Annotated in this window: 53 protein-coding genes, 1 pseudogene and 1 riboswitch (2 of these 55 cut by a window edge); of the genes and pseudogenes, 37 read left to right on the plus strand and 17 right to left on the minus strand. The window is 38.6% G+C overall.

Features of this window, described 5'->3' with window-relative positions:
• The 3 genes from ACQ5H4_RS15575 to ACQ5H4_RS15585 form a co-directional block, all read right to left on the minus strand.
• Positions 1–426, minus strand: the 5' end (the start) of a protein-coding gene (locus ACQ5H4_RS15575) for an efflux RND transporter permease subunit (protein ID WP_430775925.1). The gene continues 2,601 nt to the left of window position 1, outside the view; the window shows 426 of its 3,027 coding nt (coding positions 1–426); the start codon lies at positions 424–426; its stop codon lies beyond the left edge, outside the window.
• A 567-nt stretch (positions 427–993) separates the two neighbouring features.
• Entirely contained in the window at positions 994–1,986 is a 993-nt protein-coding gene (gene bioB / locus ACQ5H4_RS15580; RefSeq protein WP_430775926.1) for a biotin synthase BioB, read from the minus strand.
• 22 nt (positions 1,987–2,008) lie between these two features.
• The gene (locus ACQ5H4_RS15585) at positions 2,009–2,599 is read right to left on the minus strand and encodes a biotin transporter BioY (protein WP_430775927.1); all 591 of its coding nucleotides are present in this window, start codon (positions 2,597–2,599) and stop codon (positions 2,009–2,011) included.
• Between the two features lie 223 nt (positions 2,600–2,822).
• Here ACQ5H4_RS15585 and ACQ5H4_RS15590 point away from each other — a divergent pair, with 223 nt between their 5' ends.
• Positions 2,823–3,098, plus strand: a complete 276-nt coding sequence (locus ACQ5H4_RS15590; RefSeq protein WP_430775928.1) for a hypothetical protein — start codon at positions 2,823–2,825, stop codon at positions 3,096–3,098.
• A 46-nt stretch (positions 3,099–3,144) separates the two neighbouring features.
• On the opposite strand, the gene ACQ5H4_RS15595 is transcribed toward ACQ5H4_RS15590, so the two are convergent.
• Entirely contained in the window at positions 3,145–3,906 is a 762-nt protein-coding gene (locus ACQ5H4_RS15595) for a class I SAM-dependent methyltransferase (RefSeq protein ID WP_430775929.1), read from the minus strand.
• A 157-nt stretch (positions 3,907–4,063) separates the two neighbouring features.
• On the opposite strand from ACQ5H4_RS15595, the gene lepB reads away from it, so the two are divergent.
• The 7 genes from lepB (at position 4,064) to ACQ5H4_RS15630 (ending at position 9,837) form a co-directional block, all read left to right on the plus strand.
• A complete protein-coding gene (gene lepB / locus ACQ5H4_RS15600) occupies positions 4,064–4,609 on the plus strand; it encodes a signal peptidase I (RefSeq protein ID WP_430775930.1) in 546 nt (181 codons plus the stop codon).
• 186 nt (positions 4,610–4,795) lie between these two features.
• Positions 4,796–4,904: riboswitch (guanidine-I (ykkC/yxkD leader) on the plus strand.
• Between the two features lie 68 nt (positions 4,905–4,972).
• Positions 4,973–5,983: an ABC transporter substrate-binding protein gene (locus ACQ5H4_RS15605; RefSeq protein WP_430775931.1), complete on the plus strand. Its 1,011-nt coding sequence runs from the start codon at positions 4,973–4,975 to the stop codon at positions 5,981–5,983.
• 23 nt (positions 5,984–6,006) lie between these two features.
• Complete coding sequence (locus tag ACQ5H4_RS15610; RefSeq protein WP_430775932.1) at positions 6,007–6,822, plus strand: ABC transporter permease; 816 nt, start codon at positions 6,007–6,009, stop codon at positions 6,820–6,822.
• A complete protein-coding gene (locus tag ACQ5H4_RS15615) occupies positions 6,823–7,617 on the plus strand; it encodes an ABC transporter ATP-binding protein (protein WP_430775933.1) in 795 nt (264 codons plus the stop codon).
• Between the two features lie 28 nt (positions 7,618–7,645).
• Positions 7,646–8,359 (plus strand): urea amidolyase associated protein UAAP1, encoded by a 714-nt coding sequence (locus ACQ5H4_RS15620; protein WP_430775934.1) that lies wholly within the window; start codon positions 7,646–7,648, stop codon positions 8,357–8,359.
• Positions 8,360–8,388: 29 nt separating this feature from the next.
• Positions 8,389–9,039 (plus strand): DUF1989 domain-containing protein, encoded by a 651-nt coding sequence (locus ACQ5H4_RS15625; protein ID WP_430775935.1) that lies wholly within the window; start codon positions 8,389–8,391, stop codon positions 9,037–9,039.
• A 72-nt stretch (positions 9,040–9,111) separates the two neighbouring features.
• Positions 9,112–9,837, plus strand: a complete 726-nt coding sequence (locus ACQ5H4_RS15630) for a LamB/YcsF family protein (protein ID WP_430775936.1) — start codon at positions 9,112–9,114, stop codon at positions 9,835–9,837.
• A gap of 218 nt (positions 9,838–10,055) precedes the next feature.
• On the opposite strand, the gene ACQ5H4_RS15635 is transcribed toward ACQ5H4_RS15630, so the two are convergent.
• Positions 10,056–10,727 (minus strand): DUF1129 family protein, encoded by a 672-nt coding sequence (locus ACQ5H4_RS15635; RefSeq protein ID WP_430775937.1) that lies wholly within the window; start codon positions 10,725–10,727, stop codon positions 10,056–10,058.
• Positions 10,705–11,055, minus strand: a complete 351-nt coding sequence (locus ACQ5H4_RS15640; protein ID WP_430775938.1) for a PadR family transcriptional regulator — start codon at positions 11,053–11,055, stop codon at positions 10,705–10,707. The genes ACQ5H4_RS15635 and ACQ5H4_RS15640 overlap by 23 nt, the downstream gene beginning before the upstream one ends.
• A 231-nt stretch (positions 11,056–11,286) precedes the next feature.
• Here ACQ5H4_RS15640 and ACQ5H4_RS15645 point away from each other — a divergent pair, with 231 nt between their 5' ends.
• The 3 genes from ACQ5H4_RS15645 (at position 11,287) to ACQ5H4_RS15655 (ending at position 12,536) form a co-directional block, all read left to right on the plus strand.
• Complete coding sequence (locus tag ACQ5H4_RS15645) at positions 11,287–11,622, plus strand: zinc ribbon domain-containing protein YjdM (RefSeq protein ID WP_430775939.1); 336 nt, start codon at positions 11,287–11,289, stop codon at positions 11,620–11,622.
• 148 nt (positions 11,623–11,770) lie between these two features.
• Entirely contained in the window at positions 11,771–12,139 is a 369-nt protein-coding gene (locus tag ACQ5H4_RS15650; RefSeq protein WP_430775940.1) for a hypothetical protein, read from the plus strand.
• A 196-nt stretch (positions 12,140–12,335) separates the two neighbouring features.
• Positions 12,336–12,536: a cold-shock protein gene (locus ACQ5H4_RS15655; protein ID WP_430775941.1), complete on the plus strand. Its 201-nt coding sequence runs from the start codon at positions 12,336–12,338 to the stop codon at positions 12,534–12,536.
• Between the two features lie 108 nt (positions 12,537–12,644).
• Here ACQ5H4_RS15655 and ACQ5H4_RS15660 read toward each other — a convergent pair whose 3' ends face one another.
• Positions 12,645–14,357 carry a methyl-accepting chemotaxis protein gene (locus ACQ5H4_RS15660; protein ID WP_430775942.1) on the minus strand — a complete coding sequence of 571 codons (1,713 nt, stop codon included), beginning with the start codon at positions 14,355–14,357 and terminating at the stop codon, positions 12,645–12,647.
• Between the two features lie 160 nt (positions 14,358–14,517).
• On the minus strand, positions 14,518–14,898 hold the full coding sequence (locus ACQ5H4_RS15665) for an SET domain-containing protein (protein ID WP_430775943.1): 381 nt from the start codon (positions 14,896–14,898) through the stop codon (positions 14,518–14,520).
• 158 nt (positions 14,899–15,056) lie between these two features.
• Here ACQ5H4_RS15665 and ACQ5H4_RS15670 point away from each other — a divergent pair, with 158 nt between their 5' ends.
• The 7 genes from ACQ5H4_RS15670 (at position 15,057) to ACQ5H4_RS15700 (ending at position 20,870) form a co-directional block, all read left to right on the plus strand.
• Entirely contained in the window at positions 15,057–15,443 is a 387-nt protein-coding gene (locus ACQ5H4_RS15670; protein WP_430775944.1) for a hypothetical protein, read from the plus strand.
• Between the two features lie 146 nt (positions 15,444–15,589).
• Positions 15,590–15,988 (plus strand): hypothetical protein, encoded by a 399-nt coding sequence (locus tag ACQ5H4_RS15675; RefSeq protein WP_430775945.1) that lies wholly within the window; start codon positions 15,590–15,592, stop codon positions 15,986–15,988.
• Positions 15,989–15,993: 5 nt separating this feature from the next.
• The gene (locus ACQ5H4_RS15680; RefSeq protein ID WP_430775946.1) at positions 15,994–17,274 is read left to right on the plus strand and encodes an ammonium transporter; all 1,281 of its coding nucleotides are present in this window, start codon (positions 15,994–15,996) and stop codon (positions 17,272–17,274) included.
• A gap of 97 nt (positions 17,275–17,371) precedes the next feature.
• Positions 17,372–18,181 (plus strand): DUF2935 domain-containing protein, encoded by an 810-nt coding sequence (locus ACQ5H4_RS15685; RefSeq protein ID WP_430775947.1) that lies wholly within the window; start codon positions 17,372–17,374, stop codon positions 18,179–18,181.
• A 135-nt stretch (positions 18,182–18,316) separates the two neighbouring features.
• A complete protein-coding gene (locus ACQ5H4_RS15690; protein WP_430775948.1) occupies positions 18,317–19,219 on the plus strand; it encodes an AEC family transporter in 903 nt (300 codons plus the stop codon).
• Between the two features lie 76 nt (positions 19,220–19,295).
• On the plus strand, positions 19,296–20,345 hold the full coding sequence (locus tag ACQ5H4_RS15695) for an aromatic acid exporter family protein (RefSeq protein WP_430775949.1): 1,050 nt from the start codon (positions 19,296–19,298) through the stop codon (positions 20,343–20,345).
• A 114-nt stretch (positions 20,346–20,459) separates the two neighbouring features.
• The gene (locus ACQ5H4_RS15700) at positions 20,460–20,870 is read left to right on the plus strand and encodes an NUDIX hydrolase (protein WP_430775950.1); all 411 of its coding nucleotides are present in this window, start codon (positions 20,460–20,462) and stop codon (positions 20,868–20,870) included.
• Between the two features lie 70 nt (positions 20,871–20,940).
• Here ACQ5H4_RS15700 and ACQ5H4_RS15705 read toward each other — a convergent pair whose 3' ends face one another.
• The 3 genes from ACQ5H4_RS15705 to ACQ5H4_RS15715 form a co-directional block, all read right to left on the minus strand.
• A complete protein-coding gene (locus ACQ5H4_RS15705; protein ID WP_430775951.1) occupies positions 20,941–21,795 on the minus strand; it encodes an amidohydrolase family protein in 855 nt (284 codons plus the stop codon).
• Positions 21,796–21,806: 11 nt separating this feature from the next.
• Positions 21,807–24,869, minus strand: coding sequence for a GNAT family N-acetyltransferase (locus ACQ5H4_RS15710; RefSeq protein WP_430775952.1), 3,063 nt, complete (start codon positions 24,867–24,869; stop codon positions 21,807–21,809).
• A 363-nt stretch (positions 24,870–25,232) separates the two neighbouring features.
• Complete coding sequence (locus ACQ5H4_RS15715; RefSeq protein WP_430775953.1) at positions 25,233–25,949, minus strand: 3-ketoacyl-ACP reductase; 717 nt, start codon at positions 25,947–25,949, stop codon at positions 25,233–25,235.
• 325 nt (positions 25,950–26,274) lie between these two features.
• Here ACQ5H4_RS15715 and ACQ5H4_RS15720 point away from each other — a divergent pair, with 325 nt between their 5' ends.
• From ACQ5H4_RS15720 to ACQ5H4_RS15740, 5 genes are all read left to right on the plus strand, one after another.
• Positions 26,275–27,264 (plus strand): SIS domain-containing protein, encoded by a 990-nt coding sequence (locus ACQ5H4_RS15720; RefSeq protein WP_430775954.1) that lies wholly within the window; start codon positions 26,275–26,277, stop codon positions 27,262–27,264.
• A gap of 82 nt (positions 27,265–27,346) precedes the next feature.
• Positions 27,347–28,627, plus strand: coding sequence for an ABC transporter substrate-binding protein (locus tag ACQ5H4_RS15725; protein WP_430775955.1), 1,281 nt, complete (start codon positions 27,347–27,349; stop codon positions 28,625–28,627).
• A gap of 103 nt (positions 28,628–28,730) precedes the next feature.
• Positions 28,731–29,609, plus strand: a complete 879-nt coding sequence (locus tag ACQ5H4_RS15730; RefSeq protein WP_430775956.1) for a carbohydrate ABC transporter permease — start codon at positions 28,731–28,733, stop codon at positions 29,607–29,609.
• A 39-nt stretch (positions 29,610–29,648) separates the two neighbouring features.
• Positions 29,649–30,500, plus strand: coding sequence for a carbohydrate ABC transporter permease (locus tag ACQ5H4_RS15735; protein ID WP_430776003.1), 852 nt, complete (start codon positions 29,649–29,651; stop codon positions 30,498–30,500).
• Between the two features lie 48 nt (positions 30,501–30,548).
• Complete coding sequence (locus tag ACQ5H4_RS15740) at positions 30,549–31,370, plus strand: PfkB family carbohydrate kinase (RefSeq protein WP_430775957.1); 822 nt, start codon at positions 30,549–30,551, stop codon at positions 31,368–31,370.
• 33 nt (positions 31,371–31,403) lie between these two features.
• Here ACQ5H4_RS15740 and ACQ5H4_RS15745 read toward each other — a convergent pair whose 3' ends face one another.
• On the minus strand, positions 31,404–32,132 hold the full coding sequence (locus ACQ5H4_RS15745) for a UTRA domain-containing protein (RefSeq protein ID WP_430775958.1): 729 nt from the start codon (positions 32,130–32,132) through the stop codon (positions 31,404–31,406).
• Between the two features lie 152 nt (positions 32,133–32,284).
• Positions 32,285–33,490 carry a nitrate/nitrite transporter gene (locus ACQ5H4_RS15750; protein WP_430775959.1) on the minus strand — a complete coding sequence of 402 codons (1,206 nt, stop codon included), beginning with the start codon at positions 33,488–33,490 and terminating at the stop codon, positions 32,285–32,287.
• A 630-nt stretch (positions 33,491–34,120) separates the two neighbouring features.
• Between ACQ5H4_RS15750 and nirB (ACQ5H4_RS15755) the strand changes: the two genes are divergently transcribed.
• From nirB (ACQ5H4_RS15755) to ACQ5H4_RS15820, 14 genes and pseudogenes are all read left to right on the plus strand, one after another.
• On the plus strand, positions 34,121–36,481 hold the full coding sequence (gene nirB / locus ACQ5H4_RS15755) for a nitrite reductase large subunit NirB (protein WP_430775960.1): 2,361 nt from the start codon (positions 34,121–34,123) through the stop codon (positions 36,479–36,481).
• Between the two features lie 39 nt (positions 36,482–36,520).
• Positions 36,521–38,665, plus strand: coding sequence for an assimilatory nitrate reductase catalytic subunit NasC (gene nasC / locus ACQ5H4_RS15760; RefSeq protein WP_430775961.1), 2,145 nt, complete (start codon positions 36,521–36,523; stop codon positions 38,663–38,665).
• A 146-nt stretch (positions 38,666–38,811) separates the two neighbouring features.
• Positions 38,812–41,226 carry a nitrite reductase large subunit NirB gene (gene nirB, locus ACQ5H4_RS15765; RefSeq protein WP_430775962.1) on the plus strand — a complete coding sequence of 805 codons (2,415 nt, stop codon included), beginning with the start codon at positions 38,812–38,814 and terminating at the stop codon, positions 41,224–41,226.
• A 28-nt stretch (positions 41,227–41,254) separates the two neighbouring features.
• Positions 41,255–41,578, plus strand: coding sequence for a nitrite reductase small subunit NirD (nirD, locus tag ACQ5H4_RS15770; protein WP_430775963.1), 324 nt, complete (start codon positions 41,255–41,257; stop codon positions 41,576–41,578).
• 292 nt (positions 41,579–41,870) lie between these two features.
• On the plus strand, positions 41,871–42,728 hold the full coding sequence (locus ACQ5H4_RS15775) for a MurR/RpiR family transcriptional regulator (protein WP_430775964.1): 858 nt from the start codon (positions 41,871–41,873) through the stop codon (positions 42,726–42,728).
• A 33-nt stretch (positions 42,729–42,761) separates the two neighbouring features.
• Positions 42,762–44,150: a YjiH family protein gene (locus ACQ5H4_RS15780; protein WP_430775965.1), complete on the plus strand. Its 1,389-nt coding sequence runs from the start codon at positions 42,762–42,764 to the stop codon at positions 44,148–44,150.
• A 20-nt stretch (positions 44,151–44,170) separates the two neighbouring features.
• Positions 44,171–45,301: an amidohydrolase gene (locus tag ACQ5H4_RS15785; protein ID WP_430775966.1), complete on the plus strand. Its 1,131-nt coding sequence runs from the start codon at positions 44,171–44,173 to the stop codon at positions 45,299–45,301.
• 26 nt (positions 45,302–45,327) lie between these two features.
• Positions 45,328–46,113, plus strand: coding sequence for a GNAT family N-acetyltransferase (locus tag ACQ5H4_RS15790; RefSeq protein ID WP_430775967.1), 786 nt, complete (start codon positions 45,328–45,330; stop codon positions 46,111–46,113).
• A gap of 15 nt (positions 46,114–46,128) precedes the next feature.
• On the plus strand, positions 46,129–47,238 hold the full coding sequence (menC, locus tag ACQ5H4_RS15795) for an o-succinylbenzoate synthase (protein ID WP_430775968.1): 1,110 nt from the start codon (positions 46,129–46,131) through the stop codon (positions 47,236–47,238).
• A 118-nt stretch (positions 47,239–47,356) separates the two neighbouring features.
• Complete coding sequence (locus ACQ5H4_RS15800) at positions 47,357–47,548, plus strand: YwbE family protein (protein WP_430776004.1); 192 nt, start codon at positions 47,357–47,359, stop codon at positions 47,546–47,548.
• Between the two features lie 101 nt (positions 47,549–47,649).
• Entirely contained in the window at positions 47,650–48,633 is a 984-nt protein-coding gene (locus ACQ5H4_RS15805; protein ID WP_430775969.1) for a DUF3231 family protein, read from the plus strand.
• Between the two features lie 212 nt (positions 48,634–48,845).
• On the plus strand, positions 48,846–49,481 hold the full coding sequence (locus ACQ5H4_RS15810) for a GerMN domain-containing protein (RefSeq protein ID WP_430775970.1): 636 nt from the start codon (positions 48,846–48,848) through the stop codon (positions 49,479–49,481).
• Between the two features lie 140 nt (positions 49,482–49,621).
• A pseudogene (locus tag ACQ5H4_RS15815) lies at positions 49,622–50,407 on the plus strand (MCP four helix bundle domain-containing protein); the annotation flags it as partial.
• A 132-nt stretch (positions 50,408–50,539) separates the two neighbouring features.
• Positions 50,540–51,349, plus strand: coding sequence for a methyl-accepting chemotaxis protein (locus ACQ5H4_RS15820; RefSeq protein WP_430776005.1), 810 nt, complete (start codon positions 50,540–50,542; stop codon positions 51,347–51,349).
• A 36-nt stretch (positions 51,350–51,385) separates the two neighbouring features.
• Here ACQ5H4_RS15820 and ACQ5H4_RS15825 read toward each other — a convergent pair whose 3' ends face one another.
• The 4 genes from ACQ5H4_RS15825 to pepT form a co-directional block, all read right to left on the minus strand.
• Entirely contained in the window at positions 51,386–52,636 is a 1,251-nt protein-coding gene (locus tag ACQ5H4_RS15825; protein ID WP_430775971.1) for an MFS transporter, read from the minus strand.
• A gap of 83 nt (positions 52,637–52,719) precedes the next feature.
• A complete protein-coding gene (locus ACQ5H4_RS15830) occupies positions 52,720–54,006 on the minus strand; it encodes an alkaline phosphatase family protein (protein ID WP_430775972.1) in 1,287 nt (428 codons plus the stop codon).
• A gap of 127 nt (positions 54,007–54,133) precedes the next feature.
• The gene (locus tag ACQ5H4_RS15835) at positions 54,134–56,458 is read right to left on the minus strand and encodes an immune inhibitor A domain-containing protein (protein WP_430776006.1); all 2,325 of its coding nucleotides are present in this window, start codon (positions 56,456–56,458) and stop codon (positions 54,134–54,136) included.
• A gap of 418 nt (positions 56,459–56,876) precedes the next feature.
• On the minus strand, positions 56,877–57,671 hold the 3' portion of the coding sequence (gene pepT, locus ACQ5H4_RS15840) for a peptidase T (protein ID WP_430775973.1). 441 nt of this gene lie beyond the right edge of the window; only the last 795 of its 1,236 coding nucleotides appear in the window; its start codon lies beyond the right edge, outside the window — the gene reads right to left on this strand; it ends in the stop codon at positions 56,877–56,879.

Here is a 57,671-nt window from a genome sequence, read left to right on the forward strand (position 1 = left end):
GATTGAAATCTGTGAGATCGGAATCATATTCGTATTTAGTTGAATAATATTTGGTTTTGACACGTTTGGTGGAAGGGTAAGCGTACTCAGTGCATCCTGTACCTCTAGCTTCGCATCCTTCATATTGGTTTTGGAGTCGTAATAGATATCAAGCTTGGAATATCCGTCTCCTGTAGTCGAAAAAATATTGGTTTTTCCTTTTACTCCTTCAAGTACCGTTTCCATTGGATTCGTGACTTGCTTTTCCATTGTGTCAGAGTCTGTTCCTTGACCGAGCACAACGACTGAAACTTGTGGCTGGTCAGCTGCAGGAAAGAATTCCATAGGTAATGTTGTGTAGCTTAGGATCCCTAAGCCGAGGACCAAGATCGTAAGAATGGATACAGCCGCTTTGTTACGAAAGGCCCACCTTGTAAAAATAGACATTGTAAAATTTCCCCTCTCATGGAAAAAACTAATAATAATCACAAGATGAATCATAACATAATTTGTTCATGACTAAGAACAGTCTCTAGACCGATACCCTAATACTTACAAAGACTTAATAAAAGGGTTTTCTTGAATTTAATGATAATTTTTGGTTAAGATTGTTCGTTTTATTGAATTCTATAGAATCAGTTATAACTGAAATCAAATTTCACTGTGTATGAGATAAACGGAAAAATTCCGGCTAAATTGGGAAATACTCATATTTCCTTAAAAATAAGGGGCCTTTTTCCGTTTATATTATCCAAATCGTTTAATTTGGTCATATTTTGAGCATTTAATCGGAATATCTCCGCCTATTTCCGCTTCTTAGGCTTCCCCTATATACATTAACAGGAAATTCTCCGCCTATGACCTCTCATGCCTACCCGATATCGATACGGTGAAGGCAAAAATGGTTTGCAAACTTCTTAATGAGCAAAATTCGTAATTCTCAATCCGTAGAATTAGTAATTAAAGCAAAAAGAGCAAGGGTATAAGCCCTTGCTCTACTTTTGTTATGCCTTTTTATGCTGTCGTTTCTTCCTTAGCAAATTCAATTTCAAATCCGAGGTCTTCTAGCATTTTGTGATCTGCCGTTGTTTCTTGCCCAGCGGTTGTTAAATAATCACCCACAAAAATAGAATTAGCAGGGTACAATCCGAGAGGCTGAAGACTTCGAAGATTAACTTCTCGACCGCCAGAAATCCGAATTTCCTTCGATGGATTAATAAAGCGCATTAAGCAAAGAACTTTTAAGCAATAACGGGGATTTAACTCATTTACTCCTTGAAGGGGTGTACCATCAATGGCATGAAGGAAATTAACAGGGATAGAATCAGCATCCAAGATTTTTAGGCTTCTTGCCATGTCAATCACATCTTGTTTCGTTTCCTTCATTCCAATAATGACTCCAGAGCACGGAGAGATGCCTGCGTTCTTTACTAGCTCGACTGTATTTATTCGGTCTTCATATGTATGGGAGGTAGTAATGGATTCATGGTGACTCGCTGACGTATTAATATTATGATTGTATCTGTCGACGCCCGATTCCTTTAATCGTCTAGCCTGTAGTGGGTTAAGTAGACCTAGACAAGCACAAACCTTCAGGCCGTATTTTTCCTTTATTTCCTCGACGGCTGAAGTGACAATATCCACTTCTTTTTCGCTTGGACCTCTGCCACTTGCAACAATACAGTACGTGCCAGCGTTTAGTTGATAGGCACGTTCAGCACCTTGCAGAATCGTATCTTTGTCCATCATTCGATATTTTTGGATAGGTGCACTTGAGATGCTGGACTGGGCACAGTAACCACAATTTTCTGGGCATAGTCCTGATTTGGTGTTGATGATCATGTTAAGTTTTACTTTGTTGCCGTAATAATGACTTCGTATTACATAAGCTGCCTGAAGGATTTCAAGCAGCTCATTATCAGGACAGATAAGGATACTTAACGCCTCATCATTCGTGAGCTCGTGGCCATTTAATACATCAAGAGCAAGTTTTTTCCAGTTAATCACCATGTATCCTCTCTTTCAGCTATTAAGCAGTTCTTTTTAAATGTTTGAAGCTACCCTTTGATAAAACTGTTTTTTCTAGTCTAAAAGCAAGAATTGCAGCTAGTACTGTAAGAATAATATCCTTTGGCATTGGGACAACCATCCATGACCATGCCATTTGGTAAGTAAAACCTTCAGGGGCTGCAGCCCAAAGTTTGTATGCCGCGTACATCCAATTTGTTCCTAATACATAATTAATAACAAGTCCGACCATAGCAGCTGTGATGAAGGCAGAAAGTGATCGGTTCTTTTCTACGATTTTTCCTACTACAAAAACAGTAATAACATACGAAACGATAAATCCAAAAGTTGGACTCAGGAGAGTGGAAAAACCAGCTCCAAATCTAGCGAAAACCGGAACACCAACTAATCCAACAAGGGCATAAACCGTCATGGAAATCGTCCCTAAACGACTACCAAGAATCAAACCTGCTAAAATAGCAAAAAAAGTTTGTAGTGTAATTGGAACTCCTCCTACCACCAAAAATGGCACAAAAGAGGTAATGTTTGCACCTACTGCCATTAATGCAACAAACATCGCTGCTAATGTAAGATCAATTGTTTTTAATTTCATAAAAATCTCCCCTTTATTTTATTTATATAAATAAAGAATAAATTTTCAGAGTGTTTATTGTCAACTAAATATTTTTTAGGTTAACAAAAAAATCGTACCTCTAGAAAAAAGAGGGTCAAAAAAGCTCAAAAAATTGTCATATTCCTTTCGATAAAACATGTTTCTTTTTCCTCATAACCGTAGTAAAATACGCTTATAAAATGGAAGGGAAGAGACGAGAAAGATGAAGTTTCCTAAAGATGTAATACTTGATTCTGTTGTTGAACGAAAAAACCACGAAGCCTATGGATTAGAATTTGTCCAAGAACTTGGAAATGATGATGCTGGTTACTCAGAAATGGTCGTTATCATTTTTAAATATAAAGATAAATACTACAGTGTAGATATCCAACATGTGAATGGTGAGAATAATTACGATCATTGGGATAATGAGGTTGACTGCCCTGAAGTCGTTCGTAAGGAAGCTATACAATATTATTGGGAAGAAGTTAAACAATAAAACAATGGAAAGGCATCAAGATGGACTCTCATCTTGATGCCTTTTATTATTCCTTAACGGCGATGACACGAATTCTTTTATAATCAACAATCCATTGGTTATCTTGAAATAATTTTGTTTTTAGTTGATGTTCTATCCTTTTGATGATTTCCTCTTGCTCCTCTTCATCTAATCCACGAAAAAAACTTAGTGCGAACATCTTTATCCAGTTCTTTAAACCGTTCGGCCCTTCTAGGGGAGTTGTTCTATCATAATGTTGGGCAAAAGTAACTCTAAAACCGACCTCTTCCATTAATGATGAGTATTCACCAATACTAGGATAATACCATGGTGAATCCGTTATATCTCTCCCTAATTGATGGCTAATTTCATCAATGATGGATTGTACATTCCCTTTACCACCAAATTCTGCTATGAATCTTCCGCCTTGTTTTATGCTTTTGTATATACAGTCTAAAGCTTGCTTAGGTTTTGTTACCCAATGAAGAGTAGCGTTAGAAAAAACAGCATCAAATTCATTTGTGTAAGGTAGTTGTGTTGCATCTTGGACGAAAAAAGGTATTTCAGGATATTTTTCTAATGCTAGTGTAATCATATTGTTTGATTTATCTACCCCTATCACGTGAACCCCTTGATCAAATAATCTTTTTGCCAAATCACCGGTTCCACATCCTAAATCAAGAATTCGCTCTCCTTTGCGGGGTGCTAATACTCCAATGAGACTATTCCCGTATTTCGATACAAATGAGTGATTTTTATCGTATAAATTCGCATTCCATTGATCTGTTTGATGTGAAACGTTCTCCATACTCAACTCTCCCTTGTTTGAATTATCAAAATTTTAACATATAAGAAATAGTTTCCAACTGAAATATGATATGGTATTAGATAAGCGGTCGAAATAAGGGGAAATTAATATAACATTAAGCAGTTATGTAACATTCAAATGAAGGAGGAAAATCGATGTGAGTGATACTACAAAAAAGGAAGTTTATTCTTGGTTTAAATCTATTGTGTTTGCATTTATTGTTGCTTTTATTTGTCGTCACTTCCTATTCTCACCAGCGATTGTTTATGGGGAATCTATGTTACCAACCTTTCAAGAACATGACCGGCTGTTGGTAAGTAAAGTATCGGATATTCAACGTTTTGACCTAATAGTATTTAATGCACCCGATTCAGATGAGCGGTATATTAAAAGGGTAATTGGCTTGCCTGGAGATCAGGTAGAAGTGAAAGATGATACACTCTATATCAATGGAAAACCGATGGAAGAACCGTTCTTAGAAGATATAAAAAAAGATCTAGTATTAAATAAATTAACTGGAGACTTTACACTTGAGGAGTTAACAGGGAAATCAGTCGTGCCTGATGGAGCGCTATTTGTTATGGGAGATAACCGGCTACATAGTAAGGATAGTCGATTCTTTGGCCCAATCCCTGTATCTTCATTGATTGGAGAAGTAAAGGTACAGATTTATCCATTAAGAAAAATAGGAATGCCAGAATAACTACTTTAGGAATAGTATACACTCATGAAGCACTTCGAAATATGGAAGTGCTTTTTTTATGTGAAAATAAAAACCCTGTTAGAAAATGTAACACGTGTGTTGGGGGAACATCTTAATCCATATATACTGAAACCAACTTAGAACATCAAAATTACATAAAGGCTCTCTAAGCAGTGTCAGTGAGAGCAAAAAGCTGTCTAGGGTTCCGTTGATATGATGTCGTATCAAGTCTGGTCCAAGAGAGAGCGTATAGAATTATATTCTATATACACGGAAGGATAAAAGCCTGGGAGATTCATTCTCTCACTCTTTTATCCTTCTTTTTTTTTTCAAAAAACAAAATCTAACAATGAGGTGAAGAGAATGAGAAAAATGAAGTTTGTATTTTTAGCAGTCGTATTGGTTGGAGCAATGTTCTTAACTGCTTGTGGAAGTTCAACAAAAGAAACCTCTGGAAGTGAATCTAGTGGCAGTACCGTAAAAATTGGTTTTAGTGCACTACCTAGCTGGTACTTATGGCATCTTGTGGATCAAAAGGGATTCTTTGAAAAATATGGCGTTGATGTTGAATTGGTCTATTTTCCAGTCTATGCTGACTCCTTATCGGCCTTAAATACAGGAAAAATTGATGGAAATACTCAAGCGTTGTTAGATGCAATTCCCCCTTTAGATAAAGGAATTGATTTAAAAACCATTTTTATTACGGATAATTCTATCGGTGGTGATGGAATCGTTGCCACAAATGATATTCAATCGGTTGAAGATTTAAAAGGAAGATCTGTTGGTACTGAACTAGGAACGATTGAACACTTCTTCCTACTTACTGCTCTTGAAGATGCAGGTATGACGGAATCTGATGTGAAATTCACAAACCTGACTGTGCCTGATGCAGGGAATGCTTTCCTATCTGGAAATATTGATGCAGCTGGGCTTTGGGAGCCATTCTTAAGCAAAGCCGTTGCCAAGGAAGGCACACATAAACTGGTTACTTCTGCTGATTATCCTGGGTTAGTATCTGATGTGTTTGTTGTTCGAGAAGAGGTTACAAAAGAGAAGAAAGAAGAGTTACAAAAGATTGTAAATGCATGGTTTGATGCGGTTGACTACTTGGAAAAGAACCAGGAAGAATCCATTGACATTATTGCCAAAGAGGCTGGTATTACTAGTGAAGAGTTAACAGAAGGATTTAAAGGATTCAAAATGTTTACCCCTGAAGATAATCTTGCTTCCTTCAAAGAAGGAAATAGTTACGATTCATTCTACTATACAGCAGAAAAAAATGCAGAGTTCTTAAAGAGACAGGACTATGTGGATGAAATACCTGACTTCTCCAATTTTGTTGATTCGACCTTTGTTGAAAATGTTTCAAAATAATAAGAATAGAAGGGGTGAGTGAAATGAATCTACCAAAAAATAGAACCATAAGAAGCTTAACTTCTATACGTGAAGACGTACCAAAAAAATGGTATTTGTTTGGAGTATGTATCACCTTTCTATTACTTTTCCTTTTCTGGGGTGGTATTAGGTTTATTAACATCGTTGACGAAGTTTTCCTTCCAACCCCAAATGGAGTGGTACTTTCGTTAGCACAATCTTTTGGAAGCGCAGAGTTTTGGGAGCATATTGGAATAAGTGTGTATCGTGTATTTATGGGGTTTTTACTGGCTTGTTTGATTGGTATTCCGCTTGGGATATTGGCTGGAACCTTTAAATTCGCAGAATCATTTATTTTACCAATGTCAGAGTTTATCCGTTATATGCCTGCAGCAGCCTTTATTCCTCTAATTATGGTCTGGGCTGGAATTGGGGAAACAGCCAAAATTTTGGTTATCTTTATTGGTTGTTTCTTTCAGCTTATCTTGATGGTGGCTGATGATACTAATCGTATTAGCAAAGATTTGCTTTACGCATCTTATACTCTTGGTGCGAACCGAAAGCAGGTGATTTTTAAAGTCATTATCCCTGCGTTACTGCCAAAACTCATGACAACTCTACGTCTGATTATGGGGTGGGCTTGGACATATTTAGTTGTTGCTGAGCTGGTGGCAGCGAATAATGGACTTGGCTATTTCATCATGAAGGCACAGAGATTCTTAGATACAGAGTCTATCTTTGTAGGGATTATTGTCATTGGACTATTAGGGCTGATCATTGATAGAGCATTTGCGATCGCGAATAAAAAGTTATTTCCTTGGGTGGAAGGTGGGAATTAAATGGTGACTATTGTACAGCCAAAAGTAGTAGTTGATCCGGTTGACATTGAAATTGAAATCAGTGGATTATCAAAAATCTATGAAACGAAAAACAGCACGTTCCAAGCTTTGGAGGATGTTTCTTTATATGTGAAAAATGAGGAGTTTGTTTCCATTTTGGGACCATCTGGCTGTGGGAAATCAACCATTCTTCGTATATTAGCTGGTCTAGAAGAAGCAACTTCTGGATCAGTTAAAGTAGCCGGTGAGGAAGTACAAGGTCCAAGTGTCAAGCGAGGGATGGTTTTCCAATCTTATACTCTTTTTCCATGGTTGACTGTTCGTGAGAATATTGAATTTGGTTTGAAGCTAAAAGGTGTTAGCCCGAAGGAACGGAAAGACATCTCAGATAAATACTTAGAGCTTGTTGGCCTTGATCGATTTGCCAACTCTTTTGGAAAAGAATTATCAGGTGGCATGAAGCAGCGTGTCGCCATTGCCCGTTCGTTAGCAAATAATCCAGAGGTATTGTTGATGGATGAACCGTTTGGGGCACTTGACGCACAAACGAAGCAGTCCATGCAGCAATTGCTATTAGATATATGGAAAAAAGAAAAAACAACGATTGTCTTTATTACCCATGACATTGATGAATCGATCTTTCTATCCCAACGAATTTACGTAATGGATGCTCGTCCTGGAAAAATTAAAGAAGAAATTAATGCCGATCTTCAACTATTCAAGAATGGTGAACTAGTAGAAGTGGACCGATTTATGAAACTTAAGAAACATATTATTACGCTACTCAAGCATTGATGATGTGGATTAAAAGGAGGAAATTAGGATGACACATATTTGGTGGACCATTCTTTCTCCTGGTGGAAAATGGTCTGGGTTTATAAAACGAGGGAAATGTATTCGTTTTACTGCACGTGAGGAAGGTGCAAATGTATCCATTCTTTTTTATAATGCAAGGGAGTTAACCGAGCGCTATGTCATGTCCGATACATTAAAGTCTCAGTTTACAAGCCATTTAACAAAAGGTCATGTTCTGTTAAGTGATAATGGCCGAGTGTTAGCAAGTTTTGTAGAAGATAGTGTGGGCTGGCATGATCCGATCGCTGGATGTACGACTCGTGAGAAAACAGATGCTAAATATGGAGTAACGACCTATCAAACTCAGCGAAACGAGTGGTTTCGAAGTGGGCGAGAAAACTTGATTACCGAGCTTGCACGAAATGGCTTAGGGGCACGTGATCTAGTACCAGCGGTCAATTTATTTTCTAAAATCACTACAGATGAAAATGGCCAATTAACCTTTCAAAAAAACCATTGTCCTAGAGGTGCTACCGTTACTCTGAGAACGGAGATGGATCTTTTAGTTGTCCTTTCTAATACACCCAATCCTCTAGATCCAAAGACAGAGTTTCCATCTGTCCCTGTTAAAATGGAGGTTTCCTCTTCACAAATAGTAGAAGAGGATGACATATGTGTTAACCATCGTCCAGAAAATCGACGTGCATTTGAAAATACTTGGGCGTATTACGCTTTATACTAATACATTTTTCGAAAAAGGAGGGTCAAACAATGCCTGTTCTAACGAAAGTGGAAAGTTCCCGAGATACGAAGGATGCAATATATAGCGAAACCATTTTGGCTGGGAAAGGATTTATGCAAAAGCTGCTACCCGGACAAGTAATAAGAATAGAAGACGTAGAAGGAAATCAATCAGTGGATGCTTTGTTTTATGATGCGGACAATCCAGACGATCACTATAGCACTGTTTTAACCATTGCAGAGCAGGAGAATATGTACCTTAAGACCGGTTCGACCCTACTTGCGGAATCAGGTAAAAAACTCGTCACTATCGTTGCAGATACGGTGGGTTGCCATGATGCTTGGTTTAGTTTTTGTTCTGCCCAAAGCAATACGGTCCGCTACGGTCATGATAAGATTGATATGCATAACTGTCGTGATACTTTTTTGCTTTTGATGGAAGAAAATCAAGTGGGATATACAAAAAGAGATCTACCGCCAAGCGTAAACTTCTTTTGTATTGTACCTTTTACTAAGGATGGTGCCATTGAATTCGTTGATGGTATTTCTGCTCCTGGAAGCTATGTTGAGCTAAAAGCTAAATGTAGCACAATGGTTCTTCTTAGTAACTGCTCCCAGCTGAACAATCCATGCAATGACTACAATCCTACGCCTATTAAAGTCTATATCTGGGAATCGTAGACTGTGAGTTTTCTTAAATGGCTTTTTTAACGGAAGTGTAATTCATAAAAGGGAGGAATTGTTCTGGAGAAATTGATTGATTTAAACTGTGATATGGGCGAAAGCTTTGGCCTGTATAAGTATGGTGCTGATGAGGAACTAATGCCATTGATAAGCTCGGCTAATATTGCGTGTGGTTTTCATGCAGGGGACCCACAAGTTATGCGGGAATCTGTTGAGTTGGCCGTTCAATATGGTGTAAGGGTGGGAGCGCATGTAGGATTACCCGATAGATTAGGCTTTGGGCGTCGTGAAATGAAAGTGAAACCACAAGAGATATACGATTATACTCTTTACCAGCTTGGAGCTCTTGCTAGTTTTTTACAAAAGAGTCATACAGCATTGTCTCATATTAAACCGCATGGTGCTCTTTATATGATGACAGCTGAAAAAAGAGAGTTGGCGGAAGTAACGGTGGAAGCCGTTTTGGACTTCAATCGTGATATTGAGATCTATACCTTGCCTAATTCAGAGCTGTATCATGCGGCGAAGGAAGCAAACTTAAACGTAGTGAGCGAATATTTTGCTGATCGGCCGTATGTAAATAATTATGTGAAAATGTTTGGCTGGACGTTAGAGGAAATCGGACAGCCAAACACAATGGCCCAAAGAGCGTTGCAGTTGTTGGAGGAAAGCCCAGTTGAAACCATTTGTGTGCATAGTGATACGCCTAATGCACCAGCAATTATGAGATCGGTTCGAGAAGCCTTATTAGAAAATGGCTGGCAAATAGGAAGGAAATCGTTAATAGTTAAGTAAGTTGAAAATGCCTTCTATATGAAGATAATAAACAAATAACAAGCACCAAAGTATAATTGCTAATATGAGAAGTGAGTGTTTTACTAGTTTCTTCATAATATTAGTTTGGAAAGTAATGTTAGAAATATTCCATGCTACATGAGGTTTTTTTACTGTTACCAAGATAGCATATTTAAAAGGTGTCAGACATTAGATAGGTTCTGACACCTTTTACTTATCTAGGCCTCAATTTTTTTCACTCTATACCCTGCGATCCATATGATGATACCGCATAAAAGGGAAGCCCACCAAGAAAGGGTAAAGGAAGGTCCAATCTCTGGCATCAGTTTGCTTGCAACAATGATTAAAGCCATTGATACACTCCCAAAAATACCAGCCTTTATCATATCCTTTTTATTATTCGGCTTTTCAAGGAAGAGTGAGTCCTTAATAATTTTAAAAATATACCAAACTCCAAAGGAAATACTAGCTAATATAACAACAAGAACAATGATAGAGGTAAGAGGATACACCGTCATTGTTATCTCTTTGAATTGAGATCCGATCAGAATAACGATAGAACGTATGATTAACATATAACTTACAATATTTAAAACGAGCCCACTTACGAAAGGAAGTACTTGACGCTTTTTTTCCTTAGGGAGATTTTCGATAATTTCATCAGCGTATTGCTTAGGGTTAGCACCAAAGATATCTTTAGCTGTTTTACCTTCGTTTTGAGCCTCTAATAAATGGTCGAGCATTTCCATTAACACTTCCTCGGACTGTTGCTCTGATAGGGTTAACTGCAGTCGAATGTATACTAACATGTCACCATAGTATTTTTCGTTTTCTTTTGTTAACCTTTCACGCTTTCGATTATTTTCTTCAATCAGTTGCTTTGCTTTCATTATTATTCCTCCTTTGAAATAAAGAATGAACGGGAAGAAAAACCTGCTCCCACTCTAATGTGATGGTTTCTAGCGCCATTTTTCCAGCATCTGTTAGATAATAATACTTTCGATTCGGACCAGATTCAGACGGCTTCATTTCTCCATGTATGAGGCCATTTTTTTGAAGACGAAGAAGAACAGGATAAATGGTTCCTTCACTCACATCACTTAAACCAATGTCTTGAAGCTTTTTAGAAAGTTCATAACCATACACCGTTTCCTTCTCAATGACCGCTAATACACAGCCATCCATAATCCCTTTTAATAACTGACTTCGAAAAGACATAAAGCATACCCACTTCCTGGTACTTTGCATAACAAGGTAGCGTTAGAAAAAATAACTACTTTGTTATACATGGTAGTTATCTTTATTGTAAGTAATTGGTTTTTATTTGTCAATGTGGAAAAAAATCCTTGCTGTTTTTTAGTTATATTTACATGTATAGACGCTTGTTTTTACGAAGACAATTTGGCAGTATAAGAGAGGGTTGAAACTAGTTTGATCGGAGGAATACAAATGGCTAACTTGCCAAATTGTCCAAAGTGCCAATCGGAATACACATACGAAGATGGTACATTATATATTTGCCCAGAGTGTGCACACGAATGGACAGCAGAAAGTGAAATAAGTGAAGAGCAAATGGTAGTGAAGGATGCAAATGGGAATGCACTAAAAGATGGTGACACTGTTTCAGTTATTAAGGATCTAAAAGTAAAGGGATCGTCATCAGTGATTAAGATCGGTACGAAGGTGAAAAATATTCGTCTTGTCGAAGGTGATCATGATATTGACTGTAAAATTGATGGGTTTGGCGCCATGCAATTAAAATCGGAATTTGTAAAGAAAATATAGTATAAGAATTGATTGATTAATGCCCTATAATACATATTTGTGGTATTTACTGGTTATAAAAGGATATACTAGTAGGAAGGGAACATCCATATGGTCTTCTAGTTCTCATTTGTAGAAGGCAAGAGACCCTTAGGAAGGATGGCCAAAAATGACAGTAATCGGTTACCAAGCTCAAGTAGCAGATGGAATTAGAAAAAAAGGAATCAAAAGAATGAACTCCTTTTTTAAAACACCTGAAGAAGCAGTAGAAGAGGCTTTTTCTTTAAAGGAAAAGTTGGATTCAAGATACAAAAATAAAATCAAGTGGGATTATAATAAGAAAATTACAGGTACACTTGAAAAAATGAAGATACTTAAGGGGTATTTAGATGGAGATGAAGATTCTAGTGCTTTTTATCTTCAGATCACTACCTCAGAGATCCAGAGAAATTTAATATTAGCTACACCTAGTAAGCCCAAAAAGTTTACTGCGAAGGACAAAAAAGTGATGACTAAAGTAACTAAAATATTTGTATAATTGATTTCCTATGTGGTTGGAGAATATATGTAATTATTACTTATCATTGTTTTATTGCTCATAACCTGTTATTCTTAGAAAGAATTATTTTTGTTCGGTCTGTAAGGAAAAAATAGTGAAAGCTTTTTCGCCTTTGATTTCTCATTGAGCAATGATAGTATTATATTGTGGAGTATTCCACGCAGGAGGAAACAACATGCAACAAGGTACAGTAAAATGGTTTAATGCAGAAAAAGGCTTCGGTTTTATCGAGATTCAAGGTGGAGAAGATGTATTTGTTCACTTCTCAGCGATTCAAGGTGAAGGATTTAAATCTTTAGACGAAGGTCAAAAGGTTACTTTTGATACTGAGCAAGGTCAACGTGGACTTCAAGCTACTAACGTAAATAAAGCATAAATATCATATTAGAAGAAACAGATGGTAAAATAACCATCTGTTTTTTTTATATCTTTAATATAAATAAGTGGTGCTAAAACCTTTAAGGTTTCAGCACCACTTGTATCATTATTCATACACTTTAAATGTATTAACCATTGCTTGAAGGTCTTCAGCCATTTTAGCTAATGAATGTGCGGAAGCAGTGATTTCTTCCATAGAAGCAAGCTGTTCCTCAGCTCCAGCAGCCACCGTTTGGGAACCTGATGAAGATTCTTCGGTTTTCATAGAGATATCAAATATACCCATGGCAACCTGCTCCACGCTTGAAGATAACTGCTTAACAGCTGCAGAAACTTCAACCGATTGTCTTGATACGTCCGCTGCAGAATGAAGAATTTTCTCAAAAGATTTACCAGTATCATTAATTAGTACAAGACCAGTTTGTACTTCTGTTGTACATTTATCCATTGATACAACTGCATTGGAGGTACTGCTTTGGATATCATGTATTAAATGTGTAATTTGTTCAGCAGAACGACGAGATTCCTCAGCTAATTTTCTTACCTCATCAGCCACCACAGCGAAGCCTTTTCCATGTTCCCCAGCTCTAGCAGCTTCAATCGCTGCATTTAAAGCAAGTAAGTTTGTCTGGTCTGATATTCCGGAGATAACAGCTAAGATTTTCTCTATCTCAGAAGAACGTTCTCCTAAGTCCTTAATAATACTAGATGACGTTTGTACGGTTTCGTTGATAGATCCCATTTGATCTATGGTTTTCTTAAGTGCGATATTTCCTTTTTCTGATTCTTCGGTTGTTACATTTGAATGATCAGAAACTTGCGTAATCGAATCGGCAATATTTGTAATGCCAATTGCCATTTGCTGTGTTGAAACGGAAACAACTTCTGTACCCTTTACAGATGCTTCACCGTTAGTCGCCATAATTGAACTAGCTTCAGCAATTTGTTCTGCGGCTTTATTTGTTTCTTCAGCACTTGCCATTAGCTGCTCAGATGAGGCTGCTACTTGGTCTGAAGATTCACGAACCATCATAATTAGGGATTTAATTTGTGTAATCATTTCATTAAATGATTTTGCCAGGGAACCTATTTCATCTTTCGAATCGTAGTCACTTTGAACGGTTAAATCTCCATTTTTGGCTTTTTGCATTAGGTATTCCATTTGTTTAACTGGTCCGTAAATCAATTTAGAAATCATCCAACTAATCACAACAAAGATAATTAACGCAACTGCAATAAATATAATCATAGTAAGCGAAGATGTACTAATAAAGTTCTTATTTTCCTCATTTACGTTCTTTGCTTCTGTTCCGTTAATTTCTATTAATTTTGTATAATGCTCGTTAATCTCATTTAAAATCGGTCCAGTTTCTTCTGTGTATATTTCATAGGCATCAAAATTTTGATTTTTTAAAGTTAGAGTCACTATTTTCTCTTTAGATTCTTGAAGACTTTGTGCTAGGTTATTAACCTTTGAAATGAGTTCAATCTCTTCTTTGTTTGTTGTTTTATACGTTTCTCTAATTTCACGATTCATTTGAAGTTTTGCTTCCATATCGTCTATTAACTCGTTTTTATGGCTTGTATCCCTAGAAGCCATAAGTTCTACTAGGTTGGTCTGTACATCCTGAGAATTTGTTTTTAATAAGCTAACAGTTTGAATGGGTTGAAGCTTCATCTCATACAAATCTGTAAGTTTATTCCCCATGGTTCCAAGTTGGAAAAACCCCATTCCCCCTACTGTTAAAAGGCTTACAAAAGTAATTGCAGATAATAAAAGCATTTTTTGTACTATTTTTAAATTCTTTATCCATTTCATCGATGGTTGCTCCTTTTGTAGTTTAATATTTTTCGATGAATTATACGTTCTTATTTGTTATCGGCATTTAGTCGCAATTAGTTAATACTTTTTTACTAGTACTTTTGTCAAAATAGTTAACAAAATGAAAAAAGTCTCAGAAAACTGAGACTTTTCGCTTTTATTTCTCTTCATTAAACCAAAGTGGATCTTGGTTATCTTCTTCACCATTGTAGTTTATTAGCACTTCTTCTCCAGCTTTTATATCTTTGTAAGCATAAAAATCAAATGTATGATTTGGAAAGTTGATTTCATACGTTGCATTTGGGTCATACGAATGGTTGAACAGCATACCGTATCCAAGTAGGAGGGCGGAATGATTGATTCCATACTCGAAAGCATAGTCCGCGAGAAGCGTTTTTTCGATATGTTCGTGCTGGTCATTCGGATAAGGTATAACAGGTGCCTCATGGATTAGTTCACCTTTTTTAATATCTCTTGTTGCAAATACGCCTCTATTGAGTTCTCCATCACTGAGTGTAGAAGTTCTTATCTCAATCACAGTTGTCACCTTCGCCTTCGTTTTTGTCTTTCATCTGATTGTATCAGTGTTGTCTGTAAAAAGGAACCTTATCGCTCTATTTGCCCATACGTATGTCCACTTAGGTGCATACAGTAAAGCAGTAGGACAAATATGTAAGAAAAGAGGTAGATTGATAAATGACTAATAATCGAAATATATACGGTGGTGGACATCATCATGGAGGACATCATCACGGTGGACATCATCATGGAGGACATCATCACGGTGGGCATCATCATGGAGGACATCATCACGGTGGACATCATCATGGAGGACATCATCACGGTGGGCACCATCATGGAGGACATCATCACGGTGGGCACCACCATGGAGGACATCATCACGGTGGACACCACCATGGAGGATACTATGGTGGTGGGTTTGGAGCTGCTCCATTAGCTGTGGGTCTGCTTGGTGGACTTGCGGCAGGAGCTTTAACTCAAGGAGCAGGTTATGGATATGGCTATCCAACAGCTACACCTTATCCGGCTTATAATCCATATGGTGGTTATCCGTATTATTAATAAAAGAAAGCGCCTGTTATTGAACAGTCGCTTTTTTTTGTCTATAAAAAAAATTGAACAAAATTCCAATTAATTTCTGTATACAAATTCTTTTAATATTGATATTATGTAAGGAAATATAACATTAATATGTTAGGAGAGTTTACGTGATTGTTCGAGATGAATTAAATCGGTACTTCCATTTTTCTTCTTCTGAGATTACGAGTATCCTTCAACGAATATTGTTGACGAAGGAACAAGAAATACATGAGTTAAAAAATAAAATTACAAAGTATGAAGAGAAAAGACGAGCTGAGGATGCGTTTTATCAATCCTTGTCTCCTGTACGAAAGTTTTTTGCAAGCCGTCCGCCGAGTCACCACCAAGCGGTTGAATACATTGTTCATGTAAAAGATCGTTTGAAGCAGATTGACACACTGAAACAACGAATCTATGAAATTAACATGGTCATTCGCCAATGTGAAGAAATAATGAGTGGTGAAGAACTTGAACTATCAAGTGTGATAACGGAAGACATTATCAAGCAGAAGAAAGTCGAGGAGTAGTAGTGATGACGATTGAAACATTGAGCTCAGGGTTAGATACGATATGGGTCGTGTTAACTGCTGCAATGATTATCCTCATGGAGGGTGGCTTTGCTCTTTTAGAAGCTGGCTTTGTTCGGCATAAAAATAATGTAAATATTATCATGAAAGTTTTTGTTGATATTACAATTGGTGCACTATGCTTTTATCTAGTTGGTTTTGCTTTTATGTACGGTAAAGATGCATGGGGATTGATCGGAACAAGCGGCTTTGCGTTGTTAGGGGATCTGTCTCATATCCAGCTTTCCATCTCTCTTGATACGTTCTGGTTATTTCAAGCGGCCTTTGTTATTGCTGTAATATCCATTGTTTCAGGTGCAGTGGCTGAGAGAATTAATTTTCGTGCTTATATTCTTTATGCGATGATCATGACAGCTGTTATTTATCCAATTGCAGGACATTGGGTATGGGGTGGAGGCTGGATAAGTGAGCTAGGAATGCTTGATTTTGCTGGAAGTGCTGTCATACATGCTCTCGGTGGTTTTTCAGCTTTGGCGGCAGCTATGTTTATCGGTCCGCGAAAAGGGAAATTCACTTCTTTGGGGACGAGCACAATCGCGTTACCGAGTAATATTCCTTTAGCTTCAGTAGGAGCGTTTCTACTTTGGTTTGGATGGTTTGGTTTTAACGCAGGAAGTACATTAAGCGGTACGGATGCAAGAATTGGACATATTGCGATTGTGACCATGTTATCAGCTGCTTCTGGAGGGGCAGCAACGCTTTTATACACCCTTTTCCGTTACAAGCGTTCGGACGCACCTGCAGTAATTAACGGTTCATTGGCAGGACTAGTTGGAATAACAGCAGGATGTGCGTTTGTTAGTGATCAAGCAGCTATTTTTATAGGCGCAATATCTGGATTATTGATGTTGTTTGCTACCAATTGGCTAGAGTCACGAAAAATTGATGACCCAGTTGGAGCGTTCCCGGTACATGCTGTATCTGGTATGTGGGGAACAATCGCGCTTGGCTTGTTCTCGACAGAAGGGGGCCTTTTTTATGGTGGGGGCTGGAATCTACTGGGAGTTCAAATGTTAGGATTAATCGTTTTATGTATCTGGGGATTTGTAATGACCTGGCTGGGTCTTTCTCTTATTCGTCTATGGATACCTGTTCGTTCCACAGAAGAGGAAGAAGAGATGGGATTAGATATTAGTTACCATGGGGTGCTAGCTGCTTATCAGGAACACGAATTTATTAATTATCAAGATCACTATACAGATTTTTCAAACAAGAAGGCTGATTAAACAAAGTCTCTATTACATTGGTAATAGAGACTTTGTTTATGTTAGTTATTGGTCAAGTAACATTCTCATATATTGAAAAAAAAGAGAGGTGAATGCTTTGGCCAAGAACTTTCGTCAAGAAGCACTATTTGAATTGAATTTTTGGTTACAGGTACTTGGAGATCATGCACGATTTATCCATGATTCTTTAGCACCGTCGGAAACTCAATACATCAGCCAAGCGAAGAACTTCATTACGATATTTGATCAACTATTAACGATTTCACGTAGACAGCCTGCTGGTGAGGAACTTATGCAGCTGCTACATAGGGCCAATCAAGCAGGAACAGAGATTAAAGAACTGAAACTCACCTTAGTACGAGAGCATTTGGTGGGAGAAGTGAAAATTACTTTACCACCATCTTTTCTAAGTCATATGGTCAATGAACTAGAAGAGGCACTGAGAGTATTCTCATTTTTTCTAAAAGGGGAAATCCCTCCAACTGTTCATCCATTACATCATGATTTATTGTGGCTATTAGATGCCGCAGGACATGCGGGGGCCATAGACGCCAATTTAGATCGTGTGGAAAAGAAGCTCAAAGAAAAAGGGCGAGAGTTCACAAAGGACTGGGAGGATTTTTATATAAAGGCTGTTGAGATGGCGGGTTACTTGCGTGCGAATGTGTATTCTTTCCCCGCATTAAGTCGTTTTCACAAAGAAATTGAATTAGAAATGGAAATCTTCAAAAGCTTTTTAAGAGAATTAGAGGAAATGGAATTAAATAAAGAAACACTCGGAGTATTAACACCTCTTATGGCGGATCATATGGCACGAGAGGAATGTTATTATTTAATGAAGATTGCTGAGACAACAGAAGTGAAGGATCCTAATTGCGATCCAACCAAACCAAGGACAACAAGTTAGGATGATTGAATAGTCTCTAGTCTTTGACTGGGGGCTAATTTTTGTTCTCATAAAATTATTTTTTCAGAAAAAATGTTTGCGCTTCCATAATGTATAATGGAAATATTCAAAAAAATGACAAAGTGGAGCTGGCTTATGGAACTATTATTTGTTGTACTATCAGCTTTATCTGTAATCGGAGTAGGGTATATCGGTCAAAGAACTATTGGATTTGACCGGAAGGCGATTTCAGCCATGGCATTATATTTAATGCAGCCTTTTTTGGCATTTCGAACCTTTTATACTAATGCAATTACCCTGGAATATTTGTATATCCTACTGTTTTGTGTGCTTCTTTGTATAGGTATGATTGTGATTGTTCAAATTACAGCAAAAGTAAAAAAATTACCTAATTCAAGGCGCTCTGCCATGGTGCTTTCAGGAGTATTTATGAATAGTGGGAACTATGGTGTCCCCATAATCTTACTTGCTTTTGGTAACATGGGTGTGGATTATGCTGTTATCATGATGGTCATACAATCCTTCCTTATGAGTACAATCGGGGTGTATTATGCTGGTAAAGGAAGCGAGAGAGGATATTCGATTAAAGAATCCATTTTAAATATTTTAAAAATGCCGATGATATATGGATCTGTCTTGGGAATAGTTCTTCAACTCTTAACCTTGCCAGTACCAGATATGATTATGAAGCCTATTGATCTGATTGCCGATGCAACCATTCCAACCATTATGCTTGTCTTGGGTATGCAACTGGGAGCCATAACAAAGAAGAATGTTAGTATCGGGGACGTTTCTACAATTATGATTCAACGTATGCTTATTTCTCCTGCCTTGGCTTTACTTTTAGTATGGCTACTACCCATAGAAGGAATGCTTGCTCAAGTTCTTATTGTTCTATCGGCCATGCCTTCAGCAGCAAATACCATGATGCTTTCGCTTGAATTTGGAACAGAGCCAGATCTTGTTTCTTATAGTACGTTAGTGACGACCTTGTTAAGTATATTATCAGTTCCGGTCATGTTAATGTTGGTGATGTGAAAAGCAGAACCATAATTTGGTTAATATAGGGAAGAATGAACATAATATAGGACAATAAGAATAAAGGATTGTTATCATGGAGTTCTTTAAAAAGTATAAATTTTTTGGTGGAAGGATTGTTAAAACAGGGATTGCAGTGTTTCTGACTGCTCTTATATGTGATCTTTTGTCTTGGCCTCCAATGTTTGCAGTTATAACAGCGATAGTAACGATAGAGCCCACCGCAGCACATTCAATAAAAAAGGCGCTCGTCCGATTTCCAGCATCAGCACTAGGAGCAGCTTTTTCTGTTTTTTTTAACTTTGTGTTAGGAGATAGTCCTTTTACTTACATGCTCGTAGCAGTACTGACAATTATCGTTTGTTACAAACTTCGCTTGCACGATGGAACACTGGTAGCTGTTTTGACAGGTGTAGCGATGATATCAACGGTCCATGATCATTTCTTAAGTTCGTTTTTTGTTCGCCTCGGAACAACGGGAATTGGACTAACTGTATCAGCGCTTGTGAATTTTCTTGTAATAAAACCGAATTACTCATTGACCATTAAATCAAAGCTTCATCGATATATAATTGAAACTGGCGAATTAATAGAAGAACGTGGAAAGGAAATTGTGCTTCAACAGCCAATCCATCAAAATACAAAGGTGAAGTTTGAAAAACTTTGGAAGGATATTGAATCTGTAGAAACATTATGTGAATACCAGAAGCAGGAATGGAAGCTGCACAGCATTAAGCGGGAGGACACAAAGGAATATCATTATGAATATAAGAAGTTAAGTACCTTACGGCAAATAATTTTTCATCTTGCGAATCTCATGGCGATTCCTCCACTGAATACGCCAATTTGTAAGGCGAAGTCCGTCCAGTTGATGTTTCATTATATTAAACAAGCACTGCAGGAAAATGAATACCGTATGGATGAAGAGCATCATCAAGTGGTGAAGGAGATTCGGTCTATTTTTAAACAGTGTGTACAAGAAGAAAAGATTAGTCAGTCACATATTGCTCTGCTCTATGAGCTTCTTTCCATACACGATCTCTTAGAGGAGTTGCATCAAATACAATTATTGAAACAAAAGCATCAAAAGTTAAATCAGTATAAAGGTGCTAAAGCCGAAATGTAAGGAATTGCTGGTATAAAATCAGCATTTTTTTATATTCTGAGGGGTGTACTATTTTCTGAAAAATACATATTGTGAAAAAGAGGGAGCTCAATACATTGGATGGAGGTGGAAAAAATGGGAGTTCCGCCAAAGCATATTGTGACAGCCATCGCTTTCGTAAGGAATGATGATAATGAATTACTCTTAATAAAAAGTCCTAGGAGAGGTTGGGAGTTACCAGGAGGACAGGTTGAAGAAGGAGAGTCCATTCAGGCAGCTGCGATACGAGAGACAAAGGAAGAAAGTGGGATAGATATTGAGATTGAAAAGTTCTGTGGGATTTTTCAAAATGTAAAGCACTCCATTTGCAGTAATTTGTTCCTTGGGAAAGTAGTTGGAGGTCAATTAACTACGTCACCTGAGAGTTTAGAAGTGGGTTTCTTTCCGATAGAAAAAGCACTTGAAATGGTCACGTGGAAACATTTTAAGAAGAGAATAGAATATTGTTTAAATGAAGATGTACAGCCTTTCTTTGTTGAGGTTTAATTAGTCTTGTCATCAGTATTCCCTATCAATATGAAAGAGCTGCCTTATTAAACATTAGGCAGCTCTTTCTTCATTTAACAAACGGTTGAATCCTTGGAAAAACCTTTAGTGCGGTTTCATAAAACACCTGGCTATGATACTCTTCTGGAATTAAGTTCTTGATGAACTCAATATACGGGGCAATAGGCACTAAGGGCCAATCCGTTCCGAATAGAAGTTTGTCATAAGAGTCTGCAAATACCAATGCGTGACGTAAATGATCAAGGAAACGACCTTCGCTTTTTTCTGCTAGGTCATTCTTTGTTCCGACAACTAATCCAGATAAATCTGCAAAAACATTTGGATTTTTATAAATGATCTCTGCACCAGTCAGTGTCCAAGGGTCCCCAAAATGAGCCATCATAAAATTCACATCACGATTGTCAACGGCAACTTCATCAATGGTGAGTGGATGGGAATATTTTAAATAGCCCCTTTCTGAATACGTATCGCCCGTATGAAAAACGACAGGAAGATGGTGCTTTGCCGCCAGTCTATATACAGGTTGATAAACAGGATCATAGGCATAAAACGGATAATAACCAAGATAAATTTTAATTCCAACTGTTTTCGGATGTAATAACATCTTTTCTAAACGAGTGAGTGCCTCCTCGTCTAGGTTGTACGGGTTGATTCCAGCACAGGTAAAGATAGAAGGAGACAATTCATCGGTTAAATCTAGCCCCATTGGAGTTTGCGTTTCGTAATCAGGAAACCCCATTTTAGCTGTTTCTGTTAACCCCATTCCTATTCCAAGTATTACTCCTGCTTCCTCAAATTCTTTGAGGATACCTGAAGGTGAATAATCAACAAATGAAATTTTGTCAGCTGTTTCTTGAAATGATTTTATGTTTGATAGATGGATGTGTGCATCGATGATTTTCATAAAAACTCCTTTTAAAATTGGATGTTTCGTAGTTTTTGGATAGCCTCTGTTGGTAGAACTCGCTCATCAAACAGAAAGAATAGGGGAGCAGTCTCTTGCTTCTCCTTTTTCGCAAAACCTGGCTGAGCAGCAACTAGTTGAAAGACTTCTTTATTCATATATGCTTCGGTTTCTTCACTATTTGAACTTGGAATCACATAAAGGTTTTCTTTTTTTGTTTGTGATTCTATATAGGATTCTTGTGTCAGGTACATGGGTAATTCCTGCTTACCAGCACGATACTCTGTGGTGCCACTTTTTATGGAGAGGTTCGGTAATGCTTCTCCACCGAGGAACAGGTCGGTCAACCATTTTTCTCCATCCAGCCATTTCCCTCCATCATGCATGACCTGTAAAAATGTTGCTAAAACAGGAATGCCCGGAAGCATTAAATAATACTGAATATACTCGACATTTTTCCATTGTGAATGCTCCTCGAATTTTGTGTGAATCGCAATTCCTCTCCATGTATTTCCTTTACGATCACAGATATTTGTTGTTGAAATAGTTGATTTTTCTTTTAAAAGAGAGAAAGTGGTAATTCCTTCAGGAGTCCATTTCATTCCTCCTGCCCATGGATTCCACCAGCTTTTGGCGGTTCTTTCAGGATACTCAGTATCTAGCCACTCAAGCCCGTTTACTTTCAAGGAATACAAACCTGGATAAAAATCAGCATTTGCTTTTATCGCTAAGCAACCATTCGCTACAACTATTGACCCATCTGACTCTTTACTAAAGGAAATGTCTCCACGTGGTGATAATAGTAGACTCTCAAAATTTGTTCGGATTCCTTCTTGTTGAAAATGAGCTGATAGATGAGAAACAGGATTATTAAATGAGAGCTGTTGTTCAAAAGTAATAGAGTTTTTCTCTTCTTTTGCCTGTATACTCCTTTTACAGACAGGAGAGTGGTCACAAACTATCTCAAGCGTTCCATTCAAATAACTGTTTCGATAAGTCTTTAATGTGAAGGTAGGTGATGAACTAGATGGCACAATCATTTGATTTACCTCGAGCTGAAGTTCGTTGGTAATCGGTTGTGGCTCAAGTACCTGTCTTTTCTCAGCAAAAGTTTGAAATTGATTTGCTTCCTGGAAGGAGTCTAATGCTACTATGATTTTTTCTGTAGTAGCCTTTGCTCCAGGTTTCATTTCACCAATTATTTGCTCAATGACAAACTGCCAACCTTCTGGTGCTGCATGGTTATTCTTTGGCCAAGTTACCCCAACCGATTCTCCTTCAGTCTTGGAAAAATACCAATTACCTGTTATCATGGCTGGATTTAGGTCTCCGAACTCAAGTGGACGATCTTTCGGAAAATAAACAACTCTTTGATCAAGTGGGAAATACGTGTTGCCGAGTTCTTGGTATACAGGCTGACTGATAGCGATATTTTGATAAGTTGTTGGATGTACATTTTCAACCTCAACCCACTGGTGAACAATTCCGTCTCCAAAGAGCTGGAGACACTCTGTTAAGTAGATTCCTGGATATTCCCCCGATTGTAAGACGAACTTAATCAAGGTAGAGGAATCATCAGTATGCCAGGCTACTGATGTAGGCTTCTTTTTATTGAATTCGTTTGTATATGGTTTTCCAAGCTTAGGTGCAAGAAATGCAAATGATGGTTTTTTCTTTCTAGCATTCTTTTTTAGTTGGACATTAAGATCTAGTTTTCGAATGTTTAACTGACTATGGCCATTGTATATGTGCCAGAAAAGTGTTGATTCTCCACCAAATTTCTTCCCTTCACCTTTGAAAGCAACCGATATTTGCTGTTTAAAAACGAGTACATGATTGTTAGTCTTAGTTTGAACATGAATAATAGGATCGTAAAAGCCGTGCTTTTTAACAGTAATTGGTATGGAAACCGTTTTTCTTCCTTTAGCAGGAACTGTAACTTCGTATGTTTTTTGTTCTAGACTGACTAGGTCATTCTCAGGGATGGTAAGAACAAATTCTGTGGTGTGAGATAGATTATTCTTTAGCTCAAGATGAAACTCTGATTTTGTATCTAAGAAAGCAAAATTCCCTTCATTGAATGTTTCAAGCTTAGCAGGTTGCATAGGGAAAATTCCAAGGCTCATTTCGCAAGGAACACCATTAATCTCTACGGTTATTTGAATGCTTGGGTGAGTTCGCCAAATACTAGGCTCTTCACCTTTTCGTATAGTAAAAGGCTCTGAGAGTGTCAAATTCTTTTCTATGTTTAGTTTTCCGGTGTTGAGTTGATATTCGACTCGATCATTTTTCGTTCCAGTAGCTTGAAAGGAAAGAGGGGTACCGGATTTGTTTACGACTTTTAATTGATAGGTATGTTCCATTTCCTCAATCACTTCATGGTGCTCCATGGAAAGCTGAACGAGGAAGTCATCGGTTTCAATTAGGGTAATGCCTCGAGCTGTCCGCTCGAATTGTACTCTAGCGTTCGTCTCGGGTGAACTCCAGCTATATTCGTAGAAGGTAAACCCGTTTTCTTTCATTCCATCTGGCTTCACGTCAATTTGTCTCGTACTAGCTTCGTACCAGTCTATTTTTTCAAATAGTGGCTGAAGCAGTGGCGTATTTAATACCTGAGGAATGAAGTTCATCAAATGAGTAATATCATCACGATCCTCCCAAAAGAAGCCGCATTTTTTATAAAGGGGAACAGCTTTTGTATTGCCTGGCCACGTATACAAATCAAGACGAGGCCAATCGAGTTCGATCGTTTTTTCAAGAGCCTTCATGACAAGCATCTTGCCAATTTTCTTTCCATGATAATTCGGAAGAACATTGAGTAGAGGGATGTATAAAGAGCCAGTATCCTCCTTATATTCAGATAATCCGCAATAGCCAACGACTTCATTTTCATCTAGCGCTAGGTAAAGCTCAATATTTTCGGAATTGGCTTCCTTTGTTTTTACTTGTTCTTCGGTCATGACACGAGTGTCGCCACCCCAACTGTCACGGCTTAAATTCCACATTTTTGCTACCCCTGCGGCTAATCCTTCGTGATAACTTACGATTTGGATCCCATTTTTTACAGATGGCATATAGTTTCTCCTCTCACTAAGTAGATTCTTCCTTTTTTATTTGAACTTGCTTTTCTTTTATTCTTACTTGAATCATCTTACATCTCCTCCTTGTATGTATTAGGAATGTTTTTCCATCCCAGTTTCAATCGTAACCGCTTAAATTTTCAAAGTAAAGAAAATTCGGACTACAAATTATGTGCAAATACTAGGGCTAAATATAGACCCTGACACGAAAAAAAGCGAGAGTCTCAGACTCTCGCTTTTTCCATTAAGTGTCCACCCCACGCGGACAAAACACATAAATCTGTCCACGAACGGTGACAGACACCACAAAAAGACAAAAGGGGTGATTTGTCCACGGAGGGTGTCTGACGCCGCTTTTTATGGGTTGGTGGACCAGAGGCCGGCTGATTTTAGGAATACGCGTGGGTGTAGCTTTAGGCCGGATACGATTAGGTCTGCTAGGTCTTCTGGCTGCATTACATTTTCTGGGTTTCCAGAGATTAAGTTTGCTTCCGCAGCGAGGTCTGTTACAACTGTGCTAGGTGTTAGACCGACCACACGGATGTTGTGCTTACGAACTTCTAAAGCTAACGACTCTGTTAAACCTAGTACACCAAATTTAGAGGCACTGTATGCACTTGTTACAGGAGCGCCTTTTTGACCAGCACTAGATGATATATTGACAATGTCTCCAGCTTTTCTTTCAATCATTTCTGGTAAAACCGCACGTGTAGTGTTGTACACGCCCATGAGGTTCACTTTAATGATGTTTTCCCATTCTCCAGGGGAAAGGTCTAAGAAACCGCCAAATTTAGCTGTTCCTGCGTTATTAATTAATATATCTACAGCTCCAAGTTCTCCTCTAATTTTCTCTACTGCAGTAGTAATCGACTCAAGGTTTGCCACATCAGCTGTTGCGACAGCTACTTTCACATTAAACTCACGCAACTCCCCAGCTACTTTTTCAAGATTAGAAAGGGTTAATCCTACTAATCCAACATTTACTCCTTCTTTTGCAAGAGCTATGGCTGTAGCACGGCCAATTCCTCTTCCTGCACCAGTTACAATCGCTGTTTTTCCATTAATAGATTGCACGTTTACCACTCCTTTTTCTTGTGTAATGTAATTAAATATATCAGGAACCCTTCAATCTAGCCATTGAGACAACTTTTTGATTCAAAATGGTAAAGACAGACTTATTTACTTTGTACAAATCATGTCAGCTTTAGTCTATTCCTTAAGTAAATTGCCGAATAAAGTCGAAAGAATTATCTGAAAATTCCGTTGACGAAGTAGATGGGCTAGGATATAGTAGAACTAAGATATAACAATATATAACGTCCTATAATGTTGTATATTGAATGAAGGGAGGATAGGCAGTACCCCATACTAAAAAAATCCTTAGGAGGCTTATAAAAATATGAGTACTGAACTAATCGTAGATGTGAAAAATCAAATCAAACATGCGCTTGAGGAAGTTGAGAAAAAACAAATTGATAATGTCTTTTTTGTAGCTTGTGGGGGTTCATCTGCTTTAATGTACCCAAGTAAATACGTCATTGATCGTGAAGCGAAAAAGCTAGATGCACATCTTTATAGTGCGAATGAATTTATTCACCGTAATCACGCAAAGTTAGGAGATACTTCTCTAGTAATCTTATGTTCTCATTCTGGTACAACTCCTGAAACAGTAGAATCCGCTAAATTTGCCCGTGCGAAAGGTGCTTTAACGATTTCTCTAACAAATGAACCAACTTCACCTTTGGCTCAAGCTTCAGAAGTTGTCCTAAAGTATGAGTGGGGCCCAACTGCTAATGCATTTGCTACAAACTACTCTGTTTTGTATCAACTAGTCTTTGGAGTCCTTAAGGTTGTAGAAAACAATGAGAAATTTGCAACAATTGAGAAGAGCCTCGAAAACCTACAAACTGTTTTTGAAAAAGCTGCTTCCAAATATCATGATGCTGCTGTAGAATTTGGAAAACAGTATAAGGATGAAAAAGTCATCTACACGATGGCTAGTGGTTCAAACTACGGTGTGGCATACTCTTTCGCGATTTGTATTTTAATGGAGATGCAGTGGGTTCATTCTCATGCCATTCATGCGGGTGAGTACTTCCACGGGCCATTTGAAATCATAGATGAAGAAACACCATTTATCATCCTTCTTGGTCTAGATGAAACTAGATACCTTGAGGAACGTGCCCTTGAATTCTCCCAGCGTTATGGCAAGAAGCTAATCGTTTTGGATGCAAAAGATTTTGACTTTTCTGGAATTGACGAAGAGGTTCAAGGATATATTGCTCCACTAGTATTGAACCACGTATTAAGAAGATACGCAGAAAACTTGGCAGAACAGCGCAATCATCCATTATCTACAAGAAGATATATGTGGAAAGTAGAATACTAAAATCTAACAGGAAAAGCGAAGAGACCTTCGCTTTTCCTCTCATTGCTAGATTAATAGAAAAAAATCTTGAGGGGGCAGATTCATGAAAAAGTTTAAAATCTTTAGTATTATCGCCGTATTAATTCTCTCAATGCTCGCAGCTTGTTCCTCATCTAGTCAAACAGCTTCAGAAGACAGTGATACTGTCGAACTTCGTTTTTTCCACAGATGGCCTACAGAACCCAAAAAGCAATACTTTGAAGAAGCAGTTAAAGAGTTTGAAGAGCTACATCCGAATATAAAAATAAAAACCGAAGCGGTTTTGAATGACTCGTACAAGGAAAAAATTCGTGTTGTTTTAGGTTCAAATAATCCTCCTGATGTTTACTTTTCTTGGAGCGGTGAGTTTGCTTACAATTTTGCAAGAGCTGGACAATCCCTAGACTTAACAAGCTATGTTGAGGAAGATAAGGACTGGTCAGGTCAAATCATTGAATCCCAATTTGGTCCATTTACGTTGGATGGAAAGGTATATGGAATTCCTTGGTCCACAGATGGAAAAGCCTTCTTCTATAATAAAAAGGTTTTTAACGACCTAAACCTTGAAATCCCTACCACATGGGAAGAGCTCCTAACTGTCTCTGAAAAAATCAAGGATGCAGGAATTACTCCAATTGCCTTCGGAAGTAAGGCGCCATGGACGATTTCTCATTATATTGGATCACTAAATGAGTATGTTGTTCCGGAAGATGTTATTGCAAAGGACTATAGTCTAACTAATTCAGATGGAGAGTTTACTCATCCTGGTTATGTAACTGCCTTGGAAAAATTCATTGAATTAGAGCCATATTTTAATCAAGGAGTGAACTCCGTTGACCACCAGTATGCGAGAGAGCTATTTAACGGAGGAAAAGCAGCGATTGGGTACTTTCAATTAGCTGAAATTGGTTTGATAGAGCCAAGTCTCGGTGAAGATTTAGGTGTATTCAATACTCCATTCGTTGAAGGTGGAGAAGGAAATCCAAGCTCAATTACTGCTGCCCCAGAAGGAATTATGATTTCTTCTAAAACAAAGCATCCTGAAGAAGCAATGGAGTTTATCAAATTCTTAACTTCTAAGGAAAAAGGAATTGAACAGTTAAAAGAGGTAAGTGAATACAGTGCGGTTAAAGATACAACAACTACTGAAAACGGTTCAGCTCTTCAACAAGAAGCGATCGATCTAATCGTGAATGCTGACAAGACGTACTTATGGTTTGATACGGCTGTAGACATCAAGATTGTTGATGCGTACTTAAATGGTGTTCAACAGATGTTAGATGGAAAAAAATCAGCTGAAGACGTGATGAAAGATGTTCAAAAAGCAGCGAAAGAGCTGAAATAATAGTTTAAAAGAAAGGTAGTGTAGGGGACCGAAACTACCTTTCTTTCATAAAGAAAAACAAGAAAAGGGTCGGAAAGGACCTAGAAAAAAAGAGGTGAATACAATGACACTTAGGAAAATGGCTCCCTATTTATATATTGCCCCTTGTATTTTATTAATGGGATTGTTCGTTTATTATCCCATTGTAGAGAATTTCCGATTTGCTTTTTATGAGTTTTCTGCTTTTGCTCCAGATAAGGTGTTTGTTGGATTCGAAAATTTCCTTGCTCTGTTTCAGGATGAGGTTTTTTATATAGCTTTAAAAAATAATATTTGGTACGCAGTTATCTCAATCGTATGTCAAGTATTCGGCGGGTTAATTTTAGCTGCCATACTAGAGGATCCTTTGACTAGATTGCTAAGTGGTTTTTTCCGAACTGCTTTCTTCCTTCCAGTAATCATATCCATTACGGTAATTGCTTTATTGTTCAGCTTTGTTTACAACCCGGACATTGGGATACTAAACAGCTTTCTTCGATTGCTCGGTCTCGAAGAGTGGACAAGGGCATGGCTTGGAGAATCTGAAACAGCTATTTTCGCCGTAATCGCTGTATCACAGTGGCAAAGTATTGGGTATATCATGATGCTTTTCATCGTCGCTATTCAATCTATTCCTCAAGAGCTGTATGAGGCAGCTGATATTGATGGTGCGAATAAATTTTACAAGTTTCTTCATATTACAGTTCCCCAGGTAAAAGAAATGCTTTTTGTAGCAACATTAATTACATTAACAGGTGCATTTACGGTATTTAATGAGCCGTATATTTTGACAAGTGGCGGACCTGGAAATGCAAGTGAAGTGCTTGGAACGCTTCTCTACAAATCAGCCTTTTTTAGAGATGAGATGGGGTATGCATCTGCAATAGCGACCATTATCTTACTACTTTCGTTGGCGGCAGCCATGATTCAAATGAAACTATTTAAGACAGGGAAGGAGGATTAATAGATGGAGACAGATAAAATAACATCAACCGACGTTTCTATGCAATCAATCAAAGTTCGTTCCTATAAGAGTAAAAAGATTGCAGGAGCGATTCCACTGTATACCATATTAATCTTCTATTTTATGATTATTGCCTACCCATTGTTTTGGATGGTCATTAATTCCTTTAAAACGACTGAAGAAATTTTCTCAAACAGTTGGGCATTGCCGACAACCTGGCTTGTCTCAAACTATGTTCATGCGTGGAATACTGGAATATCCGAGTACTTTTTAAATAGTACCATTGTTACGCTAAGCACCTGTTTATTAACGGTCTTCATCAGTGCTCTTGGAGCGTACGGTTTAACTCGTTTTCAGTTTAAAGGTAAGAAGCTACTATTAATATTGTGTATGGGTGGAATGATGCTATCTCCGCAAGTGAGCTTAGTCCCCTTGTATAAGCTTATCCAGGCAATGGGTATTCATGACACTTACTTAGCGCTCATTCTCCCCTATGTGGCATACCGTATTCCGATTACTGTGCTATTAATAAGAGCTGCTTTTCTAGAGGTTCCCAAAGAGTTAGAAGAATCGGCTTTTCTTGATGGATGCTCAACATGGTCTGTGTTTACAAAAATCTTTTTGCCGCTAAACCTTCCTATTTTGTTCACAGGGGTCATTATCACTGCTTACTTTACGTGGAATGAATTTATGTTTGCGCTCATTTTTATTGATTCAGACAGTTTAAAAACCATTCCTGCAGGATTAATGCAATTCCGTGATGCATTACAAACCAATTGGGGAGTTCTTTTAGCAGGATTAATGATCTCTGCGATCCCGATTATTACTCTGTTTTTATTTTTACAAAAATATTTTGTTCGTGGTCTTGCTTCTGGAAGTTTGAAAGGATAAGAGAGTGTTAGTAAAAACAGTACTCCAATAGAAAGGAATGTAATAATAATGAAGCTACTAGCAATTGGAGATAATGTGGTGGATGTATATTTGGATCGAAACGAGATGTTTCCAGGCGGGAATGCGTTAAATGTTGCCGTATTAGCGAAGCAATACGGAGCAGAAGAAACAGGATTTATTGGAATTGTTGGAGACGATGCGGAAGGTGACCACATTATTGATTCTTTAGAAAAGAATCATGTGAATATAAGTCATATCCGAAGAGCTTATGGAGAAAGTGGAAAAGCGTATGTGGATATTGACTCAACTGGGGACAGGGTTTTCGTAAAATCAAACAAAGGTGGTATTCAATCGAAGCTACGATTGAAATTGGATCCATCCGATTTTGAGTATATCAAAGGTTTTGATGTTCTTCATACCAGCATTTATAGCAGTCTGGATGATCAACTTCCCCTGATCAAACAGCTATTACCGATTTCCTATGATTTCTCTAATCATTTTACAGAGGAGTTGCTAAAGACGGTATGTCCACATATCACTTTTGCCTTCATATCTGGTAGTGACTTTGGTGACAAGCAAATCGAGGAATTAATTAACAAAATTCATGGATATGGCACGCATTATGTGATTGTTACCCGAGGATCTAAGGGAGTGATCATGTCAGATCGGACACAAAGTTATATACAGGGAATAGAAGAAGCAGATGTAATAGACACGCTAGGTGCTGGTGATTCATTCATAGCTGGGTTTCTAACTAGTTATTTAAACCACCATACAATAAAGCAGTCACTTCAACTAGCTGCAATACGGGCGGCACGTACTTGTGAAGTGAACGGAGCATTTGGTTATGGAAAACAATTAGTAAAATAAAGAAAAGGGACTGGCTGGTAGTCAAGTCCCTTTTTACGTGGTTATTGTATAAGCGATAACCGTAGTTAAATTTTTAAATGTAGAAAGATGAATAGGTACTTTATTCTTATCGTACACGATTTTGTCAATATTGAATAAAATCTCACCAATTTCGCAATTTAGGTGTTCAGCATCTACAGAAGAGGCAGGGATTCCAGTAATCGTTTTTTTCGTTGTAATGTCCTTCATATCCACGTGATAGATGTTACTCAGGACATCATAGGTGGACTCGTAATCAAATATATGCTCTTGAATGTTAGGAAAGCGCTCTATCGGATAATGGGTTAAATCAAGAGTAAATGGCTCTTCCTCAATATACATTAATCTTAAAAGTTTGAGTACTGGAGCACCGACCTCTATTTGAAGATCTTCTGCAATTTTCTTCGATGCTTTTATTTCTTCACAAAGAAGAACTTTCTTGCTCGTTTTCTTTCCGAGTTGTTTGCTAAAATCCGAAAAACCTTCGATTGTTACTAGTTCGCGAGCAACCTTTTTCCTAGCAACGAACGTACCTTTTCCTTGTTTTCTTTCCAATAAACCTTCATCAACTAAATCTTGAATCGCTCTTCTAACCGTAATTCTGCTTACACCATAAATATCACAAAGCTCCGCTTCATTGGGAATTTGCTGACCTGGTCGATAGGTATTCTGGCCAATTGCTTCTTTTATCGTGTTAAATAATTGTTCGTATAATGGACGTGAACTAGAACTGTTTAACTTCATAGGAGAACTCCTCTCAAAGTATAAATCATTATATAATATTATATAACATTTATAGGAGAAATGTATATAATTAGTCTGAGGATTTCGAATACTAAAGTAATAAAAAAAGCTCTGGCTTGCAATAGAAATGCAAGCCAGAGCGTTTAAACATATTAAGCTTTTATAGAAGACTCTTTTGGTGCCCATGTCTTTTTCCAAGACATCTGTGCAATGATTAAGACGAGTAAAGCTAATACACCAATACCTGCATATACAAGGAAACCTGTTGCATACGTGCCTGTGATTTCTCTTAACGTTCCAAGGATATTTGGAATAAAGAATCCACCTACACCACCAGCTGCTCCTACAATTCCAGTGACCATTCCGATTTCTTCCTGGAAGCGTTGTGGAACCAGTTGGAATACCGCTCCATTGCCCATTCCTAAACACATCATACCGGCAAATAACAGCAAGGTAACAAGAGTGATGGAAGGTAGCTGACTAACTCCCAGCATGGTTAGAGCGACACCGATAAATAAGAAGGTTAATAGACGAACGCCCCCAATCTTATCGGCAATAAATCCTCCCACTGGGCGGAAGAAGCTTCCTGCTGCTACGCAAAGGGTAACAAAGTCTCCGGCTCTTACTCTTGAAAGATCATATTGATCAACGAAAAAGATACTTAAAAAGCTAGATAGTCCTACAAATCCACCGAAGGTAACACTGTATAACAAACAGAAGTAAAGGGCATCTTTTTGTTTAAAAACATTAAAGTATTCTTTAAGTGGTTTTGGTGCTGGCTGGGAAGGAGCATCTTTTGCGATAAGAACAAAGATGATAAACACAATAGCAAGAGGAATCAGGGCAACCCCGAGTACATTATGCCAGCCAATTTGTTCAGCAAGGCGGGGACCAAATAAGGTTGCAAATAAAGTCCCGCTATTTCCCGCTCCAGCAATCCCCATTGCTAACCCTTGTAAATGGGGTGGATACCAACGACTTGCCATTGGTAAGGCTGCTGCAAAGCTAGCACCAGCTACTCCTAATAGTATTCCGATAAAATAAATCTCCGTTAATGTTGTTCCAAACAACCAACCCCATAGAAGTGGAACCATTGTAACGACCATTCCAATGATCGATGTTTTCTTCGGACCAATTCGATCGGTTAAAACACCAAGAACGAGACGGAAGAATGATCCACCAAGAATAGGGATCGCTACAATTAATCCCTTTTGCGAAGGGGATAGACCAAAGTCTTTGGTGATATAAACCCCAAGTGCCCCTAGTATTACCCAAATCATAAAGCTCACATCAAAGTACAGAAATGAAGCAAATAGCGATGGTGCATGTCCACTTTTTCTTAAATTTGCTAACTTCATAGTTACTCTCTCCTTTTAATAGATATGGTATTTCAAATATGTTACCAGCCAATATAATTTTTTCGAGAAAATAAAATCTTACCTAATACATAGAAGAACGAGAAAAAACCTATCTTATTTGTCATTGGAATTCCTCCCTTGTTTAGTGTCCAGCTCCAGCGCCTAGCCCCTCGATGGAATAATATAAAGCCATTATTCCTAGGTCATAAGCCAAATCTCTCCAGAAGACAAGGCGCTTTTGCTTTTCTGTTTGTCAGAGTTTTTACCATCTTTGTCTTGTTAAAGAATAGTATGTATGCTCTTGCTTTGTCTCAAAAGATGTTAGCTAATCTAACACAGAAATTTATTGGAATTTTCAAATGTCTTGAATTTTTATACTTGTAAGCGCATTACAAAATAAACGAAAAAGCGAATGATCTTTTGGATTTACTTCGCAATTCGAAAAATAAGCATACCGTAGGATTGCATAAAAATACTGCCTATTAACAGGATTTTTATAGTAAATAACACCCAAATAGTACATATCGTGTTAGAAAATGTAACAGGTTAAATTTCATTTCAGTAGATGTATGAAATAATAAAACGAAATTTGGTTTGAGCATCCATCTAAGGTTTGTTGGGGGTTATAACATGAAAAAGCAAAAGTTAGTTATGGTCGGTAATGGTATGGCTGGAGTTCGTTGTTTAGAGGAGATTCTTAAAACAGGTTCTGAAATGTTTGAGATTACGGTAATTGGGAGCGAACCACACCCAAACTATAACCGAATCCTACTTTCTTCGGTACTTCAAGGAACCACACAGCTTGAAGAAATAACCATTAATGATTTTAAGTGGTATGAGCAGCATCATATTCAACTTTTTACGGGAGAAACCGTTGTTGCTATTGATCATAAAAGCCAAGTAGTGATGACAGATAAAGGTCGCAGCTTGTACTATGACCGATTAATATTGGCAACGGGTTCTGTTCCTTTTGTTCTTCCCTTACCTGGGGTGGAGAAAGAAGGGGTCATTTCTTTTCGAACCATTGAGGATTGTCAAAAGATGCAGGAAACAGCAAAGAATCATAAAAAGGCAGTTGTCATTGGTGGAGGATTGTTAGGGTTAGAAGCTGCAAGGGGACTTTTACACCTCGGGATGGAGGTATATGTCGTTCATATTAGCGGTTTCTTAATGGAAAGACAGCTGGATGAAACGGCAGCAAAAATGCTACAAGTAGAACTTGAAAAGCAAGGGATGAAGTTTCTATTAGAAAAACAAACAGAAGAAATTTTAGGCGATAAACGTATTGAAGGACTCCGTTTTACGGATGGAACATCGGTTGAAGCCGACCTGCTTGTTATGGCAGTTGGTGTAAGACCCAATGTTCATTTGGCAAGAGAAAGTGGTATAACAGTTAATCGGGCGATTGTCGTAAATGACTTTCTGGAGACGAGTATTCCCAATATTTTTGCTTTAGGAGAATGTGTGGAGCATCGTGGTATGGTATATGGCCTTGTGAAACCACTTTATGAACAGGCAGTTGTCTTAGCGAAGCGTATTTGTGGGGTAGATGGACAAAGTTATGAGGGGACTGTGTTAGCCACTCAATTAAAAATTTCAGGTGTTGATGTGTTTTCTATTGGAGCTTTTCAAGAGGACCCTGCAAAAAAGTCAATAAAAATACACGATGAAGTGGAAGGTACTTATAAAAGGCTTGTATTCCAAGAAGATAAAATCATTGGTGCGGTTCTCTTTGGGGATACGAGTGACCGTACGAAATTACAAAATATGATACTTAAAATGCAAGATGTATCTGATATGGAAAAAGTGACTATTTTTCAATCAAGTGGATCGGGTACAGCAGTTTCCTCCATGGCAGCAACAGAAATAATCTGTAATTGTAATGGAGTTTCTAAAGGGACAATTATAGAAGCGGTTCAAAGCCAAGGTTGTTCTACTGTAGAAGACGTAAAAGCATGTACAAAGGCATCCGGCTCTTGCGGAGGATGTAAACCGCTTGTTTCAGAGCTATTATCTTATATTCATAGTGATGAATTTGATGAAATGAAGATCGAGAAGCCTGCGATGTGTAATTGTACAAGGTTAACAGAGGATGAAGTTGTACATGAGATGCAGGTACAAAATTTATCCTCTGTTAACGAAGTCATGCAAGCACTGAACTGGAAACACAGAGAAGGATGTTCCAAATGTGTTCCTGCTTTAACGTATTACTTAAGTATGATCAATCCAGAGTATGAGAATGTCCAAGAAACATTATTTGTAAACGAAAAGATGAATGCAACATTGCAAAAGGATGGAACGTACTTTGTCGTTCCGCAAATGTATGGGGGAATGACGAATCCAAATGAGTTACGAAAAATCGCGAATGTGGCAGACAAATATGGTGTGTCAGAGCTAGCCATTACTAGTGAGCAGAGAATTCATTTGATGGGTCTAACAAAAGATGAATTACCAAAGGTATGGAATGATTTAAATATGCCTTTAAGTGCCACATACGGGAACAGAGTTCAGAATGTGAAGACGTGTATTGGTGAACATATATGCCAATGTGATAAGCGAAAAGCTCTTCAGCTCTCAGCAACTCTAGAAAAGAAACTTGAGTATCTTATCACTCCGTATCGATTGAAAATAGGTGTCTCTGCCTGCTTGCATAATGGTGCTGGTTCGACAACAAAGGATATTGGCATTATTGGCACGAAGCGTGGCTGGGAAATTTATGTGGGAGGAAGCAGCGGTCGAAGTGTTAGGGCCGGTCAATTATTTACAGTTGCTGAAACAGAAGAAGAGGCAGTTCATTTCATTGGTGGTCTAGTCCAATACTACCGAGAAACGGCTAATTACTCGGAAAGAACATGGGAATGGGTGGATCGAGTGAGCTTATTGCATGTGAGAGAAGTACTTTTTGATTTTGAACTCCGTCAGCAATTGTTAGAACGACTAGAAGGGGATTCCTTATTGATGAAGGGACCTAAAGATGTTCCTATTTTTTAAAGTAAATTCTAAAGAGTATAAAGGATTGAGGGTGATGATGTGACTGAAATGCTATTAAAATACTTTCGAACAAAGCAAAATCATGTAGAGTCGGAGAAAACATATGACTCACAGTGTCCATTCTGCAGCATGCAATGCAAAATGCAGCTCATAGAGCAATCAATTGTAACGCGCAAGAAATTTACCACTGTTGGTCTAGATAATCCAACTACACAAGGAAGATTGTGTGTGAAAGGCATTAATGCCCACCAACATACTTTTCATAAAGACCGATTAAAGTACCCGCTCATAAAGGTAAACGGGGAATTTGTTCGTGCCACATGGGAAGAGGCAATAGCAGTCATTAAAAGTAATATTCAGTCCATTCAAGAACGGAAGGGAAAAGACGCAATGGCGGTGTATGGAAGTGCCTCCATCACGAACGAAGAAGCCTATTTGCTCGGAAAGTTTGCTCGTGTCGCGTTACAGACAAAGTACATTGATTACAATGGTAGACTTTGTATGTCATCTGCCGCTTCGGCTGCTACACAAACCTTTGGGATGGATCGAGGATTTACGAATAGCATAAGTGAAATTCCGTCTTCTCGCTGTATTATTCTTGCGGGAACAAATATTGCAGAATGTCAACCGACCATCATGCCTTATTTTGAAAAGGCAAAGGAAAGCGGTGCTTATATTATTGCGATTGACCCTCGTGAAACGGCAACAACGAAACTAGCAGACTTGCATATTAAGCTGAAGCCCGGAACAGATGCCGCTTTTGCTAATGGAGTCTTAAAGGTAATTATTGAAGAACAGCTTTATAACGAGAACTTTATCATAGAAAGAGTTAATGGATTCGAAGAAGTAAAGGAGAATGTATCCTCAATGACTCTTGAGGAAATCGAATCCTTGTCCGGTGTTCCGATTGAACAGATTCGTAAGGTAGCCCACCGCTTTGCAAAAGAAGAAACAGGAATGATTTTTACGGCACGCGGAGTAGAGCAACACACAGATGGTTCCGCAGCAGTTAGGAATTTCCTAAATATCTTACTGTCAGTTGGGAAAATTGGAAAACCAGGCTGTGGGTACGGAGCGATAACTGGGCAGGGAAATGGTCAAGGAGCAAGGGAACATGGACAAAAGGCCGACCAACTACCTGGTTATAGACTCATAGAAAATGAAGACCATCGAGCTTATATTGCAAAGGTATGGGGAGTAAACGAAGCTGAGCTGCCGAGAAAGGGTGTCTCTGCTTATGAAATGTTTGAAAAAATTCATGACGGTGACATATCCGGGATGCTTTTAATGTGTTCTAACCCCATTGTCTCTAATCCAAATGCACATTTTGTGGAGGAAGCCTTACAAAAACTTTCTTTTCTTGTTGTGGTTGACTTATTCGTATCTGAAACTGCTCGATTAGCAGATGTTATTTTACCGGCTTCCTCTTACTTAGAGGATGAAGGAACGATGACCAATGTGGAGGGGAGAGTCACGTTAAGAGAGGCAAGTTATCCTTGTCCAGAAGAAGTAAAGCATGATTGGCAAATTCTTTGCGAAATTGCTCATGCGATTGGGAAGGGGGAGTATTTTCCTTTTGAATCAGCGGAGGATATTTTTAACGAACTTCGGATTGCTAGTAAAGGTGGAATTGCTGATTATTATGGAGTGACTTATGAGCGACTAAGAGAAGAAAAGGGGCTGTTATGGCCTTGTCCAACTTTAGACCATAAAGGAACAGTCAGGCTTTTTGAAAGTTCATTTGCTCATTCGGATGGAAAAGCAAAGATGGTCTCTGTTTCTAATGTCGCCCCTGTTACAAAGGATCAGATATGTGAAGAGTTTCCACTTTATTTAACAACAGGACGAGTGATGTCTCACTATTTAACAGGTGTTCAAACACGTAAAAGTGCGTCATTGGCAGCAAGAAATGTGGAATCGCATGTGGAGATTCATCCGGCGACTGCTTTAAAATATGGAATTCATGACAAAACTCTAGTGAAAATCACGTCAAGGAGAGGAAGTATTGTGGTACGGAGTAAGGTATCGGACACTATTCGTCAAGACACGCTGTTTGTTCCTTTCCACTGGGCCAATTCACAAAATGTGAATTTCCTTGTCGGAAAGGAATTGGATCCAACCTGCCGTATGCCTGGATTTAAATTAAGTGCGGTAAAAATAAGCTCAGCCATGGATATTGTATGACGATTAATAGGAGTGAATTGCTCTTTTAATATTCGGAAAATTCGGTTTACGAACTAAATAGTGTGTGAGGTAATCTAACATGTTAAACAATTTTACACAAATCATGTGTTACAGTTTAAGAAACTTTCTTGGGGAGGCGCGTTAATTTGGCAAAGAAAAAACTCGTTCTTGTTGGTAACGGTATGGCAGGAGTCAGAACCATAGAAGAAATATTAAAGCTTACAAAGGAACAATTTGAAATTACGATTTTCGGTAGTGAGCCACATCCGAATTATAATAGAATCCTACTTTCAAAGGTTTTACAAGGAGACACAGAGGTAGCTGATATTACGCTTAATGATTGGAGCTGGTATGAAGCCAATGATATTCAGCTTTATACAGATGAGACCGTGGTTAAGGTTGATTCCGATCGAAAAGTAGTCGTTACTGATGCGGGGAGAATCGAACCATACGATGAAGTGATAGTGGCGACTGGTTCAGTTCCTTTCATTCTTCCTATTCCAGGTGCAGATAAGGAAGGTGTGACAGCTTTCCGAGATATTAAGGACACAGAAATCATGCTAAAGGCCTCTAAAAAATATAAAAAAGCAGCTGTAATCGGCGGAGGATTATTAGGACTTGAAGCGGCAAGGGGACTTCTAAACCTTGGGATGGAGGTAAATGTCATCCATCTAGCTCCTTATTTAATGGAGCGTCAGCTTGACCCAATGGCTGGAAAAATGTTGCAAGCAGAATTAGAAAAGCAGGGAATGACGTTTTTATTAGAAAAACAAACACAGGAGATTTTTGGAGAAGAGCGAGTCGAAGGTTTGCGTTTCAGTGACGGAACGGAAATTGAAGCGGATCTTGTTGTTATGGCGGTTGGTATCAAACCAAATATTTCTCTAGCAGTAGAAAGCGGGTTAGAGGTAAATCGGGGAATTGTTGTAAATGATTATATGCAAACAAATATCCCACACGTATATGCGGTTGGGGAATGTGCAGAACATAACGGAATTCCATACGGACTTGTTGCCCCGCTTTATGAACAAGGGAAAGTATTAGCGAAAACCATTTGTGATACAAAGACGGAGCCGTATAAAGGTTCTGTATTATATACCCAGTTAAAGGTATCAGGAGTTGAAGTGTTCTCTGCAGGTGATTTTACGGAAGGCGACGATAAAAAGGCTGTTAAAGTTTTTGATGAGCAAGACAGCTATTATAAGAAGCTCGTTCTTCGTGGAAATCAAATTGTTGGTGCGGTTCTTTTCGGAGATAGCAGCGATGGAAATCGTTTGGTTTCTATGATTCAAAAGCAGGCTGACATTTCAGACACAATGAAGGTTTCCTTGCTGCAGCCAACTGGCCAAGAGGCAGGGGCTAGTCTAGTAGCAACGATGAGTGATGATGAAATCATTTGCGGATGTAATGGAGTCTCAAAAGGAGCGATCGTTGCAGCTATTCAAACACAAGGCTGCTCATCTGTTGATGAAATTAAGGCCTGTACGAGCGCTTCCCGTTCTTGTGGTGGCTGTAAACCACTCGTAGCAGAAGTTCTTCAGCACACCTTAGGTTCGTCATTTGATACCTTGCAACAAAAAGAAGCAATCTGCGGATGTACGACTCTTTCTCGTGATGAGGTAGTAGAAGAAATCAAAGCAAAAGGGTTAACACATGTAAAAGAAGTTATGTTTGTACTTGATTGGAAAACCGAAGAGGGTTGCTCGAAATGTCGTCCAGCTCTTAACTACTATTTAGGCATGGTCAATCCAACTGGATACGAGGATGAAAAGGAATCAAGATTCGTTAATGAACGTATGCACGCAAACATTCAAAAGGATGGAACTTATTCTGTCGTGCCAAGAATGTATGGTGGAGTGACAAATGCGAATGATTTAAGAAGAATTGCTGATGTGGTTGATAAGTATGAGATCCCACTCGTAAAGGTAACCGGTGGACAACGAATCGACTTGTTTGGGGTAAAGAAGGATGATCTTCCAAAGGTGTGGGAGGATCTTGATATGCCATCAGGATTTGCTTATGGAAAATCACTACGTACCGTTAAAACCTGTGTGGGTGAACAATTCTGTCGTTTCGGTACGCAAGACTCAATGGGACTTGGTATTCAGTTAGAAAAGAAATATGAAGGTCTTCAAACACCTCATAAGGTAAAAATGGCGGTCTCAGCTTGTCCAAGAAGTTGTGCTGAATCAGGGTTTAAGGATATTGGATACATTGGCATTGATGGTGGCTGGGAACTTTATATTGGTGGAAATGGTGGTACACATGTCCGTGGTGGAGATCTTCTTTACAAAGTAAAGACTGAGGAAGAGGTTATCGAGATTACATCTGCATACCTTCAATATTATCGAGAAACAGCGAACTATCTGGAGAGAACATCTGCTTGGGTAGACCGAGTGGGTTTGAATCATATCCGTGAGGTATTAGATGATACAGAAAAGCGTAAGGAGCTAAGTGCTCGTATGGATAAAGCCTTATCTGTAATTGAGGATCCGTGGAAGGCCATTATCGAGGACAAAAAGTTGAAAAAAGAACTGTTTGAAACAGTGGTCACATCGTAATACAACGATCAAAGGAGGAGATCTTCGTATGGTTAATAAAAACATCAGTAAGGTATTAATCAGCTCTATTCAAGAGCTGCCAGAGCGCTTAGGGAAAACGTTTCATGTGGGAAATATAGAGGTGGCGGTATTTAAACTCTCCAATGGAACGGTTCGTGCAATAGAAAATCGTTGTCCTCATAAAGGTGGCGTCTTAAGCGAAGGGATTGTCAGTGGTGATTCGGTCTTCTGTCCGATGCATGATTGGAAGATCTGCTTAGAGGATGGATTGGTTCAAGCACCGGATAAAGGTTGCGTTAAAACCTATTCTACGGTAATTGAAGGAGAAGACGTGTTTCTTCTTATTGAATAGTGATTCTATGCATACAATGAAGAGGGGTTCTCCACGTTGCTTACAGGGTAACGGAGAATTCCTTTTCCTTTTGTTTGAATATTTATTAGGTTATATAAATAAAAACACAAATTCAACTTGAAAAAGTATTCTTTTATGCATTATAATTCAGAAGGTAGTTGGAATTATACATTAGAAGTTCTTGTTATTTTAAAAATTCGGAAAATTCCACTTGAATATGAAGTATTTTCTGCTTTAAAATGGAAAAAGGAAGTTTTTCCTTCACCAAATCCAAGAAGGTGACGAGACTAGTATGGAACAAAAGACGGTAACACAAATGATTAAAGGAAACTTTTCGGCATTATCTTCAGGTCAAAAGAAAGTAGCAGAGTTTTTGCTAGAGCACTTGGATGAAGGTTCGCTGCTCACTGCTTTCCAAATTGGGCGAAAAGTGGGCGTTAGTGAAACAACTGTCATTCGCTTAGCGTATGCACTAGGCTTTAGTGGCTACTCAGAAATGCAAGAAACGGTTCGAAGAGAATGGCTAACACATGTTCAACCAGGAAAAAGCGAAGGAAAACCTTCAAGTAGAGATGGCATTGAAGAAAATCAGTTGTTTCATCAAATCATCGAGAAAGAGAGCCAAGTTCTTAATCAATTGCTTAACCAGTTAGAAATAGAACAAATATGGCGAGTGGTGGATGTGCTTCATCAATCAAAGCGAATTTTTATCGCTGGTTTTGGTAGTTCATATGCCGCTGCTTACTGGTTGTATTACGCCCTAAAACAGATGAGAGAAAATGTGCTTCTCTCTAACCCAAGTGGATTTTTACCTGAAGAACTATGTGAACTTGATGAGCAGTCGACCGTTATTATGTTTTCCTATCCTCGTTATCGAAGAGAATCACTTAAGCTAGCAAACTATGCAAACAATCAAAAAGCAACCCTCATAGCGATTACAGATCGGCAGCTTTCGCCTATTGGCCAGCTCGCACAATTGACCCTAACAACAGAGGAGCATTTGGAATCGAGTCATCATTCGATTGCTTCGGTGATTGGTTTGCTTGAGGTGATTATCTCTGGATTATACAAAAGGGACAAAGAAAACAGCCATGTCCGTCAGAAGAAATTAGAGCAGCTATATTCCGAGCAAAATATTTTTTTAGAATGAAAAAGTAGTTACTTAAGAGGAGGTTAACCCTATATGACTAATGCTTCAAATGTTAGAGTGGAAAGAAAGGAAGCTTTACAAAAGTCCTTTTCTGTTCAAGATTATATGAAATTTATCCTACCATCCTTGATCGGTATTATGCTATTTATTATTCCCATTTCAAATGGTGAGGGAATAACGATACCAGTTGCATTCTTTGCCAGTCAATTAAATACCCTTTTTGTTGATCAAATTCCAGCCTTTGCAACTGGTGTCATTATTTTATCTGTTTTAGGTTCACTTATTGCAGTTTTGGCCAAGCCAAAATTTATTATCAATAATTCCTTTTTAAATAAACTGTTAAATGTAAGCAAATTTTGGTTGATTGCACGTGTATTAGGGGCCATTTTTACAGTGATCGCACTTACGAAAGTAGGACCGGAATTTATTTCCTCAGAAAATACAGGAGGAATGTTACTGTTTAGCCTACTTCCGATTTTATTAACGACTTTTTTACTTGCAGGATTTTTATTGCCACTTCTTTTAAACTTTGGGTTGTTGGAGTTTTTTGGAGCATTAACCATGAAGATTATGCGACCAATTTTCAAGTTACCTGGACGATCTTCTCTTGACTGCTTAGCATCATGGGTAGGGGACGGGACAATCGGTGTACTGCTAACAACGAAGCAATATGAGGAAGGCTATTATACCAAAAGAGAAGCAGCGGTTATTGCTACAACTTTCTCCGTTGTTTCCATTACTTTTACCATTGTGGTTATTCAATACTTGAATCTTGATAAATACTTTCTTCATTATTATGCTACGATCGTTATTGCTGGATTAGCAGCAGCTGTGATTATGCCACGTATTCCGCCGTTGTCTAGAAAAGCTGATACAGGTTATGAGCATGCTACGTTAGTAAAGGAAACGAGTATCCCAGCTGGTACATCGTACGCAAAATGGGGATTAGCACAAGCGGTTAGTAAAGCAAAGACAAATACAAGTGTGAAGGCAACATTAAAAGAAGGACTTCAAAATGTACTAGATATGTGGATGGGTGTACTACCAATCGTTATGGCTATTGGAGTCACAGCTTTAGTGATTGCAGAATTTACTCCGGTGTTCTCCATTTTAGGAAAGCCATTTGAGCCGATCTTAACGTTAATGCAAATCCCAGAAGCAGACCAGGCTGCTCAAACGATGGTTGTTGGATTTGCGGATATGTTCTTACCAGCCATTATTGGTAGTGGAATCGAGAGTGAATTAACACGTTTTGTTATTGCATGTGTATCCGTTACACAACTGATTTATCTTTCTGAAATGGGCGGATTACTACTTGGATCAAAGCTACCTGTTAGCTTTAAAGACTTAGTACTAATCTTCTTGATTCGTACGGCCATTACTTTACCGATTGTTGCCATTGCAGCACATATTATTTTTTAACTAGAAGGGTTCTGACACAAATGGTTCTTTTAGAAAACTTTATAGATACAGAGCGGAAACAAATTTTGAATACGTATAAAGAACTTCATGAGCTTGCCGAGCCAAGCTGGAAGGAAGAAAAAACCTCTCTGTATGTAAGGCAAAAGCTAGAAAGGGCTGGATTTGATGTCCAAACCTTTCAGGGCCATTATGGGTTGATTGCTGAAATTAAGGGTGAAAGTAATGAAGTAATCGCGATACGTGCTGACATGGATGCTCTGTTGCAAGAGATAGATGGTGTTGTACAAGCGAATCATTCATGCGGTCATGATGGTCATAGTACGATGGTGTTATTTACAGCACTTGCACTTGCTAAAATAAAACATCATCATACCATTCGCATTATCTTTCAGCCAGCAGAGGAAAAGGCAGAGGGTGCGCTTAAAATGATTGAAGAAGGCGCACTAGACAATGTAAAGTTTCTTTGCGGAATTCATTTACGCCCTGCCTTTGAGGTTGCAAATGGAATGGCAGCTCCAGTAATCTTGCACGGTGCATCAAGCTGTATAAGAGGTACGATTAAAGGAACACCGGCACATGCTGCGAGACCGGAGGAAGGCAATAATCCTATTGAAGCTGCGGCCCTGTTGGTTCAAGCTTTTCAGAAGATTCGTGTCCAAACCGATGTGCCATATTCAATTAAAATGACTGAGCTTCATTGTGGAGAATCATCGAATCTGATTCCAGAAACAGCACGATTCACCGTTGATCTTCGTGCAAAATCGAATGAAGCCATGAAGTTGCTGTTAGAAGAGGCAAAACAATCAATACAAGCTATCGAGGATAGAACAGAAACAGTGATTGTTTACCAACAAGATAGTTATTCTCCTGCTGCAGTGAAGAACGAACATGCGGTGAAGCTTGCCGAAGAAGCCATTAAATCCGTGCTGGGAGAGAAATGCCTCGTACCGATGTGTGACTCTCCTGGTGCAGAAGACTTTCACTTCTACACATTAAAACGACCAGATATGGTTGCTACCATGATTGGATTAGGCTGCGGTTTAGAGCCAGGCTTGCATCACCCTAATATGAAATTTGACATTACAGCCTTACTTAATGGAACAAAAATTTTAACAAAGCTTTTATTGGAAGCGGACAATCAGACTTGGTAATGGCTCCGGTAAAGGAGGAAAGATATTTGAAAAATGAAGTAAGTATTCGCAACCTTCAAACTGTCACAGAGTTAGAAAAGGTACGTGAATTAGAGGCTCTCATTTGGAGTTTGGAAGATTCTGTACCTGTCAACCAAACGGTAGCCGCAGTGAAAAATGGCGGCTTCGTTCTGGGTGCTTTTCTCCATGATAAGCTTATTGGTTTTCAATATAGCTTCCCAGGATTTGATGGAACGAAAGCGTATCTTTGCTCTCACAGCCTCGGGATTCATCCTGATTATCGTGCATTTGGTGTCGGTGAGAAGCTAAAATGGGCTCAGAAGAAGACGGCACTTCTGAAGGGCTATGATTTAATCACCTGGACATATGATCCGCTTGAAACCGTAAATGCAAATCTAAATTTACATAAACTTGGCGGCGTCTGTTCTACATATATGGAAGATGTATACGGTGAGATGAATGATGGATTGAACTCAGGAATTGCCACCGACCGTTTTTTAATAGAGTGGAGGCTAAAGTCCGAGAGTGTGAAAAGGGACTTAGACCGAGACGCACTGCACGTTATAAAAACAGATCAGTTCAATGGAAACCTAACTCCTAAGGAAATTCACTTGAGCCTAGCTCATGATACCCTTTTCGTATCGGTACCAGGCAATTTTCAGACCATTAAAACAGAAAATTTCTCACTTGCTAAGAAATGGAGAGAGGCAACTCGAAAGGTGTTTATTCACTATTTTAAAAAAGGTTACATCGCTACTGATTTGCTGAAGGAAAAACCAAACCACTACTACTACGTTATAAAAAAGCTATAGCAAGGGGAGTGTGAAATGGAAGTAAAGAGCATCATTTTAAGGCATGTAAAAATGGACCTGTTAACTCCCTTCACTACGAGTGTGGGTACGGAGGTAGATAAGGATTTCATTATTGTGGAAGTACAGTCCCAAAGTGGTTTGTCAGGATGGGCGGAGTCTGTTTCAATTATTGAGCCAATTTATAACGAAGAAACGGTAAAGACCAATTGGCATATCATGAGTGATTTTCTAATCCCCTTATTATTAAAAAAACCTATTTCGCATCCGGATGAAGTGTCTGAGCGTTTTCAATATATCCGTGGCAATTATAATGCGAAGGCTGCGTTAGAGTGCGCTGTCTGGGATTTATACGCTAAAGAAAAGAATCTTTCCTTATCAAAAGCGCTCGGTGGAGTGAAGGATCGAATTGAAGTGGGCGTAAGTGTAGGAATTCAAAAGTCAGAAGCGGCGATGCTTAAGCAAATTGAAGAGTATTTAAAAGAAGGTTATAAGCGTATTAAAGTAAAAATTAAGCCGGATTGGGATATTCAAATATTAAAATCTATTCGACGCGAATTTCCTACGATTCCTTTAATGGCTGATGCCAATTGTGCTTATACATTAAAGGATATCGATCATCTTCAAGCGTTAGATGAATTTGATTTAATGATGATTGAACAGCCGCTTGCCTGTGATGACATCATTGATCATGCATCTTTACAAGCGAAGCTTTCGACACCTATCTGTTTAGACGAAAGTATCCATTCTGCTGAAGATGCTAGAAAAGCAATTCAGCTTGGAAGTTGCAAAATCATTAATTTAAAAATTGGCCGTGTTGGAGGACTAACAGAGTCAAGAAAGATACACGACCTTTGTGTAAATAATGAGATCCCTATGTGGTGTGGTGGAATGTTAGAAGCTGGTATTGGAAGAGCCCATAATATTGCAATTACATCTCTAGCCAACTTTACGCTTCCAGGTGACACAGCCCCTTCTTCACACTACTGGAAGGAAGATATTATCTCACCAGAAGTAGAAATGAGTGGCGGCCTTATTTCTGTACCGGACAAACCTGGAATTGGATTTGAACCAAATATTAAGAAAATTAATCAAGTGACACTTGAACAAAAAATCTTTCGTATATAGTAAAGGATATAGACTCTTTTGGGTCTATATCCTTTTTTCTACATTTTTAAGTATTTGGAGATATGGTGAAAATAGTAGATAATGATCTTATTCATAATAGAGGAGCGGGAAAAGAATGATGTTGTCACAAAAAAGAGAAAACATAAAAATTGGTAGCCAAGTAAAAGTGGTACAAAAAGCAGATCAACGAACAGGGAAATTAACGGAAGGTGTGGTTGCAAAAATCCTAACTAATAGCCCTACTCATCCACATGGAATCAAGGTGATGCTAGAAAATGGTATGGTTGGGAGAGTAAAGGAAATATTATAAGTTTCCAGAAGTAGGTATTTTACATACAAAGGAATTTTTATTTCGTTCACGTGCAAAGTAATGGTAGGAAAGTTAATTTTTGACGCGTGGAGGAAATGAAAATGCCTGATACACCTTCAATGACATCTTCAGAAATTGGAGCAGTATGGATTACATATCAACAAAAGACAATGCTTTTTCAAATGTTAGACTACTTTATCAATAATGCCGATGATCATGAAGCAAGAGAAATCATGAGCTCTTTAAAAGAAGAAATGCAACCATTTATTGCTCAGATGGTTTCTTTGTTTAATGCAGAGGGAATTCCAATTCCGCTTGGATTTGTTCCTCAAGATGTCAATAAAGATGCACCGAAGCTTTATGATAATGGCTTTGATATTATGTTCGTGCGGTTAGTAAAAAAAATCAGTTCAGGAATGCATACTTTAAACTTAACTATGGTCTATCGGGAGGATATCATTCTTCTCTTTAGAGATCTAACGAAGATGACTCAAAAATATTATGATAATTGTTCAAAGTATTTGCTGAAGAAAGGTCTACTTCCAAGAGCACCATATGTAACAATTGAAAAATCAATTGAATTTGTAAAATCCAATAACTACCTCGATGGCGCAAAACTGTTTAGTGAAAAAAGACCCTTGAATGCGGTGGAAATTGCTCATATTTACCATGGAATTGAGTCAAATGTGACAGGGATGCAAATGATTTTTGGTTTTGCTCAGGTGGCGAAAGAAAAAGAGGCCAAAAAGTATTTTAATAAGGGTGGAGAATTAGCAAAAGCAATCATTAAGGATATGAGTGAGATTCTCCTTCAGAACAATATACAAGTTCCAACAACAGCAGGTGGAAATATAACAGATTCAAAAGTTCCTCCATTTTCAGATAAAATAATGACGTACTGTATAAGTCTCTTCTGTAGTTTTTCGTTAGGAGGAAATTCCATCGGAACCGCTTTTAGCCTTCGCAACGATTTACCTTTAAAATTTGCAACATATATGAAGGATATTTTTGAATATGCCCATGAGGGAGCAAAGATCATGATTCAGAACGGATGGATGGAAGAGCCACCGCAGACGATCAAGTAAAAGGCATTAAATAGGATGTAAAAGAGCAGGAGCAGATCCTGCTCTTTTTTCACGATAGATGGGAGTGAGAGCGATGAAATTAAGTATATATATCCTGAGTCTTTCTAATATTATTCCTCTTTATTGTAAAATAAAATTTCTTTCCTCCATTAGGTAACCTTCTTTTTCATCGTAATATAATGAAGTAAGACAATAATATGGAGGGGGAAAGGGTGAGGAAACTTTTCGGACTACTACTCATTTCATTTGTTTTACTTATTGGATGTACGAAGAACGATGTTGAAGAAAAGCCTGTGTCACAACCATCAGTGGGAGAGGAGCCTACAAGCAATGATGGGGACAATCAGTCGTCTGGGGAAAAGCCAGTGAAGGATCCAGGCCAAGTACAGGATGCCGGAGACTCAGATGACAATCCGAGTACAACCGATCAAGGAAGTACAGGTGTGACAAAGGTGAAAATATTCCTTATTGGAATAGAAGACAATGGAGCGAGCGGAAAAAAGATTGGCGCAAATGATAGTGCTATACCGGTACTTGTAGATATTGAACCTACAAAGGCACCATTAAAGGCAGCACTTACCAAGTTATTATCCTTAAATGAGCAAATGTACGGTCAATCTGGGTTTTATCATTCTCTTTATCAATCAGACTTAGAAATTAAAAGTGTGATAATTGACGATGGTGAGGCAGTTATTGAACTAACTGGTAATCTAAAACTTGGTGGGGCACTTGATAACCCTCGGGTAAAGGCACAAATTGAAGAAACAGCACTTCAGTTTGATAGTGTGAACAAGGTGTCAGTATTTATTGATGGAAAAACACTTGATGAAGTGTTATCACTTAAGTGAATTTAATATGGACCGAAAAGCTTGGAGCCAGGACTTCAAGCTTTTTTTGTTCATACTTTTTTCATACTTCCTTTTTAATATAGAAACATTCTTTAGTTAGAATGACCTATATGAAATAGTCGTGGAAGGAAGAAAAAACAATGAATCTATTGAAAAACCTCAAATTTGGACAGAAAATTGCTGTTCTCACAGTTAGCTTTTTTATTTTTCTTATTATAAGTGGAGTAACGTCCCTTGTTCAAATTTCAGAAGTGAACTCGAATATTCAAAAGCTTAATAATGAAAATCTCGTACCTATCGTCAAGCTGGAGTCCATTAAATCCGATATTGAATACATAAGAACTCTAGCCAATTCACTTAAGGATACTAGTGGTGATGAGGAAGAGATGCAATCGATTCAAGATGAAATCGTAGTACAAATTGCCAGTACAAATGAAAGTTTAGAAGAATATAAGAATAATAGTAACTACAATGAATTTATGTCTAGCTACAATGAGTATATAGAGGCGATAACATCTTTTCTCGAAAGCGATGGGGTAGGAAGTGAACAGGAGCAGACGGAGACCAATATAGAAAGTCAAGGCCCCCCTCAGGAAATGGTGTTATTAGATTCAACAAAAACGGAATCAGTAAGTGCACTTGATAAAATCATCAATCTACAAATTGCACAAGCTGAAAACACGTATAACGAGAGTGAGACTGTATACAAGACGACTTTAATAATCACGATTATTGTGATAGCAATAGCATTTGTGACGACCTTATTGCTTTCCATTTTTATTGCTAGATCTATCAGCATCCCTACAAGAAGAGTTACATCTAAGCTCAAGGAAATCTCTGAAAGTAACGGAGATCTTACGGCCCGTATTGGTTACCATAGTAAAGATGAGATTGGTGAGCTAAGCAAAAGTTTTGATACCTTTGTAGAAAAGCTTCAAAAAATTATAAAAGAAGTAGCTGGATCCGCTGAAACCATTTCAGAATCAAGTGATCAGTTAACAGATGCAACTAGTGAAACGACAAAATCACTTGAGCAAATCACTTATACGGTTTCAGAAATTGCATCTGGTACTTCACAAAGTGCGGCGGTAATGGAGGAAACAACGAGTAATTTAATTGAAATGGCAAGCTTCTCTAGTCGTACTTCAAAAGCAACGAAACAAACAGCTGATAATACTAGATTGGTTCATGAGGCAGCTGTAAATGGCTCAAAAAAGATAACGGAAGTCGTATCTTCTATCTCAAATATTGCTGCATCGTCAAAGGACGTGACCATAGTTATTAATGAGTTGAATACCTCTTCAAACAAAATTAGTGATTTCATTCAGATCATTACAGGTATCTCTGCTCAAACGAATTTGTTAGCGTTGAATGCAGCGATTGAAGCAGCACGAGCTGGAGAAGCGGGGAAAGGTTTCAGTGTTGTTGCGGATGAAATTCGTAAGCTTGCAGACGAAAGTAATCGGGCAGCTTTACAAATCTCAAATTTAGTACAGGAAAATCAAGTGAAAACATCTTCAGCCGTCTCGTCAGTTCTAGAAGTAGAGGAGTTGGTAACCGCTGGAGTCGAGAAATCTAATGACGTATCTGATGCCATTCAACATATTATTTCTCATATTCAAGAGATTTTACATGAGATTAACCAAATTGATGCAGCTGCCGAAAAACAAGCATTATCAACGAATGAAATGGAAATGGCAATGAGTAATTTAGCACAGACAGCAGGAGAAACCGCTACAGGTACTGATCAAATTCGTACAAGTATTTCAGAACAACTTGCTACAATGACCAATATAGAGGGAACAACCGAACAGTTGTCTAAAATGGCTAAAAATTTACGAGAACTAACAGCTGGATTCAAGATTTAATCACGAGAAAACCCACCAGTTGGTGGGTTTTCATGATTATAAAGACTTTGGTTCAGGTACTTTTGTTAATATCACAAGACCAATAATAAATAAGATTACGAGGCTGAAAACACCACTGCTTGTATGACCTGTTATTTGTGCAGTTGCTGCAACAAGTAGTGGCCCCATAATTGAGGCGAATTTCCCAAAAATATTGTAGAAACCAAAAAATTCATTAGACCGTTCCTTTGGTACAAGCTTTGCAAAATATGATCGACTTAAGGCTTGAATTCCACCTTGCGATGAGGCAACAAGCATGGCCAGTATCCAGAAATCAGTGGCTGTCTCAAGAAAGAACGCATAAACGCAAACAATGATATAGACCACGATTCCAACGTAAAGCATCTTTTTCTCAGAAAACTTTTCAGCAAGCTTCCCATATAGAATCGCAAAGGGAGCAGCAACAACTTGGGTAACAAATAATACGATTAATAGTGTTGTAGAACCAATACCTAGATCTGTTCCATATGCAGTTGACATCGTAATAATGGTCCCAACTCCATCAATGTAAAAGAAATACGCTAGTAAAAACAAGAATAATGCCCGATACTTTTTAATTTCCTTAAAGGTTTCAGCTAGCCTTTTAAAGCTACTTACAACAGGCTTAGGGTCACGAGGAATGTAATAGATTTGATGTACATTTTTGAATATTGGTATCGAAAATAAGCCCCACCAAAGAGCGGTAATAACAAATGAGATTTGACTTGCTGAAGTGGTAGAGATGGGAATAATCTCAGATTGTGCAAGCATAATAATCGCAATACTAATGATAAAAGGGATGGTACTTCCAATATATCCAAGACTAAACCCACGTGCAGACACACGACTCATTCGGTCCTCTGTGGCAACATCAACTAAAAAGGCATCATAAAACACATTCGAACCGGACGAACCGATTACGGCAATCGTGTAAAAAATTAAAAGCCATAGCCATTGATCACTTGGGACAAAGGCTAATGCTGCAGTCATTGAGATCCCTAATGCCACAAAGAAGGTGAAAAACTTTTTCTTAAAGCCTTGATAATCTGCAATGGTACCTAATATAGGAGCTAGTAGAGCAAGGATGGATGTTGCAATTGCAATGGTATAGCCTAAATACGCCGTTGAATCGGCTGCATCAATTCCGGAGTTATTAGCTGCTGCCTTATAAAACAGTGGAAAGACAGCAGTAGAGATAATGATAGAATAAGCAGAGCTTGCCCAATCATACATAATCCAGCTTTTCTCTTCTCTGGTAAAGCGCTTCATAAGATTCCCCCTTAGGTAGTTACTTCCATTTTCACATAAAAATAGCTTCATAGATTAGGTTTGGAACTATTTTTACAAATGTTTTACATTATTAGTATCTCTTCTAGCATTCTCCCATCAACTGCTCCTAGGTCGAGTCCAAGGAGGCGAGCTAGAGTTGGACCTTCATCGATAAGTCGCATGGTTGTGATGGCTTGGCCGGTTCGAATTCCATTCCCACTTGCAATGAAGAGGGTATTGTAATCACTTTTTTCTGGTGAATAGCCATGGCAAGCTTTTGTATACTTTTTTGATGCAACGTCTGTTTCTGTAACTTCATCAATAAAAGCACCTTCAAGTGATTCATGAAAGTAGTACCCTCTAGCTGCTTCTATCATTAAGCTGCAATTTGGGTCTGCCCCGAATTGAGAAGCTTCTTTTGAAGTCCAGATGGCTTCGATTTCAGAACGGTCCAGTAATTCATGAACACGTGTCAACGTCTCTTGGTCATGATCCTTAATATAGATATATGCAGATCCATCACAGCTTTTGCAGTATGCCTTCCAGTGGATCACTTGATTATTTTTCCCTACTTGTAGAAAACCCTGCTCACGAAAAAGTACGTTAGGTTTTATCACTTTAGACTCATCGAGGGCGCTGTGATCGCCTAATGCGATAATAGTAGATTGTTGAAAAATTCCTGCTGACTGTAGGGCATCCATTATTCGGCCGAGTCTTTGGTCGTGTCGTTTAATCGCTGAAATTGCTTCTTTTGATGAAAAACCAGTTTCATGCCGATTCGTGTCAAGATCGGTAAAATGGATCAGCATTAGGTTTGGCTTTTTTATACGAATGGTTTCAACAGCAGCTTCAAGTACAAAGTCATCGAGATCTGGCTGGGAAAGTCCCTTTCTGATATGGCCGAATTTTTTGTTCATTTCAAGCTGATAAAGCGAGCTTCCGTTCATTAAGGAAACAGGAATTTGGTGATGCCATCGACGATTGGCGAATATCTCGGGCATATTATAGTCAATATTTGCTTTTGCTGTAACAGGCCAAAGAAGAGCAGCTGTACTCATTCCTTGTTGTTTTGCTTCGTCATACAAGGTAGTTCCTTGGATATCTCTTCTGTACCAATACCAATCTGGAGAGTCCTTTCCAGGCTGGAGTAAGGTGTTATTAATAATTCCATGATTCTTAGGTAGTTTTCCAGTAACGATTGTTGCGTGACATGGATACGTAACAGAGGGGTAAATCGTCTTCACATTTTTACAGTAGGAGCTATTTCTTAATAGCTTTTGAAAATTTGGTAGTGCTTTTAGAAGAGGAAAATCTAGGCTTGATAAGCAATCAAACGAAATGACAATTAAATGGTCAGTCAAACGTTCCATAAATGGCCTCCGTAAAGTAGTTTGAATCTTTACATTCATCATATCAAAAAGGATTTTAATTTTCAGAAAAAAATGGAAGCACGACAAAAAAAGACGATGGAGCACACTCCATCGTCCGTCTTAGTTATTATTTAAACAGAAGAATCTTACCAACTGTGCCATCAGAGCTTTGGCCAATTACGCGAACTTTTAAACCGAATTGAGGTACGTTACGTCCAGCATCAACCAAACCTTCGTTTGAATAATCTACACTGTCATCGAATAATGGAGAGCGTTGAGTAAAATTATCTTTCATTGTGATTCCTAGAGTACTAGTGTAATCTAAGAACATTTTATCTGTTTTATTAACATTGAAGGCTGCATCGTGAATTTGATAGCGAGTAGAACCAACTGCACCGTCACTCCAGTAGTTCGTGTGCTGATCCGCGTCAACGACACCAACAAAACCATCGCCAGGGTGAATTCCTGTCCAGTTCGAATCGTACTTTTTATCCACATACCAAACAACTAAGCCTTGGTCATAACTCATTAAGCTAGCTCCACGACGAATATTTGCTAATCCTTCGTCAACGCCGTTGTGGCTGCGCCATTCCAGCAAGTAGTAATGTTCGGAAGTTACAACTCCATTTGATTTTGAAAAGCCGTCAGATTCGAATGATGATTCTCCCTCAGCATCATCAAATACAACTTGTTCGCCGTTAACACTTACTGCAACGTCGTCTACATAAAGACCTGGAAGTACGGCAGCTACATCAGTCCAGTAGTTGATAGAAAGTTCAACTTCTTCACCAACGAAAGCTGATAAATCAAATTCTGCATCCACCCATTTCCCATTAGAAGAACCTGTGATTCCATGCCCAGGGTTTTGGTCATGTGGATCAGTTGTTGTCGTAAGGTTTCCTGGAATTGATTCACCATTAACTTGAACGGAAGCATAATCCCAATCAACTTCGATGTCGTACCATGTTTTGAATGTCAATTTAGCTGATGTTGCATCTGTTAAATCTAGAGTAGTAGATAAAGAGTTATCTAAATCATTGGCGCTACCTGAGAAATACATTGATTCACCACTGTATGGAGAAGTAATGACTGTTTCTTTGTCAGGAAGTGTTACTTTTAACACATCGTTATTCGTACCTTTTGAAGCTGCTTCATCAAGAAGGACTTCAACGCCTGCCTTAGATACTTCTGCAATGTCAATTTCAGTACCTGTTTGCCAGTTACCACCTGCAGAAGCTTGTAGCATTTCTTTCATGTATGGGCTAAAGCCGGTTGGCATAGAACCAGGTAGAGCGCCCGCCCAGCTGCCGCTTGCCATAATAGACCAGTAACCAACTGGTTCACCTTTACCTGTGTACTGAGTGTCATACTCATCTGGAAGGCCTAAATCGTGGCCGAATTCGTGAGCCATAACTCCGACTGCGCCGTCTTCAGGTTCAACTGTGTAGTCGTAAGCAGCCATTGTGCCACCCCAATAAGGAACAGTAGCTTCTGTTCCAGCAATCGGGTAAACTCCACCCAGGTTCCAACGATGTGACCAAATCGCGTCTCCACCGATTTTTCCACCGCCAGCTTCTTCACCAACACCAGAGTGAATCACCATTAGATGGTCAACGAGTCCGTCTGGCTCAAGATAATCTCCATCGCCATCAAGGTCGTAACGATCCCATTCGTCATATTCTTCCAGATTAACATTTGGATCTGCTGCTGCTGCATTTAGTGCTTCAGCAATTAAGGTTCTTGGCTTTGCATCGCTACCATCTGGAGTAGGGACGTTTCCACCGTAGTAGGCAGCCGGTTGGCTTGCTTGATACCATCCAGCAACCGTACCTTCGACAGAGTAGCTACCACCAGATTGTTGTTCATAATATTGTTTCATAGATACATAGGTTTTGCCATCTGGACCTTTCCATCCACCTGTTCCAAAAAGCATGTCCTGATAGTGAGCTTGAGAATATGCCTCTTCACCTTCGTAATACATATCGGTTTCTTCTGGAGTAAGTGTATTGTGAGGGAGATCAGGGTATTCCATTAGCACAACAAGTACTTTATCTGTTCTCATGCCCCCGTCCCATGCTTCTTCTTGAACCGAATCAACGGATTGCTTCTTTGTCTGACCAAGCTTGTTTCCATTTCCTTTGGTTAAGCTAGAAGTTTTCATTTCCTTTTGAAGAGCGGTCCGAACGTCTGCTTCCTCTTCATGGAGTTCACCAGCTTCTTTTTCAGCTGATGTTGCTTTGTTTTGTAGGAATATGTTTAAAGCTTTTTCTGCCTCTGCTGGGCTTGCATTTTGTGCGATTTTGCCTGAAGCTTTTAGCATTTTGATTAATCGCTCATCATTGGCAATTCCGAGGTCAAATGGGGAACCACTTGCATGTGAGTGGGATGCGTGTGAACCACTTGCTGATTCTGCTGCTATTTTTGAACTAGTTGGTAGAGTGGTAGAAAGCATCCCTACACTTAGTGCCAAAGCAGCGGCTGAGGATATAACTTTTGAAATTTTCAAATTTTTCCCTCCATCCTATGGTCTATGTTACTAGTTGAAAAGGTATGTAGAATTTCAATTATTTAGTAACACGAGTGATTCAAATATATCAGAATAATTTGAAAATGTTTATAGGGAAAAGTGACTGATTATTCTTACATAGAAAGGTTGAAAAAATGTGAATATTTTACTATGAAAAGATAGGGAAACGGATGAAAAGGAGAAAGAAAGAAGATATGAGGAAGCAATCCTAAGGAAGAAATATTGATTTCATTCAAGATTAATAGACCAGGCGGTTGATTAATTAAGATGACAAATTAGGGTGACAGACACCATCCGTGGACAAATCAGGCTGATTTGTCCACGTGGGATGGACAGTCATCTTTTATTTTGCTTTTTCTTCAAATAGTCTAGCGATTTCAACGATAACACTAGTTGCTTTCAGCATGTTGTCAATGGAGATAAACTCAAATTTCCCGTGGAAGTTCTCTCCGCCAGTGAAAATATTTGGAGTTGGTAGACCCATATAGGAAAGTTGAGAACCATCCGTTCCTCCACGAATGGGCTCGATAATCGGCTCAATGCCAAGCTTAGTCATTGCCTCGTGAGCAATATCAACGATCTCTTTAACCGGTTCAATCTTTTCTCTCATATTGAAGTATTGATCGTGAAGCTCAAGCTCAATGTTTCCTTGCCCGTACTTCTCATTTAAATCAGTAACAATTCTTTCCATCAAAGCTTTTCTATTATTGAAGCTTGTGCGATCAAAATCTCGAATAATGTAACTAAGGACGGTCTTTTCAACATCTCCATGGAAGGAGAGAAGATGGTAGAAGCCTTCATAGCCCTCTGTATATTCCGGTGCTTCTTCACTTGGAAGGAGGCTGTTTAATTCCATGGCGATCTTAGCTGAATTAACCATTTTACCTTTAGCGGTACCTGGGTGTATATTATTTCCTTTAATTGCTATCTTTGCAGCAGCAGCACTAAAGCTTTCATATTGAAGCTCTCCAATTGGTCCTCCATCCACTGTATAGGCGTATGTGGCAGCGAATTTATCCACATCAAATTTATGAGGTCCACGTCCAATTTCCTCATCAGGTGTAAACGCGACACGAATTTTTCCATGCTTAATCTCTGGGTGTTGTACTAAGTAGGCCATTGCAGTCATAATTTCAGC

The sequence above is a fragment of the Bacillus coreaensis genome (assembly GCF_050586445.1).
Classification (GTDB): Bacteria; Bacillota; Bacilli; order Bacillales; family Cytobacillaceae; genus Robertmurraya_A; species Robertmurraya_A coreaensis.

What these genes read in the sequence shown, in the direction of transcription:
- ACQ5H4_RS15585 (WP_430775927.1), bottom strand. Translation starts at nt 2,599, where the DNA reads ATGAAATTAAAAACAATTGATCTTACATTAGCAGCGATGTTTGTTGCA.
- ACQ5H4_RS15590 (WP_430775928.1), top strand. Translation starts at nt 2,823, where the DNA reads ATGAAGTTTCCTAAAGATGTAATACTTGATTCTGTTGTTGAACGAAAA.
- ACQ5H4_RS15595 (WP_430775929.1), bottom strand. Translation starts at nt 3,906, where the DNA reads ATGGAGAACGTTTCACATCAAACAGATCAATGGAATGCGAATTTATAC.
- ACQ5H4_RS15605 (WP_430775931.1), top strand. Translation starts at nt 4,973, where the DNA reads ATGAGAAAAATGAAGTTTGTATTTTTAGCAGTCGTATTGGTTGGAGCA.
- ACQ5H4_RS15610 (WP_430775932.1), top strand. Translation starts at nt 6,007, where the DNA reads ATGAATCTACCAAAAAATAGAACCATAAGAAGCTTAACTTCTATACGT.
- ACQ5H4_RS15615 (WP_430775933.1), top strand. Translation starts at nt 6,823, where the DNA reads ATGGTGACTATTGTACAGCCAAAAGTAGTAGTTGATCCGGTTGACATT.
- ACQ5H4_RS15620 (WP_430775934.1), top strand. Translation starts at nt 7,646, where the DNA reads ATGACACATATTTGGTGGACCATTCTTTCTCCTGGTGGAAAATGGTCT.
- ACQ5H4_RS15625 (WP_430775935.1), top strand. Translation starts at nt 8,389, where the DNA reads ATGCCTGTTCTAACGAAAGTGGAAAGTTCCCGAGATACGAAGGATGCA.
- ACQ5H4_RS15635 (WP_430775937.1), bottom strand. Translation starts at nt 10,727, where the DNA reads ATGAAAGCAAAGCAACTGATTGAAGAAAATAATCGAAAGCGTGAAAGG.
- ACQ5H4_RS15640 (WP_430775938.1), bottom strand. Translation starts at nt 11,055, where the DNA reads ATGTCTTTTCGAAGTCAGTTATTAAAAGGGATTATGGATGGCTGTGTA.
- ACQ5H4_RS15645 (WP_430775939.1), top strand. Translation starts at nt 11,287, where the DNA reads ATGGCTAACTTGCCAAATTGTCCAAAGTGCCAATCGGAATACACATAC.
- ACQ5H4_RS15650 (WP_430775940.1), top strand. Translation starts at nt 11,771, where the DNA reads ATGACAGTAATCGGTTACCAAGCTCAAGTAGCAGATGGAATTAGAAAA.
- ACQ5H4_RS15655 (WP_430775941.1), top strand. Translation starts at nt 12,336, where the DNA reads ATGCAACAAGGTACAGTAAAATGGTTTAATGCAGAAAAAGGCTTCGGT.
- ACQ5H4_RS15660 (WP_430775942.1), bottom strand. Translation starts at nt 14,357, where the DNA reads ATGAAATGGATAAAGAATTTAAAAATAGTACAAAAAATGCTTTTATTA.
- ACQ5H4_RS15670 (WP_430775944.1), top strand. Translation starts at nt 15,057, where the DNA reads ATGACTAATAATCGAAATATATACGGTGGTGGACATCATCATGGAGGA.
- ACQ5H4_RS15680 (WP_430775946.1), top strand. Translation starts at nt 15,994, where the DNA reads ATGACGATTGAAACATTGAGCTCAGGGTTAGATACGATATGGGTCGTG.
- ACQ5H4_RS15690 (WP_430775948.1), top strand. Translation starts at nt 18,317, where the DNA reads ATGGAACTATTATTTGTTGTACTATCAGCTTTATCTGTAATCGGAGTA.
- ACQ5H4_RS15695 (WP_430775949.1), top strand. Translation starts at nt 19,296, where the DNA reads ATGGAGTTCTTTAAAAAGTATAAATTTTTTGGTGGAAGGATTGTTAAA.
- ACQ5H4_RS15700 (WP_430775950.1), top strand. Translation starts at nt 20,460, where the DNA reads ATGGGAGTTCCGCCAAAGCATATTGTGACAGCCATCGCTTTCGTAAGG.
- ACQ5H4_RS15705 (WP_430775951.1), bottom strand. Translation starts at nt 21,795, where the DNA reads ATGAAAATCATCGATGCACACATCCATCTATCAAACATAAAATCATTT.
- ACQ5H4_RS15710 (WP_430775952.1), bottom strand. Translation starts at nt 24,869, where the DNA reads ATGCCATCTGTAAAAAATGGGATCCAAATCGTAAGTTATCACGAAGGA.
- ACQ5H4_RS15720 (WP_430775954.1), top strand. Translation starts at nt 26,275, where the DNA reads ATGAGTACTGAACTAATCGTAGATGTGAAAAATCAAATCAAACATGCG.
- ACQ5H4_RS15725 (WP_430775955.1), top strand. Translation starts at nt 27,347, where the DNA reads ATGAAAAAGTTTAAAATCTTTAGTATTATCGCCGTATTAATTCTCTCA.
- ACQ5H4_RS15730 (WP_430775956.1), top strand. Translation starts at nt 28,731, where the DNA reads ATGACACTTAGGAAAATGGCTCCCTATTTATATATTGCCCCTTGTATT.
- ACQ5H4_RS15735 (WP_430776003.1), top strand. Translation starts at nt 29,649, where the DNA reads ATGCAATCAATCAAAGTTCGTTCCTATAAGAGTAAAAAGATTGCAGGA.
- ACQ5H4_RS15740 (WP_430775957.1), top strand. Translation starts at nt 30,549, where the DNA reads ATGAAGCTACTAGCAATTGGAGATAATGTGGTGGATGTATATTTGGAT.
- ACQ5H4_RS15745 (WP_430775958.1), bottom strand. Translation starts at nt 32,132, where the DNA reads ATGAAGTTAAACAGTTCTAGTTCACGTCCATTATACGAACAATTATTT.
- ACQ5H4_RS15750 (WP_430775959.1), bottom strand. Translation starts at nt 33,490, where the DNA reads ATGAAGTTAGCAAATTTAAGAAAAAGTGGACATGCACCATCGCTATTT.
- nirB (WP_430775960.1), top strand. Translation starts at nt 34,121, where the DNA reads ATGAAAAAGCAAAAGTTAGTTATGGTCGGTAATGGTATGGCTGGAGTT.
- nirD (WP_430775963.1), top strand. Translation starts at nt 41,255, where the DNA reads ATGGTTAATAAAAACATCAGTAAGGTATTAATCAGCTCTATTCAAGAG.
- ACQ5H4_RS15775 (WP_430775964.1), top strand. Translation starts at nt 41,871, where the DNA reads ATGGAACAAAAGACGGTAACACAAATGATTAAAGGAAACTTTTCGGCA.
- ACQ5H4_RS15780 (WP_430775965.1), top strand. Translation starts at nt 42,762, where the DNA reads ATGACTAATGCTTCAAATGTTAGAGTGGAAAGAAAGGAAGCTTTACAA.
- ACQ5H4_RS15785 (WP_430775966.1), top strand. Translation starts at nt 44,171, where the DNA reads ATGGTTCTTTTAGAAAACTTTATAGATACAGAGCGGAAACAAATTTTG.
- menC (WP_430775968.1), top strand. Translation starts at nt 46,129, where the DNA reads ATGGAAGTAAAGAGCATCATTTTAAGGCATGTAAAAATGGACCTGTTA.
- ACQ5H4_RS15800 (WP_430776004.1), top strand. Translation starts at nt 47,357, where the DNA reads ATGTTGTCACAAAAAAGAGAAAACATAAAAATTGGTAGCCAAGTAAAA.
- ACQ5H4_RS15805 (WP_430775969.1), top strand. Translation starts at nt 47,650, where the DNA reads ATGCCTGATACACCTTCAATGACATCTTCAGAAATTGGAGCAGTATGG.
- ACQ5H4_RS15825 (WP_430775971.1), bottom strand. Translation starts at nt 52,636, where the DNA reads ATGAAGCGCTTTACCAGAGAAGAGAAAAGCTGGATTATGTATGATTGG.
- ACQ5H4_RS15830 (WP_430775972.1), bottom strand. Translation starts at nt 54,006, where the DNA reads ATGGAACGTTTGACTGACCATTTAATTGTCATTTCGTTTGATTGCTTA.
- ACQ5H4_RS15835 (WP_430776006.1), bottom strand. Translation starts at nt 56,458, where the DNA reads ATGCTTTCTACCACTCTACCAACTAGTTCAAAAATAGCAGCAGAATCA.